The organism is Bradyrhizobium pachyrhizi (genome assembly GCF_001189245.1).
GTDB lineage: Bacteria > Pseudomonadota > Alphaproteobacteria > Rhizobiales > Xanthobacteraceae > Bradyrhizobium > Bradyrhizobium pachyrhizi.
The window spans coordinates 41,184-98,854 of record NZ_LFIQ01000059.1; the positions used below are offsets into that span (position 1 = coordinate 41,184).

The 57,671-nt window shown below is 58.4% G+C and carries 52 protein-coding genes and 1 pseudogene (1 of these 53 only partly in view); 25 read left to right on the forward strand and 28 right to left on the reverse strand.

All coding sequences use genetic code 11. From position 1 onward, the window contains the following. Positions 1 to 430 precede the first annotated feature (430 nt). Positions 431 to 556, forward strand: coding sequence for a hypothetical protein (locus AKL29_RS46300; RefSeq protein ID WP_283809399.1), 126 nt, complete (start codon positions 431 to 433; stop codon positions 554 to 556). A gap of 543 nt (positions 557 to 1,099) precedes the next feature. Here the strand turns inward: AKL29_RS46300 and AKL29_RS43645 are convergent. The 6 genes from AKL29_RS43645 to AKL29_RS12830 form a co-directional block, all read right to left on the reverse strand. Next, the gene (locus AKL29_RS43645; RefSeq protein WP_193395208.1) at positions 1,100 to 1,534 is read right to left on the reverse strand and encodes a multiubiquitin domain-containing protein; all 435 of its coding nucleotides are present in this window, start codon (positions 1,532 to 1,534) and stop codon (positions 1,100 to 1,102) included. Positions 1,535 to 1,769: 235 nt separating this feature from the next. Further along, the gene (locus tag AKL29_RS12815; RefSeq protein ID WP_050384420.1) at positions 1,770 to 2,063 is read right to left on the reverse strand and encodes a hypothetical protein; all 294 of its coding nucleotides are present in this window, start codon (positions 2,061 to 2,063) and stop codon (positions 1,770 to 1,772) included. 9 nt (positions 2,064 to 2,072) lie between these two features. After that, entirely contained in the window at positions 2,073 to 2,615 is a 543-nt protein-coding gene (locus AKL29_RS12820; protein ID WP_050384421.1) for a hypothetical protein, read from the reverse strand. Between the two features lie 116 nt (positions 2,616 to 2,731). Then, positions 2,732 to 3,148, reverse strand: a complete 417-nt coding sequence (locus AKL29_RS41855; RefSeq protein WP_152977561.1) for a hypothetical protein — start codon at positions 3,146 to 3,148, stop codon at positions 2,732 to 2,734. 602 nt (positions 3,149 to 3,750) lie between these two features. Beyond that, a complete protein-coding gene (locus tag AKL29_RS12825; protein ID WP_028336635.1) occupies positions 3,751 to 3,957 on the reverse strand; it encodes a cold-shock protein in 207 nt (68 codons plus the stop codon). 215 nt (positions 3,958 to 4,172) lie between these two features. Then, positions 4,173 to 5,801 (reverse strand): acyltransferase family protein, encoded by a 1,629-nt coding sequence (locus AKL29_RS12830; RefSeq protein WP_050384422.1) that lies wholly within the window; start codon positions 5,799 to 5,801, stop codon positions 4,173 to 4,175. Between the two features lie 935 nt (positions 5,802 to 6,736). On the opposite strand from AKL29_RS12830, the gene AKL29_RS12835 reads away from it, so the two are divergent. The 3 genes from AKL29_RS12835 (at position 6,737) to AKL29_RS40650 (ending at position 10,901) form a co-directional block, all read left to right on the forward strand. Next, on the forward strand, positions 6,737 to 8,977 hold the full coding sequence (locus tag AKL29_RS12835) for a tetratricopeptide repeat protein (protein WP_050384423.1): 2,241 nt from the start codon (positions 6,737 to 6,739) through the stop codon (positions 8,975 to 8,977). A 363-nt stretch (positions 8,978 to 9,340) separates the two neighbouring features. After that, positions 9,341 to 10,495 carry an MFS transporter gene (locus tag AKL29_RS12840; protein ID WP_050384424.1) on the forward strand — a complete coding sequence of 385 codons (1,155 nt, stop codon included), beginning with the start codon at positions 9,341 to 9,343 and terminating at the stop codon, positions 10,493 to 10,495. 40 nt (positions 10,496 to 10,535) lie between these two features. Then, on the forward strand, positions 10,536 to 10,901 hold the full coding sequence (locus tag AKL29_RS40650; protein WP_082190575.1) for a DUF3088 domain-containing protein: 366 nt from the start codon (positions 10,536 to 10,538) through the stop codon (positions 10,899 to 10,901). Positions 10,902 to 10,915: 14 nt separating this feature from the next. Here the strand turns inward: AKL29_RS40650 and AKL29_RS12845 are convergent, their stop codons facing one another. The 3 genes from AKL29_RS12845 to AKL29_RS12860 all read right to left on the reverse strand — a co-directional run bounded on the left by AKL29_RS12845 (position 10,916) and on the right by AKL29_RS12860 (position 17,620). Next, positions 10,916 to 11,887: a LysR substrate-binding domain-containing protein gene (locus AKL29_RS12845; protein WP_050384425.1), complete on the reverse strand. Its 972-nt coding sequence runs from the start codon at positions 11,885 to 11,887 to the stop codon at positions 10,916 to 10,918. 592 nt (positions 11,888 to 12,479) lie between these two features. Further along, positions 12,480 to 14,603 carry a prolyl oligopeptidase family serine peptidase gene (locus AKL29_RS12850; RefSeq protein ID WP_050384477.1) on the reverse strand — a complete coding sequence of 708 codons (2,124 nt, stop codon included), beginning with the start codon at positions 14,601 to 14,603 and terminating at the stop codon, positions 12,480 to 12,482. Between the two features lie 1,193 nt (positions 14,604 to 15,796). After that, complete coding sequence (locus AKL29_RS12860; RefSeq protein ID WP_050384427.1) at positions 15,797 to 17,620, reverse strand: alpha,alpha-trehalose-phosphate synthase (UDP-forming); 1,824 nt, start codon at positions 17,618 to 17,620, stop codon at positions 15,797 to 15,799. A gap of 162 nt (positions 17,621 to 17,782) precedes the next feature. Between AKL29_RS12860 and AKL29_RS12865 the strand changes: the two genes are divergently transcribed. Then, positions 17,783 to 18,076, forward strand: coding sequence for a hypothetical protein (locus AKL29_RS12865; protein ID WP_050384428.1), 294 nt, complete (start codon positions 17,783 to 17,785; stop codon positions 18,074 to 18,076). Positions 18,077 to 18,274: 198 nt separating this feature from the next. Here AKL29_RS12865 and AKL29_RS40655 read toward each other — a convergent pair whose 3' ends face one another. Beyond that, positions 18,275 to 18,730: a nucleotidyl transferase AbiEii/AbiGii toxin family protein gene (locus AKL29_RS40655; protein ID WP_082190576.1), complete on the reverse strand. Its 456-nt coding sequence runs from the start codon at positions 18,728 to 18,730 to the stop codon at positions 18,275 to 18,277. 62 nt (positions 18,731 to 18,792) lie between these two features. Between AKL29_RS40655 and AKL29_RS41860 the strand changes: the two genes are divergently transcribed. The 6 genes from AKL29_RS41860 (at position 18,793) to AKL29_RS12890 (ending at position 22,417) form a co-directional block, all read left to right on the forward strand. Beyond that, a complete protein-coding gene (locus AKL29_RS41860) occupies positions 18,793 to 18,993 on the forward strand; it encodes a hypothetical protein (RefSeq protein ID WP_152977562.1) in 201 nt (66 codons plus the stop codon). Then, complete coding sequence (locus AKL29_RS12870) at positions 18,986 to 19,534, forward strand: E2/UBC family protein (protein WP_050384429.1); 549 nt, start codon at positions 18,986 to 18,988, stop codon at positions 19,532 to 19,534. The genes AKL29_RS41860 and AKL29_RS12870 overlap by 8 nt, the downstream gene beginning before the upstream one ends. Continuing rightward, entirely contained in the window at positions 19,479 to 19,949 is a 471-nt protein-coding gene (locus tag AKL29_RS41865; protein ID WP_152977563.1) for a hypothetical protein, read from the forward strand. Before AKL29_RS12870 ends, AKL29_RS41865 begins: the two co-directional genes overlap by 56 nt. 18 nt (positions 19,950 to 19,967) lie before the next feature. After that, on the forward strand, positions 19,968 to 20,765 hold the full coding sequence (locus AKL29_RS12880) for a ThiF family adenylyltransferase (RefSeq protein ID WP_050384431.1): 798 nt from the start codon (positions 19,968 to 19,970) through the stop codon (positions 20,763 to 20,765). Between the two features lie 72 nt (positions 20,766 to 20,837). Beyond that, the gene (locus AKL29_RS12885; protein WP_050384432.1) at positions 20,838 to 21,092 is read left to right on the forward strand and encodes a helix-turn-helix domain-containing protein; all 255 of its coding nucleotides are present in this window, start codon (positions 20,838 to 20,840) and stop codon (positions 21,090 to 21,092) included. Beyond that, positions 21,092 to 22,417: a type II toxin-antitoxin system HipA family toxin gene (locus AKL29_RS12890; protein ID WP_050384433.1), complete on the forward strand. Its 1,326-nt coding sequence runs from the start codon at positions 21,092 to 21,094 to the stop codon at positions 22,415 to 22,417. The genes AKL29_RS12885 and AKL29_RS12890 overlap by 1 nt, the downstream gene beginning before the upstream one ends. A 288-nt stretch (positions 22,418 to 22,705) precedes the next feature. Here the strand turns inward: AKL29_RS12890 and AKL29_RS12895 are convergent, their stop codons facing one another. The 5 genes from AKL29_RS12895 to AKL29_RS46645 form a co-directional block, all read right to left on the reverse strand. After that, positions 22,706 to 23,572, reverse strand: a complete 867-nt coding sequence (locus AKL29_RS12895) for an alpha/beta fold hydrolase (RefSeq protein WP_244481978.1) — start codon at positions 23,570 to 23,572, stop codon at positions 22,706 to 22,708. 249 nt (positions 23,573 to 23,821) lie between these two features. After that, complete coding sequence (locus tag AKL29_RS12900; protein ID WP_244481979.1) at positions 23,822 to 25,081, reverse strand: glycosyltransferase; 1,260 nt, start codon at positions 25,079 to 25,081, stop codon at positions 23,822 to 23,824. Between the two features lie 714 nt (positions 25,082 to 25,795). Further along, entirely contained in the window at positions 25,796 to 26,923 is a 1,128-nt protein-coding gene (locus AKL29_RS12905; protein WP_160321745.1) for a glycoside hydrolase family 18 protein, read from the reverse strand. 246 nt (positions 26,924 to 27,169) lie between these two features. Beyond that, the gene (locus tag AKL29_RS12910) at positions 27,170 to 27,529 is read right to left on the reverse strand and encodes a DUF2285 domain-containing protein (protein WP_244481980.1); all 360 of its coding nucleotides are present in this window, start codon (positions 27,527 to 27,529) and stop codon (positions 27,170 to 27,172) included. 232 nt (positions 27,530 to 27,761) lie between these two features. Next, a complete protein-coding gene (locus tag AKL29_RS46645; RefSeq protein WP_050384437.1) occupies positions 27,762 to 27,953 on the reverse strand; it encodes a transcriptional regulator domain-containing protein in 192 nt (63 codons plus the stop codon). A 666-nt stretch (positions 27,954 to 28,619) separates the two neighbouring features. On the opposite strand from AKL29_RS46645, the gene aepX reads away from it, so the two are divergent. The 4 genes from aepX to AKL29_RS12935 all read left to right on the forward strand — a co-directional run bounded on the left by aepX (position 28,620) and on the right by AKL29_RS12935 (position 32,485). Next, positions 28,620 to 29,486, forward strand: a complete 867-nt coding sequence (aepX, locus tag AKL29_RS12920; protein WP_430648870.1) for a phosphoenolpyruvate mutase — start codon at positions 28,620 to 28,622, stop codon at positions 29,484 to 29,486. A gap of 463 nt (positions 29,487 to 29,949) precedes the next feature. Next, positions 29,950 to 30,741, forward strand: a complete 792-nt coding sequence (locus AKL29_RS12925; protein ID WP_050384479.1) for a phosphocholine cytidylyltransferase family protein — start codon at positions 29,950 to 29,952, stop codon at positions 30,739 to 30,741. Between the two features lie 6 nt (positions 30,742 to 30,747). Then, positions 30,748 to 31,356, forward strand: coding sequence for a CDP-alcohol phosphatidyltransferase family protein (locus AKL29_RS12930; protein WP_050384439.1), 609 nt, complete (start codon positions 30,748 to 30,750; stop codon positions 31,354 to 31,356). A 211-nt stretch (positions 31,357 to 31,567) separates the two neighbouring features. Next, on the forward strand, positions 31,568 to 32,485 hold the full coding sequence (locus tag AKL29_RS12935) for a branched-chain amino acid transaminase (RefSeq protein ID WP_050384440.1): 918 nt from the start codon (positions 31,568 to 31,570) through the stop codon (positions 32,483 to 32,485). 441 nt (positions 32,486 to 32,926) lie between these two features. Here AKL29_RS12935 and AKL29_RS12940 read toward each other — a convergent pair whose 3' ends face one another. Beyond that, the gene (locus AKL29_RS12940; protein ID WP_050384441.1) at positions 32,927 to 33,847 is read right to left on the reverse strand and encodes a branched-chain amino acid transaminase; all 921 of its coding nucleotides are present in this window, start codon (positions 33,845 to 33,847) and stop codon (positions 32,927 to 32,929) included. A gap of 406 nt (positions 33,848 to 34,253) precedes the next feature. On the opposite strand from AKL29_RS12940, the gene AKL29_RS12945 reads away from it, so the two are divergent. Continuing rightward, complete coding sequence (locus tag AKL29_RS12945) at positions 34,254 to 35,378, forward strand: aminotransferase-like domain-containing protein (protein ID WP_050384442.1); 1,125 nt, start codon at positions 34,254 to 34,256, stop codon at positions 35,376 to 35,378. 72 nt (positions 35,379 to 35,450) lie between these two features. Beyond that, the gene (gene phnF / locus AKL29_RS12950; RefSeq protein ID WP_050384443.1) at positions 35,451 to 36,194 is read left to right on the forward strand and encodes a phosphonate metabolism transcriptional regulator PhnF; all 744 of its coding nucleotides are present in this window, start codon (positions 35,451 to 35,453) and stop codon (positions 36,192 to 36,194) included. Between the two features lie 477 nt (positions 36,195 to 36,671). Here phnF and AKL29_RS12955 read toward each other — a convergent pair whose 3' ends face one another. Next, on the reverse strand, positions 36,672 to 37,895 hold the full coding sequence (locus AKL29_RS12955; protein WP_050384444.1) for a Fic family protein: 1,224 nt from the start codon (positions 37,893 to 37,895) through the stop codon (positions 36,672 to 36,674). Between the two features lie 523 nt (positions 37,896 to 38,418). On the opposite strand from AKL29_RS12955, the gene AKL29_RS12960 reads away from it, so the two are divergent. Then, positions 38,419 to 39,726, forward strand: coding sequence for a DUF2130 domain-containing protein (locus AKL29_RS12960; RefSeq protein ID WP_050384445.1), 1,308 nt, complete (start codon positions 38,419 to 38,421; stop codon positions 39,724 to 39,726). A 544-nt stretch (positions 39,727 to 40,270) separates the two neighbouring features. Here AKL29_RS12960 and AKL29_RS12965 read toward each other — a convergent pair. Further along, positions 40,271 to 41,845 carry a porin gene (locus AKL29_RS12965; protein ID WP_050384446.1) on the reverse strand — a complete coding sequence of 525 codons (1,575 nt, stop codon included), beginning with the start codon at positions 41,843 to 41,845 and terminating at the stop codon, positions 40,271 to 40,273. Positions 41,846 to 42,529: 684 nt separating this feature from the next. Continuing rightward, a complete protein-coding gene (locus tag AKL29_RS41870) occupies positions 42,530 to 42,793 on the reverse strand; it encodes a hypothetical protein (RefSeq protein WP_152977564.1) in 264 nt (87 codons plus the stop codon). On the opposite strand from AKL29_RS41870, the gene AKL29_RS40660 reads away from it, so the two are divergent. Then, a complete protein-coding gene (locus AKL29_RS40660; protein ID WP_082190580.1) occupies positions 42,792 to 43,130 on the forward strand; it encodes a class I SAM-dependent methyltransferase in 339 nt (112 codons plus the stop codon). The two genes, AKL29_RS41870 and AKL29_RS40660, sit on opposite strands and share 2 nt — an antisense overlap. Positions 43,131 to 43,223: 93 nt before the next feature. Beyond that, positions 43,224 to 43,613, forward strand: a complete 390-nt coding sequence (locus AKL29_RS12970; RefSeq protein WP_050384447.1) for a hypothetical protein — start codon at positions 43,224 to 43,226, stop codon at positions 43,611 to 43,613. 296 nt (positions 43,614 to 43,909) lie between these two features. On the opposite strand, the gene AKL29_RS12975 is transcribed toward AKL29_RS12970, so the two are convergent. From AKL29_RS12975 to AKL29_RS13000, 6 genes are all read right to left on the reverse strand, one after another. Next, positions 43,910 to 44,515, reverse strand: a complete 606-nt coding sequence (locus tag AKL29_RS12975) for a phytanoyl-CoA dioxygenase family protein (protein WP_082190581.1) — start codon at positions 44,513 to 44,515, stop codon at positions 43,910 to 43,912. Further along, on the reverse strand, positions 44,467 to 44,862 hold the full coding sequence (locus tag AKL29_RS42800; RefSeq protein ID WP_050384449.1) for a phytanoyl-CoA dioxygenase family protein: 396 nt from the start codon (positions 44,860 to 44,862) through the stop codon (positions 44,467 to 44,469). Before AKL29_RS42800 ends, AKL29_RS12975 begins: the two co-directional genes overlap by 49 nt. A 149-nt stretch (positions 44,863 to 45,011) precedes the next feature. Further along, positions 45,012 to 46,286 (reverse strand): extracellular solute-binding protein, encoded by a 1,275-nt coding sequence (locus AKL29_RS12985; protein ID WP_050384450.1) that lies wholly within the window; start codon positions 46,284 to 46,286, stop codon positions 45,012 to 45,014. A 15-nt stretch (positions 46,287 to 46,301) separates the two neighbouring features. Further along, positions 46,302 to 47,150 carry a carbohydrate ABC transporter permease gene (locus AKL29_RS12990; protein ID WP_050384451.1) on the reverse strand — a complete coding sequence of 283 codons (849 nt, stop codon included), beginning with the start codon at positions 47,148 to 47,150 and terminating at the stop codon, positions 46,302 to 46,304. Next, positions 47,147 to 48,067 carry a carbohydrate ABC transporter permease gene (locus tag AKL29_RS12995; RefSeq protein ID WP_050384452.1) on the reverse strand — a complete coding sequence of 307 codons (921 nt, stop codon included), beginning with the start codon at positions 48,065 to 48,067 and terminating at the stop codon, positions 47,147 to 47,149. The genes AKL29_RS12990 and AKL29_RS12995 overlap by 4 nt, the downstream gene beginning before the upstream one ends. Positions 48,068 to 48,108: 41 nt before the next feature. After that, positions 48,109 to 49,287: an ABC transporter ATP-binding protein gene (locus AKL29_RS13000; protein WP_050384480.1), complete on the reverse strand. Its 1,179-nt coding sequence runs from the start codon at positions 49,285 to 49,287 to the stop codon at positions 48,109 to 48,111. 565 nt (positions 49,288 to 49,852) lie between these two features. On the opposite strand from AKL29_RS13000, the gene AKL29_RS13005 reads away from it, so the two are divergent. The 5 genes from AKL29_RS13005 to AKL29_RS13025 all read left to right on the forward strand — a co-directional run bounded on the left by AKL29_RS13005 (position 49,853) and on the right by AKL29_RS13025 (position 56,189). Further along, a complete protein-coding gene (locus tag AKL29_RS13005; RefSeq protein WP_050384453.1) occupies positions 49,853 to 51,052 on the forward strand; it encodes a pyridoxal phosphate-dependent aminotransferase in 1,200 nt (399 codons plus the stop codon). 10 nt (positions 51,053 to 51,062) lie between these two features. After that, positions 51,063 to 51,935 (forward strand): isocitrate lyase/phosphoenolpyruvate mutase family protein, encoded by an 873-nt coding sequence (locus tag AKL29_RS13010; protein WP_244481982.1) that lies wholly within the window; start codon positions 51,063 to 51,065, stop codon positions 51,933 to 51,935. 425 nt (positions 51,936 to 52,360) lie between these two features. Continuing rightward, positions 52,361 to 53,188: an MBL fold metallo-hydrolase gene (locus AKL29_RS13015; protein ID WP_202814543.1), complete on the forward strand. Its 828-nt coding sequence runs from the start codon at positions 52,361 to 52,363 to the stop codon at positions 53,186 to 53,188. Positions 53,189 to 53,432: 244 nt separating this feature from the next. Then, positions 53,433 to 54,053 carry a hypothetical protein gene (locus AKL29_RS41875; RefSeq protein ID WP_152977566.1) on the forward strand — a complete coding sequence of 207 codons (621 nt, stop codon included), beginning with the start codon at positions 53,433 to 53,435 and terminating at the stop codon, positions 54,051 to 54,053. A gap of 1,227 nt (positions 54,054 to 55,280) precedes the next feature. Further along, positions 55,281 to 56,189: a LysR family transcriptional regulator gene (locus AKL29_RS13025; RefSeq protein WP_050384456.1), complete on the forward strand. Its 909-nt coding sequence runs from the start codon at positions 55,281 to 55,283 to the stop codon at positions 56,187 to 56,189. A gap of 258 nt (positions 56,190 to 56,447) precedes the next feature. On the opposite strand, the gene AKL29_RS13030 is transcribed toward AKL29_RS13025, so the two are convergent. From AKL29_RS13030 to AKL29_RS40665, 3 genes and pseudogenes are all read right to left on the reverse strand, one after another. Next, positions 56,448 to 56,807, reverse strand: coding sequence for a DUF2285 domain-containing protein (locus tag AKL29_RS13030; RefSeq protein WP_244481984.1), 360 nt, complete (start codon positions 56,805 to 56,807; stop codon positions 56,448 to 56,450). Positions 56,808 to 57,057: 250 nt separating this feature from the next. Further along, positions 57,058 to 57,234, reverse strand: a pseudogene (locus tag AKL29_RS46650) (transcriptional regulator domain-containing protein); the annotation flags it as partial. A gap of 167 nt (positions 57,235 to 57,401) precedes the next feature. After that, positions 57,402 to 57,671: the 3' portion of a DNA -binding domain-containing protein gene (locus AKL29_RS40665; protein WP_082190582.1), read on the reverse strand. Its footprint extends 6 nt past the window's final position; only the last 270 of its 276 coding nucleotides appear in the window; the start codon falls outside the window, past its right edge — the gene reads right to left on this strand; its stop codon occupies positions 57,402 to 57,404.

Consider the following 57,671-nt stretch of genomic DNA (forward strand, 5'->3'; position numbering starts at 1 on the left):
ATTCACATCGTAACTTTCGAGGCGTGCTCAGACTTCACTCACGTTACGGCCCGCTGGATTGCTCGGCCGCCAAGGCGACCTTTGTCACGAGGCTTCGGTCCGTCCGATTGCTCGTCCAAACCGCTCGTCAGCTACCAGATCAATCGACAATTCTCTGGGTGGATGCTTCCTCCACTGGTAATACGCGCCGTCGGGGCGCACCATACGGTCAAACATACGAATCTGGCGGTCATATTGGTCGTCGAACCCAGATTTCTCGACAGATGGGGAGCGAGGCGATCAATCTTCATACTAATGACGCTCGCCTGGTCGAGTTCGCGACGGCTGCCGTCTGGCATCCAGAGACTGCCTGCATAGCCCGCCGACCCAACACCAGAGCGCCGACCGGCATGCCCTTGGCGATCTGCAACAGAGCGGGATAGCCCCGCTCATGAGATCGGAGATCAATATCGCTGAATCCGACCTGCCGATCGCTACCGTGATTGTGAACGGCCAAATAGACAAGCCGCTCGCCGCGCGCGCGCGTAATCAACCGATGGATGAACTGGGGCGTTAGAGCACGGTGACCGATCATAGTCGATTCCGTCTTTAGCCAGATGCACTTCACGAACAGTGAGGAGCGGGATCGCGTCGAGTTCGGATAGACCCGCAAGCAAGATGGCTCCGTGCTCATCTCTATCCTCCTGATAGAGATGATGCCAGAGTAACTCGTAGTCCGAACGGGCAATGTGGAGCCTGCACTTGGACATCACGATGATCTTTCCAAAAAATCCAAAACCTTGAGCACCTTCGCGCAAACTTTTTGCTTGCCGTTCTGGGCCATGCTGTTGCGGTGGGAGATCTGCAAAGCCGACCTTCCTTCGAACGCGTGCCCCGCAGTGACCGGTCGGCGCAAAGCCTTGACCGTCCGCGCGCCGGACGTCCCTACCGATGAACATGGGATAGATGTCGGCATAAGGATATTGCGCGGGGATATGAAACCCCACCCATGTCTTGTTCGGGACGAACCGGTCGCTCAACGCGACCGGTTCGACCGTTAGATATACGCCCCCCTGCCTATCGTCTCGCGTGTTGAGGGTGGCAGCGGGAAACTGCTTCCTCAGATCTTCGATGGCGGCAGAAAGAGTTGTCGTCCGGCGCAATCGCCGTGAACCGAAGATGTTCGCAGACGGACGATATCGTTGTCGCCAACGATACGGCTGGTGCCGTTGGGGAGCTCCTCCTGCAGCACAAAGTTGGGTTGGATCGCCACGCCTTGAGCGATTGCAGCGACCTTGATCTCTGTGCCGGTGGCGGAGTGGCCCTCGAGGCTCGCCGGCTGTTCATTGACGGTGATGGTGACGATATGCTCGGGCTTGCGCGCCACGAACACCATGTGATCGTGAAGCTCTACCCGCTCATGGTCTTCGATGCGGCGATGGGTGCCATCGTCGAGGACGAGATCCAACAGATAGTGCTTGCCGCTTTCAACGTCCTGCTTGATCGCAGTGAGCTTGATCTGCTCGCCAGTTTCATGCGGACCCAGCAGCTTCACGGGGCGCTCGTTCACTTTGACCTTGATCAGGTGCCTGTGCTGGGAACCTTCCGTCTGGACTTACCCCCTCGGATTTTGTCAACGCGCCCGCCGGAGCCAATGGTACAAATTTCCAGCCCTTTGCGGGCTGATCCGGCCCTGGACGCGGACGCTGCAGAAGCAGTGGAAGCGATCGTCCGCGCGGCGTACGAGCGGCTGAAGAAACCACTCAAGTAAGCCCAAGTAAGCCGCTCCGTCAGCATTTGAGCTGCCATTGACGGCTTTCAGCCGCCTGCAGACGCCTCTCCTCCACGACTTTGACGATGTCGGGAGTCACGTTCTCGTCCATCTCCTTGAGGAACTCCTGCAGCAGCGCGGCGTCGACGGGCGCAAGCTCCTGAAGCACTTCAGGTCTTTCATTGGTCTTGTCGTCTGCATCGCCAGCCATCGTGATCTCCCTGAAGTCCAAAACGGGCTCTTCCACCGTCGATAACGCTATTTCTTCTGGGTCGGTCGCAAGTTGCGGTCGAGAACCCTGCATGACCGGCATCGGCAAGTTTCAGGCCACCCATTCCGGCAGCGGTCTGGCCAGCCTTCTTGCGGTTGAAGCACCGTCGCGGCTGTGGAACAACCAGAGGGGCATTGGCTCGCGCAAGCTGGCCGTCGCGTCAATAACCGCTCGCGCCTCAACCCTTGCATTAGTCCACTGTTCCTCCGTCGAAAACTCCACCACCCATATGAATTGGGCGTATGGCAGGGTCATGATGTACTGGAGGAGCTTCGGATCAAATTCCGAGGCATGCTCTCGCGCGAAATGGCGATAAGAAGAGCCCGTGGTGATGAAGTAGCGGATGATGATGTCGTTGGTTGGCGGCAGACCAATAGCGGGGCCAAGCTTTAACAAGGCAGGAGCCAGCCGATCAACGGCGTCCGCCGGGTAGTAGACCTTCTCGGGAAGCGCCACGATAAAGGCGTCAATCGCCTCCGCCGCGTATGGACTTCCGCTCGACTTCGGTATGGACAGGCACGGCAGATGGTTGTCGTCGACAACAGCAAGGGTTTCGACTTCGTCCCAGGCATACCGGTCGGAAAAGACAATCATTCCGGGCCATCAACAACCTATGTAGATCCGATCGATGCTGCGCGAGAACGATGACATTTTTGCCTCAAGTTAAGTGCCGCGCGCCTCGCATGGGTGACAGTTAAAGCCACGCCACTTCATGCTGTACGTCGATTGGATCCCCCCTTCCCGCGACGTCGCCGCGGCCTCTGACGGCGACCGCGCGGCGGAACGAGTGAACTTGCCGCGTCCGTGTCCGCTGGCGCAGCGACTTCGCTGCGCGAGGTATTGATCGTTGATCGAGGCAGCACTCTTTGATCGGCAACGGCCTTTTCGAGCGCGGAGAGAAATTGCCGCCCGTCTTCCGTAATTTCCCAACCGAGAGCATCGCGAAAGACGAATTTCGCCGAAAAGATATTCAGATCCGGCGCATGCTCAGCCAACCGCTTCATGCGATCGGTCCAATCATGGCCGCTGTTCATCAGGATCTCCACGGCGCGCCGGACTTCGGCAACAGAGGCCCGCCCGGTGGGTTGACCGGCCAGCACTTTCAGGACGGTCAGCTGGAAGGACACTTTCCGTGTCTCCGATGGGCTGTGTGTGCAGTTCCCCTGCAATGGATCAAGGTCAGGGGTGCATCGTCAACAACATGGCGCCGTTAACCTCAACTATATTGGCCAACCTCGAGCCCGGCTTCCTGGAATTTGACCTCGCCGCGACGCATCAAGCTCATGCGGACCAGTCTCGATCCCGGACGTCGCGTAGCAGAACAGACCTGCAGCCGCGGCGCCGCAGGACAGCATCGTCCATAACGGGCGAACTCAGCTTTGCGAACTCCTTCATACGCGACGGCATCACGCTTTGATCACCGGCTGGTGCATCGTTACTTCGGGCGAGGCGTGTGCGGCTTACACCTCTTGGCCTGTTGGGCACGAGCGTACAGTTCGTACCGTTCATTGCCGACCTTGCCATGCCCACACTGTAGCAGGCTGACAAAGCCTGGAACTGTGTGATGGAGATCGATGGCTCGAAAAGATCAAACTGTCACGCCGTATGCGAGACAGCCTGATGGCTGGAAGTCGTACGTCAAACGCCCGGCGCGCCAGTAACAAGACATCGTCAGACGCAGGTGCGAGAACACGCCTTGCAGGCAGAAGTTTCCCAGAGGTGAACTGGATCAGCCAACCCTAAGATCCTCGGCTGACGTCTTGCCTGAACGTCCGGTCTTGAGTTGGTAACTGACCCGGGCTCCCTCTTCGAGGGTGGTGTAACCGGCCTTTTCGACGGCACTGATGTGCACGAAGACATCGGCACTTCCGTCCTCCGGCCTAATAAAGCCATAACCTTTGGTCGAATTGAACCACTTTACAATACCCATTGCCACGGCGGCATCTCCATAAGTGAACCGTTGTGATCTAGCGAAGAGTCTCGCAGCCATCAAGGTGGGCGGCAAAACGACGCTCGTCCGCCGCGGCAACTGCAACTTTCTTGCCCGATGAACAAAGTGCTGACTCTTTTGTGCGACGGCCGGCAGCAAGACCCTGACGTCGCAGATCTTCGCTTCAGGGGCGGGATCCGGATGGGCGTTCAGCCCGCGGCTCAATCATCGCGTGCCACATTGTTACAGGAGAGCTGCAGAGCCGACGACGTCGCATGCGCATCCGGTGCCGAGCTGGAGCGAATGCTGCGATCTCTCTTGCAGAACCAAACGACGGCAAACTCCTTTGCGCAACCCGGCGCAGGATCGGCAATCCGTGCCACCTCTGTACGAAACGTACATTCGCTCTTGCCATTACACGCTTCTGCGAGCGCATCCGTGGTGTTGCCGCGCGCTGACATCCAGCGGCAATTGCCGCCATACGTACCGGAAACGACCGAAATACCCGATTGCGTGATGGCATCTCCGGTCGCATTCCGCAGTGCATACGCGGCCGCCGCACCAACAAGTGCGGCAAAGCCGACGGTTCCCAATCGCACCAGGAGCCTGCGCTGTTCCGCCGAGGCCGCCTGATAGGCGCCGCGAATTCGCCTGCGAGCCGGTACCTCAAAGCCGAAATGCAACAGGATCGCGGCGCACGTCGCCAGGGCGAAAGCAAGTGCGAGCGCACCGAGATGGCCAAGCAGTTGGCTCGCCGTTTCCCAACGCACCACCGGAAAACGCCGGAAGATGATGATGTGTATAAGGTAGAGGGCAAAGCTGGCCTCTCCCAGAAAGACAAGCCACTTCGCTGACAACAGCCGTCCTACAGTGCTGCTGGGCTGAGCCGCCGCGACAAGGATGAGCGCAACCGGCGCCGACAGGGCGATATTGTTGCGTGCAATATCGAACAGGCTCATGGAAGCCCCAAATGGCGGCTTGTGGGCGGTAAACCAGAACACCCAGCCGATCGCGCCGACGCCAACAACCGTTGCGATGTCGAGCAGAGCGCGAGACGGCCTGAGATCCTGCGCCGACCACACTTCATGGAGCCTTGCCAAGCAACAGCCGAGAACGAACTCCCACACCCTGCAAAACGGCGAAAAGTAAACGATCCAGAGGATCAGCGTGTTCTTCCAGTTCGGCAGAGCCGCTTCCGTTCCATAGGCATGAAGCGCAAACAGGTTGATGCGGCCCTGCAGCATGAGCACCATAAGGTCGATGCCAAGCTCGATTGCGACGGCTCCAATGGCGTACAAAACCGCGGCGGGCACAGTTCTGATCCGCGCAAGCAGAGGGCAAACGAGCGGGAACACGAGATAGAAGAACCATTCGGTACTCACCGACCAGGAGACGATGCCGACCTCCTCGTACTGCCAGACGGGCGCTACACCGGCGATATTTGCGAAAAACCAGGTTTGAACCATCCCGAGTTGAAACGGGACGAGGTGCGCTGAGAATCCTTCGGCCGGCGCCTTGGTTCCGAGAAGCCATGGCCAGACCATCGGTCCGGTCAGCAACTCGACGAGAAAGAGAACAATGAATAGAGGATAGATTCGCGCTATGCGCGCCACGAGAAAGTCCGGGATCGCTTTCCGCGGGCTGCCCACAATCGAGCTGCCATAATTATATTGAATGACAAAGCCACTCAGCGTGAAGAAGACCGACATTCCGAGCAGGCCGAGTGTCCCGACGCTGATGTCGAGTCCGAGGCTGGGTCCCTGCAGGAACAGGCCGCCGCCGTGAGACAATGCCACCGCTGCTGCCGCGACAAACCGGATACCGGTCAGCGCGGGTATCTGCTTAGCCATCGATGTCGTTCGTCATTTGCGAGGTAGGTACAGATCGTGGCGATCGATGGCACCAAAGGTGGCGGCTGGACAGACCGCTAAAGGCAGGAAGACTGATCGCATCGCGCGAGTGTGCCATGCGATCAGCCAAACTCCTGCGGTTGCTCAAATCCGAAATGAGAGCGCCCGCGCACCTTATTGGAAAGTCGGCTAGCGCTGAAACTCTGACTTCTGGTAGGGCTGCTCGGATCGAGGTCCATATTTGACCGGTTCTGGCCCAACACCTCCCCCCACCTGTTATACGTTGAACCGCGCCATTGTCTCACCGGAAGCCTTCCGGAACGGGTTGGCGCCAGCCAATTTGCTCCCTCTGCGAAGGGAGCTTGCGGCGCAAGTACCCGATGAAAGCCCGGCTCAGAGCAACACGCTGCCGTCACTGGCAGCCTCACAACGGATACATGCACCAGTTCAAGGCTGTCATCAGCCAGCCACCAGGAGGTTCAGGTGCAGCAGCGGAGCGCACAAGGTGCCTATCCTCGCGACACTCCTTGCGACGAGGTTCATCCTTAGGCCCCGGCCTAAGGCAGCCGAGAGCGAGATCGCTACCTGAACGCATCGCAAACGGAACGGGCAGCCAATCCGAGCCGCGCGTTCAATCTTTTTGACAGCGACGGCCAAGGAATCTCGCTGCGGATTGCTGCAGCAATTTACTATTCTTGTCCTGCACGACTGGCCGCGATTTCGCTTGGGTCTGGCGTGCCAGAGAAGGAAAGGAACATGTGATGAAAAAGAAGATCGCTGAGATCAAGACCACGATCCGCACCACCACTCCGTACACGGGTACGCTCTAGGTTGGCACGACGGATGCCTTGGATGCATCTACCTGATGAGAGCATAGCGGCATCGGAGGGTGGTCGTTTCGACCACCCTCTTTTGTGACAGTTCGGGAGAGTAAAATGGTTGATCTGATCCAGCAGCGCGTGCTTTCAGCCATATCAGCATCCGTCGAGCTCAGTCCGATTACGATTTTGAAGACGGAAGCGGGCATGGCACCGGTGCCAACGATCAAATCGGCACTCGCGAGCTCCAATTCTAACTTCTCTATCACTGACGGCGACTGGCGGACCGGCGGCTATCTTGCCGGGCTGCAAGCGCTCATTGACTCCGAACTAAGGTGGGCCAAAGAAACTAGGCCCAAACTGGTTGAGGCGGCACAACAATCCTTGAAGCGGCTATTCCCCCTCCTAAACAGCGACGCCTTTACCGTGCCGAAGGATCTCACGAATACCTCGAGCAAGGAGGAGCGTACCCGGTTCTATCATCATGAATATCAAAACAAGCTCCTGGTCGGACTAGCCGAATTCCTGATCAACTGCGCCCAACAGCTCAACGAGCGTCACATTATCGTTATCGATCGGGCGGCGGCCCTGTCCGGCTCGGCCAAGAACCTGATCAAGCTGCTCGTCAGGCTGGACGACGATGCGCGGCTGTTTCGCTTCGTTCTGATCGATTATGAACAACGCCTCTATTTCCCGGACGCCAGCGAGGTTCATTTCGGCAGATATAGCTCGCAAGAGCTGGGATCAACCTTTGATCCGGATCTCGCCGCGGAGAAGTATCGGCAGATCTATGAGGCAAGCGGCGGCAATCCGTTGATTGCGGAGGCTTTGAGCAAATGCGCAGCGGCAGGATTACCAGTCGTCGGCTATCTCGACCCGACCGCGACCGTGGATCTCTATCTGGCCAGCCTCAACACCGGAGAACGGCATAGCCTTCTCAAATCTTACATTGAATCCGATTGCACCACGCCCGACCTGATCGCGCAGCGAAACTATGCAACCTTCGAGCCGGCGACCGCAGATCATCTGCACGAGCAGCTGCACCACGCATGCCTGGAGCGCTATCTAGCGGGCAAGGCGCCTCTCGTGATGATTCATGCGCTCTCGGTACGGGACAAGTACAAGCGTCTGGAGCTGCTTGCAGAACCAAGTCAGATCCTCCAGAGCATTGGCCTGTACGATCTTTGGTTTGGCTATTTCGGGGAAATTTTCGCCGATCCTGTGCTTCGCACCTACGGCTCCGGGGATGGTAACGTGAATGCCGCCTTCATCAACGCGGCTTTTGTGCTGTACTCACTCGGCTGCGGGCGGGTGTCGGTTCCCTATCTGGACGAATTCTACAAAACCTTCCCAAAGAGCCGATACACGCCAACGGTTCTCTATGCCCAATCAATGACGTATGGACGCTATCAGCAGCCGGTCAACCTCACGCTGGCCGAAGGATACGCGTTACGGAACCTGGAGACCATCGAGCGGGATTTCAGGGAGCACGACAAGTACGACTACATCAAGGTGTTCGCAGAGAACGCCTATGCTTACATCAAGGCCAAACAGCAGAAGTACGACGAAGCCCTCGCCCTTTGCGCGGAAGGCCTTGGCAAGATGCTCAAGGCGTATGGCGACGAGCGCTTCAAGCTTCATCAATCAATTCTGATCTACAACACTAGTCAGGTCTATGAACTCATTGACGAACTTTCTCGGGCTGAGAAGCAGTTGCGTGAGGCAATTTCCTATGATCCCTACTATGGAGAGTATCACAACGACCTAGGAAATCTGCTTTCGAAAGTGGCTGGGAGGGAAGCTGAGGCTTTGGAGGCCTATGCGCGTGCCATTGAACTTTGCCCACCCTATTATGAGGCTCACCTGAACAGGGCCGCACTTCGCAACAGAATGGGAGATGCCGCAGGGGCGCTCGCCGATCTCGACAGGACACTTGTCATCAAGCCAAACGAATGGCGAGCTCTCTTCGAGAAGGGCAACATCTTGTTGCGGCAAGATAGGCCGAACGCTGCTCTGGAGTCCTATCTGGCGGCGGCTGAGATCAATTCCAAAAACCCAGATCTGCAGAGCAATATCGGCCTTGCCTATTCCGAGCTTGGCAAGGCGAACGAGAGCATCGCGCACTATGTTCGAGCCCTTGAACTCAACCCACGGCATGCGCTCACCCACAACAATCTCGCCATCGAGTACTTCAACGAGGGCCGGCCAGATATTTCACTGAACCACGCGACTGTGGCTGTCGAGATCGGGGGAGATCCAGACTACCTCCTCACCCGGGAGCAGATCGAGAAAAGCCTGCAAGCTGACCTGGCTTCGCGGCGGGACCGAGCTTCTGCATCTTCCACGAAGGCGACGTGAGCTAGCGGCTCATAGCACTCTTGCCATCGAGCCCGAGCGGCGTGAGACAGGATCGCTAAGGAGATGGGTGCTGCACCTCCAAGCCCGGCGGGGTTTAGCGGATGCTGTTGCGGCAAGCGCCGCAACTCGGGCTGACCGGCAAAGCAAGCGCCTTGGCCGGCATAGTCGCGAATGGCCGAACGCCACATGAGGTAAAGGGAGGTATATAGGTAAATAAGATGCCTTTTGCCAAGCCGTCATATTGCGAGAACGTTCGTCGTGGCTTGCGGGCTCGTCGCACCGCTGTCGCGTCACAAAACCAGTGCCATCCACCTGTCCTTCCGCGTCAAGCGATCCGATGATCCTCGATGAGTTGAGTCAACAATGAGCGGGTCAAGCACACGGCAGTTCGTCTACCTCTCGCATTTGATCATTCAGATCGGCGGATGGGCGTTCCGTATCGGCATCCTGATCGGCCTTCTGCAATCCGGCATGAGCGCCGCGGGCCTCGGCATTGCGGTCACTTTTGCGCCGATCATGCTTGGCAGCCTCTTCCTGTCGCCGTTGGTCGACAGGGGCGATCCGATCTCCGCCATGATGATCGTCAATGCTGTTCGCATATGCGCGCTGCTCGCCATCTTCGGCAGCGACGGAGCCGATTCCTTTCAGAGCTATGCCGCAATGGCCGTCCTGAGCCTGGTCCAGCCCGTCTATTTGTCTGCAGAGGTTGCTTTCTTCCGTCGTATTACATCGGAAGACGGCATGATCTCGGTGCTACGCAATATCGCCAATATCGACTGGCTCACCTATCTCTTGGGAGTGTTTGCAGGTGCCATGCTATCCGATCAATTGCACTTGCCTGGCGTTTTGGCCTTCAACATATCGGCGATCATCCTGTCCTTGATTGTGCTCCTTGGCATCAAGCAGCAGTTCAGAAGGACGCCAGCCGTTCTTGAGGCGCGGCCTTCCGGAACCGTCCTGGACTTGGCACCCCTCTATCCCGCATTCTTGGCTGTTTTTCTGCTCAACCTCGGCGCCGGCATCATCAATGTCTATCCTGCGATCCATGCCACAGCTGACGGGGTTCTCGACAAAAGCGTTCTGTTGACGATCGTCATGACGAACGGCGTTTTTGCCTTGCTGGGGGCCCTAGCCGTCAAGCCGATTTACGACCGGCTGGGCGCCTTGCCGACCATCGCCGGGGCTGCAATGCTGCTCGCGGCATGCCTTGCAATGATGTCACTCGATGCCAGCCTGACTTTGGTCATCGTGTCCAGCAGCGCAATGCTTGGTTTCGGCCAGATATTTGCGGCTGCCGCTCACGCGCACATGGTGTCCTCAGTGGCTCCGGATCGGGCCGGTCGCCTTTCTGGGTTATTTCAATGCTGCACCTATAGCGGCGTTGCGGGAAATGGCATTGCCTTGTCGCTTCTAGGTGATTGGCTTGCTCTCGGCACGATCGTTCTTTTATGTGCGGCGAGCGCATTTGTTGCCTTCGCCGTTGCGACCTTCGCGGTGGTCAGATCAAGGGATTCTTGAGCTTCATGTCCTGCCGATCGCTAGATCAAGGATCCACACCATGCCTTGGGATCAGCTGTTCTTGTTAGAACGCCCTTTTGAGGAGCCGGCCTTGCCGGGACGGCAATTCTATTGTTGGCAATGCTTGCTGTTGGACGGGTTGCTGTCGGCGTTTCCAAGCCGCGCTGCGAGGCTTGATGTTCGTCGGATTTCCTGGGCGAGACCACGAGCCGCGCTCATCGAGAGGCTTGGGCAGGATCATCAATCCGCGCCCGTTCTGATTTTGGAGAAGGAAAGGCCTTTACCAGTGGATGCGAAGTACGCGAATGGGCTCGCCTATGTCGACGATGTGTTTGCAATCCTTGATCTTCTGGCTGCGCGCCACGGATTTCCTGCGCCTTACCGTCGAACAGTCCGCAGCTGGTAGGTCCATGATGGTCATCAACGACTTGACGCCAGCAGGGGCCGATCGGGAAGCTTCGATTGAGCGGCTTGCTTGACCTGCCGGGTTGGGGCTGCGAACGGCAACCGCTGATGATCCCGGTCCAGTATTTCTGACAGCGCCCAGCGCTCAAACTGTTTGACAGCCGCGCTATTGCGGGCTTGCCCGTTGACAAACATGTAGATTGAGCGATTGACCGGCACGAAGCCGAATGGAGCTACGAGCTCTCCCTTCTCAAGGTTGCTTCTGACCAGAATTTGCGAGCATATGGCGGCTCCCAGCCCACTTTTTGCCGCCTCCAAAGCCAAGGAAAATGTGTCAAACACGACCTTGCGCGATGCTTGTAAGCATATTGCAGCTGCGCTGGCCCATTCGCTCCAGGCGTCCAGCCTATCGGCCTCGTGCAACAGAGAGATAGACAGAATATCTTCCGGGCTTTTGATCGCCTCGAGCGTAGATGGCGCACAGACTGGGCCAATCATCTCATTTGAAGCGTGAGCCTCGCGGACGGGAAGCGGCCGCTTCAGTGGGCCGGCGACAAACAATACGTCCAACGCGCCAACAGCGAGCGCGTCAAGATCGGCTCCGGTTTCAAAAACAAGGTCAATGTCCGGATAGAGTTTGCGGAACCGACCGATACGGGGCAACAGGCCGTGCGACAAAAATGTGGTTGAGCATCCGACCACCACAGAACGTCCTGCATGGCGCCTTCGTAGCTCGTAGCATCCCTTCTCGAGCATGGTGAACGCGTTTGCACAGTTGCGCTTGAGCTGTTCGCCGTCGGATGTCAGTCGCACGCCCGAACTATGGCGCACGAATAGTCTCCTGCCGAACCAATCCTCAAGCAGGCGCATCTGGTAGCTTACCGCGCCGGTCGTCATATTCAGTCGCTCGGCTGCCCTGGAGAAGCTTGGAAACTCGCTGACCGCCTCAAACAGATGGAGGCTTTTCAGGATCGGTAGCTTGCGCATCTTTCTTTCCTGCCTCTCACTGGGATAGCTGTTGTGGGGCCCTGCAGTGTGCGCCGATTTTCTGCAGCTTCGACAACCGCCGTCGCTGACTGCCGGGACCGCCCACGACTGAGACTTCTTTCGGATCTGCCTGTCACGGCGAACTCAACGGCCTGGCTCCCTGCCCCAGCCGGTCGACCTATCGATCTGGCACATAACCACTTGAGATCCGGTATCCCTGAGGCACAATTAGATTCCATATCATTCGATGCAGGGTCGATCGCTGCGCGATTTCTCCAGAAAGCCTGAACGGAGCTTGAGATTTAGAACGCCAACTCATGGGTCAATTTGGCTCAGCAAAACGTCGACCCTTCATGGGCAGCGGCCTGGCCAGCCATATTGCATGACGAACTGGAAATTGCGGGCTTGCGTTCGAACACCTCCAGCGTATGTGGGAATTCGTCCAGTTCCCCTTGAAATCTGTGGCATCTTGTCCGTCGATTGCGTGGCTCTGTTAATCGCCTGGGATCTCGCCTCGATGATTCAGCTGACGGACGTGGTGACGTCGAAATCATGAATGGTGGAGCCCGGTTCATCAGCCCGTGCGGCGATTTTATTCAGAACAAAGCCGCCTCGATGCATAGGTGTATTCAAGGGCCAGTCGACGCGCCATTTCGATGAGATTGGCCGACGCGCTGTGCCCCCCATCGATGTTCTCGTAGTAGAAGTAAGGCTGGCCCAGGGCGGCGAGCTTTGCTGCAGCCTTGCGGCCGTGCGCGGGATGCACACGGTCGTCCTTGGTGGAGGTAAGAATTAAAGGCGCCGGGTATGGCTTGCCCGGCACCAGTTTCTGATAAGGCGAGTAGCCTTCGATCCACGCGCGCTGGTCGGGAAAAGCGGGATCGCCGTACTCGCCGATCCAGGAGGCGCCGGCGCCCAATTTGGTGTATCGAAGCATGTCAAACAGCGGTACCTGAATGATCGCCGCGTTGAAGAGCTCGGGACGTTGGGTGATTGCGGTGCCAACGAGTAGCCCGCCCTGGCTGCCGCCAATGACTCCGAGCCGGCGCGGACTTGTGATCTTGCGGCGGATCAGGTCCTCGGCAACGGCGATGAAATCATCCCACGTCGTCTGCTTCGTTGCGCCTTGGGCCGCTTGATGCCATTGCGGGCCAAACTCGCCGCCCCCTCGCAGATTTGCAACGACATAGGCATTACCCTGTTCGAGCCAGAGCCGGCCCACAGGGCCTAGATAAGAGGGCAGAAGCGAAGCCTGGAACCCGCCATAGCCATAAAGAAGGGTCGGAATGGCGCCGTCAAATCTTGCGTTCTTCGGTAGCACCAAGGAATAGGGAATTGACGTGCGATCACGCGAAGTCGCTTCGAACTGCTCTACGACATGCTTGGACGCATCAAACGCAGTAGGTGTCGTCTTCAATTCCTCGAGTTTTTGAGTTTCGGCATCAAAATACCAGACTGACGTTGGCCTGAGATAGCTTGAGACGGCGAACATGGCCTGGTCCGCCTCGTCGGAAGCGGCTGTCACGCTGACATTGGTATGTTCCGGCAGCTGGATCGGCGTCGCCGACCAGGCTCCCTGATCGTACTTGTAAACGAACGCTTTGCTTTGAACGTTATCCAGGATCGTCAGGATCAACAGGTTCTTTGTGAAGCTTAGCCCGCTCAGGGCCTGACGAGGCCTAGGCTTGAAGACAAGCGAGGCTTTGGCGTTCAGTGGATCCTGTTTCCATTCGGTCAGGTCATACGAAATCAGCGATCCGGCACTGAAGCTGACATCACCCGAGGCCGTCCACTCCTCGTCAAGTTTCACAAGCAGGCGATGATTCACGAGGCCTACGATCTCCGCTTTCTTCGGCAGATTGAGTTTGACGACCCCATCGGGGCGGAAGAGCACGTACTCATGCTCGAAAAACCCGATCGCGCGAATGGCCCCCGTCGCATGAACACGACCTTCACTGTCTCGAAGTACCAGGGGCATCGCCCGAACGTCGTTCGGCTCGCCGCGAAAGACCTCGCGCGCCTCGCTGAACGGCTGAGCGCGTTTGAGCTCCTTAACAACAAAGGGGTAGCCGGCCTGCGTCAAAGAGCCCTCGCCCCAGTCGCCTGCAACAAGGAGTGTGTCACGATCGACCCAGCTGACGCTCTGCTTGCTCTCTGGAAGATAAAAGCCGTTCGCAACGAAGCTCTTTGCCTCGCGGTCGAACTCGCGCATGGATGCGGCATCCTTGCCGCCGTCGGAAAGGCTGATCAGGCAGAGGCGCTCTTCAGGCGGAAGGCAGCTGGCGCCTTGAAAGATCCAGTTCTTGTTCTCGGCAACCGCCAAGGCGTCCACGTCAAGGATGGTTTCCCACCGTGGCTCTAGGCGACGATAGCTCTCAGGCGTGGTGCGCCGCCAGATGCCGCGCACATGATCCTCATCTTTCCAAAAATTCTCCAACCCGTGACGTCCCAGGGAGACATATGGAATTCGATCCTTGGCCTGCAAGATAGAGAGCGCCTGTTCGTAGAAGACCCGATAGCGGGGATCAGCCTGGAGTACCCCGAGTGTCTTCTCGTTCTCGGCACGGGCCCATGCCAATGCGCCCTTTCCTTCGATCTCCTCGAGCCAGAGAAATGGATCGTCAGCCGGCACCGGAGCCGATCGCTCCTGTGAAAGCGCCGTGGGGGTGAAGCAGGCAATCGAAAGCAGCGCGGCGGAAAGGAATGATGTATTCATGGACTTCTCCGGCTGAGGTCGAACGGCCGCGCTCGCAGGCCTGTCGAGGAGAAGCGTAAGCACGCAACCTATGACACAGCGCGGCTTATGCCATCTGGTGATCCATTCACTGCAAACTGCGTGCCGGCTAAAGAATTGCAAGTTTCAGCCGTTCAGGGCTGCACGACCATGTCCGGTTGCCGACATTGGTTGCGAAGCAGACACCAACGGCGCGTCGGCGGGATCGAATGTCAGACGCCGCCAGTATTTTCGATCTTCAGTGGTCAAGAAGGGGCACAACGATGCACCGCCCGCCAATGCTATCTGCATATGAGTAGATTCGTCGCAGCTGGCGTTATCGGTCAGATTGATCGATGGCGGTCATCAAGATACGGAACAGCACGTTGATCGGCAGCCAGATCGCGATCAGGTCAAGGGCGGCGTACATGGTGATTTCCGATTCGTGACCGCAGGTATCTGTCGAGTTGGACGGGCTCCGCCTTTACCGAAACACGCAAAACGCACCGACCACCCCGTTCCTCGAGGGCAGAAGCAGCAGTTGCGGGCCTACGTAGCAACGCGTGTTGGGGCGCGCCTACAGTCAACAACAGGTTCAAGCGCCAGATCAGGTTCTATCTTGAGACAAGATGGCGCAACGAAGCTGTCATCAGCAGCCTTTTAGGGAGCTGGGGTCAGGCTCGAAAGATCCTGAATCGACCGGCGGGACGAGCCCGTGGTCCTTCATCGAAGGCGTACCACGCGAAAGGACGTCATAGGCGCGAGATTTTCAATCGAGAATGCCCGCTGCTAGCCGGGCCATGCGGGCTGGCTGAAGGCGAGTGCAAGCCTGGCTTCGAACTGTTCCGCAACAGCGCTGTTGCGGTCCATAGGCAAGCGCCCATTTCCGGCGCGGAACGATCAACGGATAGCATCACGCCACCCCGTGGCGCCGCCACTCGCATCAGCGTCGTTTACAATTAGCAGCAAGAAGTTGGCTGTATCGCTCCCGTTCTGGTCATGGACCAGTCGCATGCTGGCTTGACGCAGCTCATTAACGTCCCCGGTCATCACCCGGGCCTGCGCGGCCCGCAAGAACCGCGTCAGCGCCAAAGAGCTGGATTATTGCTCTATCCTGCTACAGAGACGTGCAATCCGCCGTGCCATGCTTTTCGCCCGGTCACTCCTCGCCGGCACCGAGCTCTTGCCCGCGACGATTATCGAGCGAAGCCTGTCGGCGCCGTCAGATCCCAGAGTCTGTCCTGCGTATGCTTCAGTGGGGCCGAAAGCGCCTCAAAGGCCGACTTCACGTCTGCGGAGGCAGCCTCCTTTAAAGCGGCATCCGCGGGGTCGATCTCGTTGTAGGCAGTGAGAGCCTCGGCATAGTTCCAGTACAGGGGCATTTGAGCCTCGTTGGTCCAGCCAAGACCGAGATAGTGGAACTGATCAGCCGGAACCGTGACGCGGCTTTTGTCCAGCTCCTGGACATAGTCCGCCGACCATTTGTGAATGGTGTAGGATTTAAGCTTGTGCATCATCGACTGCCAGCGCTCAATGCGCTCGTCGAGCGGCATGTTGGCCGCCTTCGAAATAGCGCGTGCGATCTCTTCGGGGTGATTTGGATCCACCAGCAGCGCCTCATTGAAATCTTCAGCCGCGCCGGCAAACTTCGATAATACCAGAACGCCGGGATCCTTCGGGTCTTGTGCAGCAACATACTCTTTCGCTACCAGATTCATGCCGTCGCGCAACGGTGTCACGACGCCAACATGGGCAGCACGGTAAAGACGCGCGAGTGCAGCCTGGCTGAACGATTCGTTCTTGTAGTGGATCGGCCTCCATTCGTCTGTGCCATGCTGGTTATTGACGTGGTTGATCGCGTTCTCCACGTCGTCCTTGTATCTTTGATATTCTTCGACGTCAGCGCGTGATGACGGGGCGATCTGCAACAGCGAGATGCTGCGCGGCGGCTCGGTGGCCAAAACCTGATTAAATGCCTCGACCCGTTTGTCGATACCCTTCGTGTAGTCGAGCCGGTCTACGCCGATTGCAAGCTTGGCGCCCTCGAAGCTTTGCAACAGCGAGGAGATTCTTTCTTGCTCTGCGGGCGAGAGGTCCGCCGCAAGATAATCCGCGAACTGCTTGGGATCGATACCGATTGGGAACTTTTGAAGTCGCGTCTGGCCGCGCTCCGTCGTCACGACGCCATCCTTGCTCTCCAACCCAAAATGGGTTCGCAGACAAGCCACGAAATTGTTCAGATCGAAGTTCGTCTGAAAGCCGAGCAGATCGTACTTCAGCATCGACTTCATCAGTTCAAGATGATTGGGCACGCGCTCTATCATATCGGGCGTCGGCCACGGCGTATGGAGGAAAAAGCCGGTTGGCCGCTCAATGCCGAGCTCATCCAGAGTGGCCCCGAGGGGGAGCAAATGATAATCATGCACCCAAAATGCGTCCCTATCTCGTACGTCGAAGGCCGCACGCGCAATAAAGTCGTTGACCTCTCGATAGCTGGCATAATCCTCTTGCGAGCCCGACATCCGGTCCGGCAGGGAGTGCAATGCTGGCCATAGCGTCGAATTCGAAAAACCTCGATAGTAGCCAGGATAGTTCGCGGCTGGCAGATCGAGCCTGGCGACATGGCCTGCACCAGTCTCGACGAGTGGCAGGGGTCGCTCGGTCCCGTCGCCGCGGTTCTCCGAAGAGCCCACCCAGACCGCGCCAGAACGTTCCACGACCGGCTCGAGGGCCGCGGCGAGTCCGCCGGTCTGGGGTTTATTGGGGTCGAAGGGTGCAATGCGGTTCGAAATGATGACAAGCTTCAAATCGGGTTGCTGGTTGAGCGCATCGAAGCGATCCTCCACCTCGTCGAACACATTCGGATCAGAAGGACCTCCAGCGGCTTGCTGCTCCAGCGGTATCTCATGCAGGTGCAGGTCAAAGGCCGCGTGGCCTATGGTCTCATCTTGCTGAGCGGCCTGTGATGTACCGCCGGGACCTGATGTTGCCGCGTCGAGAGTGTCATGGATTCGAACCATTACGTAACTCCGTTTGACGATGTTTCCGATTGATGCAGTTCGCAGATCAGCCCCGAGATATCTCCACTTCGCCAGGTTGGCAGGCCCAGCTTTCGGGAAGCTGACCGGACACCAAGCTAAATAGCCGCATCGGTTCACCATCCCCGCGCGCGATTGTGGCGGATGAGGCGCTGGCATGTCGGATTTGAAGGCAAGACCCGGCCTTTTGCCTTCGCTGTGGGTTGGCCGGCCGACGTCGAAAGGCTGATTTCCTTTGCCTTGACTGAAAAGACTTTTGTGAATGGCTTTTCGTTCCGAGGTGTCCCGATCGTCGCTCTCAGGGATTTCGAGGACTTTTTTGACGGCCAGATCCTGTTCAACGTGAGCCTGGGCAAGGTGGCAGCATGTCCAGAGGGATCTTCCAGAAGACCTTCCAGAGTCGCCGGTCAGCGGCCTCGGAGCTCGAAGCGTATCTGAACGAGCCCCTCAGACGATTGGAATTCGCAAAGCGCCTTAAAATCCGGGCATCGATCGCAGACCGACACACGAGGTCAGCATCTCCTACCGCAGATACGAATTCGAAGTTGTTAACGTGATTTCGTCCGCGGATCGGGATTCGCCTTAGCGCCCTGCCGATGCTGGGCGGTTGTCCAGGACGGCTTGTTGGCTCGCGTTTCAATGTCCGCACAGCGCTGCATCAACCCATCGAACTTGTCTGGTGTGTCGAGCAAAAGCCCGTCGTCCACCATGTGCTTGTAATCTTGCTCTAGGACGTCTCGCGTCTCCTCCCTCAGGGACGAGCTTCAATGCACCACCGACGGTTGCGCGATAGTCGATGACCAAGCCTGCGGCATCCTTATCCGAGAAAAACCAGGAGTTGTGCTCCGCGACAACCGCAGCAAGCTTCCGGTCTTTCAGCGCCTTCTCTGCAATTCCGGCATCGTCCAATCGGACAAGATCGTACCAGTGGCGAGCAAAACGCTCGCCTTTCAATTTGCCTTGAACGCAAAAAACATAGATCGCGGTAGCCTTTTCCCAGAAAGTACGCTCCGCTTTCATGGTCTTCGGCGTGGCCGTTGGAAATTCGAGCGTCGCGAGATATTGGGCGGCGTCGCAAACGACCTCGTGTATCTCGCTCGGCTCGCCCGTGGACCCGCGAGCAACGCCAGCAGGCCATCAAGACTGCCAACGCGATGCACGAGCAGCTGGATGACGCGATCAACCATTGCTACTTGTCAGAAATCGCCGTGGACCATCTGAAAGCCATCTTCGGCGAGCGAATTCCCAATCGTCCTGATCTCGTCAAAGCTCACGCCGCTGCGGCTGCGGCTGTCGTAGCTGCACCGGCCATCATCTCGCCGGCGCCGTCTGTGGGGCGGTCGACCAGTGGATGAGCAGGAGGGCCTCCGAGCAATCGATGCGGCGCTGAGACAGGAGGGCTTCAAGAAGAATTGGAGCCAGAGCGCGCATCCATACTACGTCGGCCGGATCGACCGGCATGGTCTGGAGGCCGAGGTGTCGATCGAGGTGCCTGACCTAGATTTCGTCGATCCCCCGGTCATCAAACTGCTCTCGCGCGGCAAAGCGGAAGGTAAGCGAACGCCGCATTTGCTCAGGCCAGACGACATGATCTGCTATGTCGCAAGAAATGCCATGGTGTTCGATCGGTACGACCCCGGGGGGACCGTTCTGCAATGTCTGAAGCTGGCGGAGAAGGTTCTGGGCGATGGGCTTCGTGGCCGTTCCGATCTCGACTACGTCGACGAATTCAGCCAGTACTGGGCTGCCGGCCCTTTAATCCTGGTGGATCTGCCAGAGGGTTTTCAAGGCGAGGGTGAGATATTCTTTCGGGCTGTCACGGACGGCCAACGACAAGCTGGTGCTGGCGCAGAAGGAGGGCCTCGCCCCTTCCCTCAAGGCGCTTCATGCGGCTAATCGCGGCACCAAGGCTACTCCGGAAACTGCACCTTGCCGGATCGTGCGGGTAGCTTTCGATCTGGGCGCAGATGGGGGCGGAGTCCTGCCCCGCAATCTTCGAGCCCTGGCCGCATTCCTCGACCGGATTGGCGTCGCAAGCGAATTGGAGCCCGCGCTGGGGCTGGGCACCGGTCTGACGCGTTGGATCGCAATCTGCGCACCCAATGCCATCTGTCTCGCCGAGATCCAGATCCCCAAACGCTTTGATCGTCCCGAATTGATGAAATCCCGGAAGTCGGCTCTGCCGAAGATCCTGCTCGACCATACCGAGGATGTGTCGAACGCCATCTGGGCTCTCCAATCGATGAACGCTTTCTCTTCCAGCGCAATCTTGGCACTGAGCCGAGCCTCGCCGGAAAGAACATTATTCTGATCGGCTGCGGGACCATCGGTGGATTTCTCGGCCTACAATCTCGCGCAAAGCGGCGCCGGTTCGCTGGGAGGATGCCTCACCCTGATCGACTCCGATAGATTATCGCCGGCCAATCTCGGGCGGCATATTCTCGGGATCTCCTTTCTTGGCCGGAACAAAGCGGACGGTTGTGCCGAGTACATTCGCGGACAGCTTCCGCACCTCGCAATCGAAAGCCGTCCTCTGGACGCGACCGCGATCCTGGCGTCGTTGTCAGGCGACCTGATCATCGACGCAACGGGTGAAGAACCATTCTCCATTGCCTTGAATCATCATGCCCTCTCGCGGCGACCGAACTTTCCGCCGGTTCTTCACGCCTGGATCGTCGGCAACGGCGGTGTGACCCAGGCTTTGCTCTGCGATGGACCGGAGCACGGGTGCTTCAAGTGCCAAAAGCCCAAGCTTGCCAGCGAACCGCGCTATAGGGTCCTGCGTCCAGACTCCGGCAACGAGCTGCAACGCAATCCTGCCTGCGGAGACGGCCTCTCACCGTTCCCGGTCTCGGCATCGATGTCGGCGGCAGCCCTGGCCCTTGACCTTGTTCTCGCATGGAACAGCGGCGATCTGAGGCATCGCTACCGAACCCGTGTGCTCGATCCGGATCGCAGCTTCCAGATCAAGGATATGAACCTCACGCCCGCTCCAGAGTACCCGGCTTGCCGAACGCGCAATCCTCGCGATCAGCAAATTGTTGAGGTAATTGCGCTGATTCCGGACCCTGAACGGATTCATACTCGCGATCGCGTATATTCTTTTGCCATACGGGTTTGCGTATAGAGCCTAAATATCCGAGATCGCGTATATTGACAAAATATACGCGATAAAGTATATTCTTACTGGAGGTTGGATATGACCCAGGATATTGCCCGCACGGAAAAGCAGCTGGGAGCCATATTACGCCGGGCTCGCAAACAGGCCGGACTGACGCAGTCCGATCTGGGCAAGCGCATGCACCTGCGCCAGGGAACAGTTTCCCGCCTGGAGGGGGGCGCGCCTGCAATCCAGTTGCGCACCCTGATGGAAACCCTGGCGGCCCTTGATCTCGAGTTGGTCATCCGCCCGCGCAGCAAGGCGAGCGCTGCCGACATTGAAAGCGTCTTCTGATGGCCCGTCCGAGAACAAACGCTCCCTTGCATGTGTTCGTCAACGGACGGTTGGTCGGCACGCTTCGGCGGGAGTCAAGCGGAGCAATCGATTTCCGGTACGATCCGCAATGGCTGGCCTGGAAAGCCACTTTTCCGATTTCTCTATCGCTGCCCCTTCGGGAGGACCGCTACATCGGCGCGCCGGTCATCAACGTATTCGACAATCTGCTCCCCGATAGCGAACAGATCCGCAGACGCGTGGCCGAACGTGTTGGGGCGACTGGAATCGATGCCTATAGCATGCTGACCGCGCTCGGGCATGATTGCGTTGGCGCGCTCCAGTTTCTGCCTGAAGGGATTGATCCAGGTCCGGCCGGGAAGGTCGATGGGAAACCGATCAGTAACGCCGATATTGGCAAGATCATCCAGAACCTCGCCGCCGCTCCGCTGGGGGTTGGCGAGGATGAGGAATTCAGAATTTCGATTGCGGGCGCGCAGGAGAAAACCGCCTTACTTCGCCGCGATGGCAAATGGTACAAGCCGGTCGGCACTGCCGCGACCACGCACATTCTTAAGCCGCAAATTGGCCAGCTGCCAAACGGCATAGACCTGTGCAACAGCGTTGAGAACGAATATTTCTGCCTGAAACTGCTGTCCGGCCTCGGCGTGCCAACTGCCAACGCGGAGATCGGTGACTTCGGGGGACGCCGAACGCTCATCATCGAGCGATTTGATCGCCGCTGGACAGGCGACGGGCGCTTGCTGCGCCTTCCCCAAGAAGATGTTTGCCAGTCTCTGTCGGTCCCGCCCTCGAGGAAATACCACTCGGAAGGCGGCCCGGGGATGAAAGAGATTCTGGAGCTACTCAAGGGCAGCGACGCGCCGGCCGAGGATCTGGCGACATTCATGCGCGCAGCCATCGCGTTCTGGCTTGTTGGAGCAACGGACGGTCACGCCAAGAACTTCAGTGTGTTTCTAAGCCCCGGCGGGCGCTTCCGCCTCGCTCCCCTGTATGACGTGCTCGCCGCCCAACCGAGCCTGGATGCAAAGCAGATTCAACCCAAGGCGTTCAAGCTCGCGATGTCTGTCGGCAAAAGCCGTCACTATAGAATGAGCGAAATTCAGCCTCGCCACTTCATCCAGACGGCCGAAATTTCCGGTGTCGGAGCTACCGTCGTCCGTGCAATTTTCGAGTCTCTGGTAGAAAGTTTCGAGCCGGCTTTCGCCCGGGTTCTTGAAAAGCTTCCGAAGAACTTTCCGTCGGAACTGACGGAGTCGATACGGATCGCTGCTCTGCACCGGATCACCAAGATCAAGGAAGCCAGGTCCGATGCAGCATCTTGATTCCGGCTGAGACCAATAAAGGGTGCCGCCGGCAGCAAGGGATCCTTGAGGTTCGACGCATGCGTTTTTGGAAAACATAAACAACGCGCGCCTCATCTCACAGAGCCCCGATCTCAGTTCGAGATCAAAACGGCATTTCAGCTCCCACGAAATATTGGAAGGAACGCGATCTCGAAAGCACCCTCGGCGACGGGAGTCGTCCACATCGGAAAGGCGAACCCAACAGGATCAATTCGCCTTAGCCATCAATCTTGCACGCGATCACAGTCAACTCGATATTTCCGACGTCTATTTAAGGCTTCTACATCTAGTCCGGCGGAGGCCGACGGCCAAGAAGCGATCCAGCATGGCATTGACCTGGTCGGCAACCTCGATTGTGTTGAAATGTCCGGCGAGCATTGTCTTCGCTATTACCAGCTGTGGACAGATCTCCTGCAGACGATCCAGGTCGCGCGTCACGTTCACAAGCGGAACATCTGCGGAAATATAGGCCATGGGAATCCGGCAGGCTTCTGCTGCAGGGACGGGATCATAATTCAAGGTTGCGTTCCTTATCATCGAATAGGCCACATGCTGTGGCGTTTTTTCGCAAGACGGAAGCACATAGGTCTCGTAGATCATCTTTCGCCGGGTGGGATCGTCAAAATCGCAGCCCATCTCCCACGCGTTCGCCTTTGAGACCGCTAGATAGTCGGGTCCGCCAATGCCTTCCAGTAGCCTTGTAAGCTCGCGAGATTCGCGCAAGATCGGAGACGGCATGACGATTGTGTCGATCATGACCACGCCTGAGGCCAGGTCAGGATAGCGGCCGCACAGTTCGAGCGCGATCCGGCCTCCCATGCTGTGGCCGATCACAACCGGCTTGAGCAATTCCAGCTGAGCGCATTGCCAAGCGATATCGTCAGCAAATCCTGCGATGGTGTACTCCTGCTCGGGTGCATCGCTGGCGCCGTGGCCGCGAATATTGACGGCCACGACACGACGGCTTTGAGCAAAATGGGCGATCTGCGGCGTGAAGATGCCGTGGTCGCCGGTCCAGCCATTGATAAGGAGCAGCGGAGGGGTTTGCGGGGCTGCAGGTCCGACCTCAACATGTGCCAAACGTACGCCGTCGCGACACAACAAGACGGGCTGCAATGTGCCACAGGAAATCACGGTCTTTCCTCCTTAACTTGGTTGGCATTCAAGCGAGCTGGACGAGATGTCCGGCCGAACGAACGACGCCAGAAGACGAGGCAACAGGGTGAAGGCGAACGAATTGGGATGAATGCGCACGGCTTTATTTCTCGTGATCTGTGTCAGGGCTGGCGCCATCGCAGCTTTGAGCTATTTCGTCAGGGAGACAATGCATTCGACCGGGCACCCGCCCTCGAGATCGCCGGATCGGGACCGGGATGCAGTTCGTCACGAGCGGCTTCGTCGCCGTCGTCCGATCGCGGCAAGGATCTCCATCTCCTGGACAAGAGGCGATGTATCGATATCGGCTTTGATAACTTCGCCGAGCTTTCGGGCTGCGACCTTGAATTGCGATCCTTCGATCAGCTGCTTTGTCGCTGTCGCTATCTCCGGTTCGGATGCTGTCGGTGGCAATCGAAGCCCTACGCCCTTTGCTTCGACCCTTGCAGCGTTCGCCGATTGGTCTCGTCCCATTGGCAGAATGAGTTGCGGCAAAGCATTGATGATTGAACGGGTGACCGTCCCGTGGCCTCCCTGAGATATGACAAGAGAAACATCCTTCATAACGGTGTCGTGGGGCGCGCCGCAAACCAGATGGACGTTCTTCGGAGCATGAAAACCGGCTATGTCCAGATTCGGACCTGCGGTGAAAACAGCTTCGATATCCATGGCGCCGACGGCATTGATGACGCGTTGGAACAAGTCTCGCTGGCCCTGCGCTCCCGTGCTGCAGGCGATCAGCGCGCGGGGACGATCGAGTCCCGCGGACCAGGGAGCCTGCCACGACCTGGACCAGTCCGGCACATCGAGCAAGGGTCCGATATAGCGGAAGCTGCCCGGAAGAGCGTCTGCCTTGAAATCGAAGGCCTGGCTGATTGCCAACAGAACTCGATCAGCCTGGTCGAACAGGTCCATGGCGTCTGGAAGAACAGGCAGGCCGAAATCGACGCGGGCTCTATTGAGGACAGGAAGGGACGCGTTCATCGCCGCAGCGAGCGCAGCAGAGGCTGCCTCGACCTCGGCGCGCTCCTTTGGCGTTTTCGGTTGCCCCAGCCCGGAAGTCGCAGGCGGCATTCCGGGAAGAATCCGAATGCTGACGTGCGGCGAGAGAAACGCGAAAGGCACGCCAGATGCCTGCGCCCCGACCGCCGCGCCAAACAGGAGGTCGAGACCGAGGACCGCATCTGTTGACACGCGGGCAATCTCGTCGCGAATATCGGCCGCATAGGCAGAGCAAGGCTCAAACACGACCCTGCGCATGCGATCTCGCAAGTCCGAGACATCCGTTGGGTCCGCGGCCTCCCCCTTCGGGCCGCGGCGCCATGTCACGAATTCGAAATCACCGGCCTCGACTTCTGACCGCATGGCCGGATCGGCGATCACCCGGACATGATGACCGTGCCGGCGCAATCGTCGAGCCGCTGTAAGCAGCGGACTGAGATTTCCCAACGTGCCCCACGAGGCGAAGAGAAAATTGTAGGATGTCACAGCCACTCCTTTGCAGTCGCGCATTAGAAAATTCGCACTCTCGTCATGCGACGCTACTCGAATTCGCGCGTGCGCCCCTGGGACGCTGCATGCGAGCAGTCCGGCAGGCGGGAGACGGAAGCGTATTACCCGCATGACAGAAGCGCGCCGGGCTTCCAACGCGCTGGAGCGATGTGGCGCGATTCTTCGAAGAGAACGCGACCGACGCATCGAGATGGTGCCCTCACGCCTAGTGCGCCGAAGTACAGGATCTCTTGAAGAGAAGCGTGAAGCTCGTGACTTGTCGATGATTCATTGACGCCGCGTGTCGTTTCGTCATGGCCTCAAACCTACAAGCTCACGCCACGTGAGATGCAAGTTGTTTTTGGCAGTCTCGCAGACCTCATTTTAGTCTGCCGCCGGCGAAGTGCGCCTCCGCGCACTCCTGACTTTCGAGGAAGAGAAACGAGCTGCCTAATGCTACTTGTTCCGCCATCTGATCCGCCTGTCGCGACCCGCCGGGATCTACAACCTCGCCGCGCAAGGTCACAACCCGCAATCCGCTGCGTACGTCACATCCCGACAGAAGACATGCATGGCCGCCAGCATGCCCCTGGAACGTCGCCACCGAATTGTCAGATTTCCGACATTGCCGGCTTCAACCGACGTGGCTCTGATCTGACAGCACCGTAGTCCGCATCTGACGTGTTTTGACGCGACGCGATGGCCACGATCCTATTCGGATGTTCGCCCGGGAGGGACGTGGAGAGCCGCGAGTAGCGAACCGTCGTCGGCAAACAGGTCCCAGATCATGATCCCGGCAAGTTTACGCTCGCGCGCGTACTTCGCCTTGCGTGCGATGGAGAGCGGATCGTCGTAGCTGATCCATATGCGCCGTTTGGCGTCATAGAGCCACGGTACCTGGGCCTCCTCGCTCCAATACCGGCGAAAGCCCTGCTCTTGCGGTCGCCGGGCAACAAGCTCTCGATAATCGATGCCGTCGCTCCCTCCCCACTCCCCGCTCTCCGCCGCCCCCTTTTGAAAGAGCCCGCTGTGCTCCTGCGGAATGTCGGCAACAGCCCGGCCATAGAAGGCTACTCCGAGCGTGATCCTGCCCGGCGGCACACCGGCCCGGATCAAGGCATTCACACTTGCGTCGACATTCAGATCGGGATCCGGATCGCCTGCGCTGGCGAACAGCGGAGCATTGAAGCCGGCAAAGGCCGAGCCCGCGTGATAGTCATAGGCCATCAGATGGATCCGGTCGACCAGCCGGGCCAGAGCGGCCGCCTCTAGATTGACAATCTTGTCGGGCGCGGCCGAAACGGCAATGGTGAGCTCCAGCTCCCTGCGCCCCTGTGCGGAAAAGGCGGTGAGCTTGCGGCGGAGTTCGGCGATCAGGAGCGTGAAATTTGTACGGTCCTCGGGGCGTGCGAGATTTCCTGCGCGTCCTCCCGAGACGGGAAACTCCCAATCGACGTCCACACCATCGAACAGAGCAGGATACGGCCGAAAGAACGCCTCGATGACAGATTGCGCGAAGCGCGCGCGCGAGAGCGGCGTGGCAGCGGCGGCCGAGAAATATTTCGATCCGCTCCATCCGCCCAGTGAAATCAGGATCCGAAGCTCCGGACTATTCCGCTTCAATTCGGCGAGCTGTGCGAAATTGCCGCCGAACGGATTCGAGGGCGAGGCTCCGTCGCAGGCTCCTGCGTCGGCGCAGCGATCCGCAAGTTCGGCCAGTCCGTCCGCAGAAACGGTACCGAACGCATACATCAAATGGGTCAGCTCGCGAGCCGGGATCGTCTTGATGCTTGGACCGCCTGGCCGGGCCTTCCACGGGGCGACATAGCCGGCGACCACGGGGCTTCTGGCCGGCGCGGTTCGCCCCCGCTGCATCTGCGCGTATCCGCACAGGAGGGTAGACAATCCGGCAGCGGCGAACGTTCGGCGACTAACGGCCACGACGCACGACCTTAAGTTCTCTGTCGGACTGCCCCTTCGTACCAACCGACATCTCGATCACCTCTATGATATCGCCCCTCGCAACCGCGCACCTACTAACCTCGCACCGACCTGGTCCGCAGCGTTAGCCGATCAGCAAAGAGCTCAGGAGATGTCGTCCTTATCTTTGCCCTTGCGCCGGAGCAAGTCACGATAGCCACCCCGCATGAGACGCAGTCCCATCTGGACCAGACGAATGGTCCGGCTACGCAGATCGTGTGTCTTCCAGCCTCGACCCGGAATGCGGTTCATTCCAAACAGGCCTTGCGCGATCTCACGATAGCTGTTCCCTTCCAGCCATCCGTCCACGCCACGCAGAGCGAAGCTATGACGGTGCCGGCTCGCAATCGATTGAGCAAGAGGGGGCGGTCCGACCGGGCGCTGTTCGAGCGCTAGCCACAATCGATGAGCTGCGCGCAAACGGATGTCGAAGTTGCGATCTAGCGGCAGGTCGAGGGCAACCAACGAGCCGCTGGGTACGAGTTCTCTCAGCCAAAGACGATGCCTTACTCCGCCGAGTGGCACGATAGCATGCCATCCATCTGGAGCCTCACGAAGGTCGTGGCCCACCAGATTGCCGAAATCAAGTTCATAGGTTTTGGAATCTGTCGAGCAGGTCGCCTGGCGGACGGTTAGGACGGTCGACAGTGCCTCAGGTGCCCAGAAAACAGCTTGGTCGACGAACGCCTTCTGTGGATCAGCCGGGAAACGTCAGTCCCCACTTCCTTCGGAAGGCGTCCGTCGCGCTGGATTGTTTGCTGCTGACCAGAGTCCTGTAGTCTTTTTGATACTCGCGATCGCGGCGTAGCCACTCCCAGGCTATGTCAACCGCTTCGGCCGTCTTGATCTCATGGTACGAGTTCTCTGATCTCCAGTCCGCACCTAGCATCGCAACTTTTTCCCTGCACAATTAAATGCACACAAAGGAAACTGCAACCTTGTGACGATTTATGGTTGTGCTCTCGCTGTGATCCAGTGTTTGGCGCATTCGCGCGATGAAACGATCGACTTTTTCGATTGGAACGGACTCTGATCTGTTGCAGACGCTTTCATCTTCACTCTTCGGCGGCCCCCTGCGTAGCCGATCACGCCAGCCGGCGCGTCCTGCCCAGCGATCATACTGTTGCTACTGTTACGAGACTCTATGCTGGCGAATTGGGCTTCCCCTACCTGGCTTTGACGGCGACTTGACCCCTCGTTGCTATCCGAACGCCTGATCAACCGAAGATGGCGCGATAAAGATAAACCGAACCGTCGCGCAACCGCAGAGCCTCCAGACCGCGGAAAGGATTGCAAGATCAGCGTCGCTCGAGCGGGCATCTTGTGATCGTCTGGCTTAATCCGAGTTCTTTCCGCACGGCGGCGGCGAGACCCAGCAATTTGAGTTCAAGTCAAGCTACCAAGGCTCTTGATTGATCGAGATGACAGGGGCGTGTCACCTTCATTGACGAACGTCGGCAGGTCAGGCGCACAAGGAAGCGGCATGCAAGAACAAGCACCATCTGTCCTCGCCAAAGGCTCTGCTCAATCCGCGGATTGCTCATTTGCCGAATTGATGCGCGCCCAGGTCTGCTGCAGCAGCGAACTCTCATTCCTCATGGAAGCGCATGACGGCCTCTCCGCCGCGATCGCTGAGCGCGCAGGTTTCAAGGGCCTGTGGGCATCTGGTCTGTCGATAGCCTCCTCTCTCGGCTACCGCGACGCCAACGAGGCATCATGGAATCAGCTTGTCGACGTCGTCGAGCGGATTGTGGAGACCAGCCAACTTCCGGTTCTGGTCGACGGAGATGGCGGCTTCGGCAACTTCAATAACGCTCGCCTGGTGGCGCGCAAACTCCGTCAGCGTGGCGCTGCGGGTGTCGCGCTGGAAGACAGCTGTTTTCCGAAGACGAATTCATTTGTTGGTGATCGGCATCCCCTCGCCGACATCGATGAATTCTCGGGCCGCTTGCGCGCCGTAAAGGACACGGTCGCGGACGATCTCATCCTCGTGGCCCGCATCGAGGCATTAATCGCCGGGCAAGGAATGGACGACGCAATTTCGCGCGCACACGCTTACGCCGATGCCGGGGCCGATGCGATCCTGATTCATTCGCGCAGGACCGCAGCCGACGAAATCCTCGCGTTCATGCGCGCCTGGCAAAACAGGCTGCCGGTGGTGATTGTTCCAACGAAATACTATCGGACGCCGGTCTCCGCCTATCGCAAAGCCCGGATTTCTACAGTGATCTGGGCCAACCACTCCGTGCGAGCAGCAATAGCGGCAATGCGGCAGGTCTGCGGTCGCATCTTCGCTGAGGAAAGCCCTGTGAGCATTGAGCCCAATATCGCAACGCTCGACGAGCTCTTCGAACTGTTCAAGTACAACGAACTCGCCGAGGCGGAAGCGCGATATCTGCATTCTAGAGACACCCGGCAATAGCCTCATTCCCGCATTCGTGTACATGCTCCGGCCGCCATGCAACCATCTGCTCCACGACAGCATTCCGCTTCACTTTCCGGCGAGGTGCTTTTTAACAGTACTCGTGCTGGAAACAGCACCAAACGGCACGAAAGTTCTTACCAGGCTGACCACTGCACCGCTGCGATGCCCCGCGCCGATCCCCTCACCTGGCGGAACAACCTACTGAGATCTACGAGCGCACTGAACCGGCCGATAGGGACGATATTTCGTCCCTGTTGAATGCGGGGTCCTCTGAAAGATCTCCCTAGGCGTCACGCCGCACTCGCGAGTTCCTGCAGTATCTTAATCGACGGAGAGCGCTCATGGCCGGGTTTGCCAGCGTCCATTGTCGTCTCTAGCTCGGACGGCCCGGATATTGCGTGTCGAATTCGCGACGGCTTGGAACAAAGACGAGATATCCCCCGACAATGAAGCGGCTCAAATGGCTATCAATGCACCCAAGAAAGCCGTGATCCTCGCCGCCGGCGTCGGCTCTCGCCTTCGACCGCTGACGGATCTACGGCCGAAGCCCTTGGTCGAGGTCAACGGCATGCCGATCCTCCACAATGCTCTGCGCAACTTGGAAGCCGTTGGCGTCGAAGAGGTGACGCTCGTGGTCGGTTACCGCAAGGATGCTATTCAATACGCGTGCGGTCGCCGCTTCGGTACGCTTGGGATCAACTATGTGGATTCGCAGGCCTTCGACCGTACCGGCAGCGCCTATTCGCTCTGGCTCGCGCGCGACGCGCTGCTTTCCGGGGACTGCTTTCTCCTCGAGGGCGACGTCTTCTTCGAGGAGGATGCGCTACGTTATCTGCTGCTCAGCCAGGCGAGCAACGTGGCTGCAATCGCTCCCTTCGATGAATTGATGGAAGGGTCGGCAGTTCTGTTGTCGGATAGCGGCCTCATCTCGGAGTTCCGCATGAAGCAAAGCGGGGCGAACCTGGCCACGAATGGGCCAAGGCTTTTCAAGACAATGAACCTGTTACGATTTTCGGCACCGACTCTCCAGGCGACGATCGTTCCAGCGCTGGACGAGATCATCGGGTCCGGAGTGACCCAGGCCTACACAGAGGAGCTTCTTTCTTATCTTGTTGAACTGCGTGGCCTGCAGCTGGCAACGGCGCGATGCGATCACCTCAGGTGGTATGAAATCGACACTCCTGAAGATCTGCACATCGCAGAGCGCATTTTCAGAGGAGCGCAGCGCCAAAGCACGACTCGAAGACGGTGAAGTCCAATGCTCAAATATCTCTGGGATCCAGCGAATGCCATAACAACCGGGGGCCTTCTTTTTTCGTCCGCCAGTCTGTTTCTTGCTCTTTCAGGTCGTCTTGAGCTGTCGATAGCCGCAGCCCTTTGGGCCGTCCTATGCGATCACCTGGACGGGATCGTGGCAGCTCGCACAAGGCATCGCCATCCAGATGTTGCAAAGATGGGAAAGAGCCTCGACGGGTTCGCTGACATTATTTACGGAGCCGTTTTGCCCGCCGCAATTGTAATCCAGCTCAGCCGCTCCTCCATTCTTGCCTTGATAACTGCAACCGCCTTGCTCACAGCAGGGGCAATCAGGCTCAGCTACTTTGTGAACTTCGGCAAGTCAGCCGATGGGCGTTTCCTGGGGGTTCCGCTATCGTATGATGTTCCGATAATGGCAGCTGTTTTTGTTGTTCGACCGCTGTTTCCAAGTGACCTATTCGTAACTCTAACGCTCAGCATCTTTCTCGTACTTGCCGGACTGCATGTTTCATCTATCCGGGTGCCATCGCCGAGCCCGGCCATGTATGCCGCGATCACCGTCTTCGCCATAGTCGCTTCGACCGTCCTCGCATTGAGGCCTTTCGATTAGACCGGTCCGAGCACGAGGCATAGAGACGCAAGCTTCGCAGAACCAAGGAGCGCCTTAACTATGCGCATCGTCGCAGTTCACGAGACTCCGGCGGATAAAATGGCGAAGTTGCTGACCGCGCTCGCCGCACGATCGCCGATGGCACGGCGGTAGCCAGCTCGCTCACGGGGCGAATCAAGTCTCGGCAGCTTCTTATTCGTTATGGGCAAAGATGGATTCGACGGCACAATTTGCATATCTCAACGGCCAAATCGTTCGCTGGAACGATGCCAAGGTGCATGTATTCGCACCGGTGGCAAAGTATGGCATAGGTATTTTCGAAGGAATACGCGGCTATTGGAATGAAGAGGCGCAGCAAATGTACCTCTTTCGTCTCGCAGAGCACCTTGATCGGTTTGCGTTCTCGCAAAAGGCGATGCGGTTCGATCAGGGGCCATCGCGGGAAGAGTTGACAAAGGCCGTCGTTGGCTTGTGTCGCGCAAATGCGTTTCGTGCAACCGTGCATATCCGGATGATGGCTTTCATCGACGGACCTGGCGAGATAGGAGCAACGGGACCCATAGGAACCGCGATCACGGCGCTCCCACGGCAGTCCGCGCAGCAATCCATCAAAGGCGCTTCTGCTCAGATTAGCTCCTGGATGCGCATGCCCGACAATGTGATGCCCGCGCGCATCAAGTGCAACGCAAACTATCATAACGCTCGATTGGCAACCATGCAGGCCCAGCGGGACGGTTACGATGTCGCTTTCCTGCTCAATTCAAGAGGAAAGCTGGCCGAGGCCCCAGCGATGTGCATCTTCATCGTCCGCGAGGGTCAACTGGTTACGCCGAGCGGGACCAACGACATTTTGGAGTCGATTACGCGCCAGACCGTCATCGAATTGGCAGGCAGATACCTCGGGCTAAAGACGGCCGAGCGCGATGTCGATCGGACTGAACTGATTCTCGCCGAGGAAGTGTTCCACTGCGGCACCGGCGCTGAAATTGTGCCGGTGACGTCTGTAGACCGTATACCTGTGGGGAACGGTCGACCTGGAGCGGTAACGCAACAGCTGATCGAGATTTACCGGGCCGTTGTTAGCGGCAAAGATGGCGCGTATCCCTCATGGCGGACTCCGGTCTTTTGATCACGTATTCAGACGAGCCCTAAACGGCCCGGAAAGATCCCTTGAACGGCGGTCGATGTTTGGGCACGAGGGTATTGAGATTGCAAGCCTCTGAGAATTTGAACAAGCCCCGGAATGTCGAACTTTGACGTAGCGGGTTGGGAATGTGAGGGACGAGCGCCGATAGCGATCTCGGTCAACGCTTTGGAACAAGGTGACGATGTTGGGCACGCGTTATGTTTGTGCTCGTCGCAGCCGTCCAGACGAGACAGAGCTCTCCGCCGTCTCACATTTGTCAGAAGTTTCCAGCGGCACGCTTGCAGCGATGCGATCGACACTTCGGTCGATCTCAAGCCGCACTGTGACGAAGCGTTTTGTTTAGCCCAAATCGAGCTCTGATAAGTGACAGCGCCCTTGGGCGGTCGGCGTCTTGCGCGTACAGGCACGACGGATGGCGCCATATTAAACATCCACGGGCGTGAGCCAATTGAGCCAGAGATTTGTGCGCCCGTGGACAAGATCGAAGTAGGCTGCTTGTAATGCTCTCACCACAGGCCCGGCCTTCCCGTCGCCCACTGGGAGGCGGTCGATGCCGAGAATCGGCGTCACTTCCGCTCCCGTCCCCACCAGGAAGGCCTCATCGGCCGCATAAAGTTCGGAGCGGTTAACAACCCGCTGCTCCATCGGCAGGCCGAGGCTTTCGCGCGCGAGCTTGAGGATGGTATCGCGGGTGATACTTTCAAGCACGTCTTCGCAGAGCGGCGGCGTCACCACTACGCCATTGCGGACGATGAAAGGCGTTGACGTGGGGGCCTCGGCCAAATTGCCCTGCTCGTTTAGCAGCAGGGCCTGCTGGTAGCCGTCTGCAAGGGCCTGCATGTGAGCCAATCGCGAGTTGTGGTAGTTGGCGTTAGCCTTGATGCGGGCTGGCATGGCCCGGTCGGGAATCCGCACCCAAGAGCTCACCTGGGCCTGGACACCGTCGATCACCGCACTGGGTACCGGCCGAGCCAGCGCCGTGATAGCGGTGCCGATCGGCCCCGTCACTGTCATGTCTCCCTGACCGTCCAGGTAACTCATGATCCGGATGTGGGTGCTCTCGCGGTACCCGCAGGCCTTGAGCAGATCTGCGGTCTGCTTTGTCAGCTCCTCGGCCGTGAAGGGGGTGTCGAAGCGTACAGCCTTGTGACTGTAGGCCAGGCGCCGCAGGTGGTCCTCCATCCGGAACAGGAGGAGACGGCCCTGCTGCTCGCTCCAGTAGGCCCGCACCCCCTCAAAAACTCCGAGGCCGTATTTCGCAGCCGGGCTGAAGATATGCATTGTGGCCTCCGGCCAGGACACGATCCTTCCGTTCAGCGATGCGTATGGCGCAGGCAGGCTCATGTTCTCTCCTAAGGAATATTGATAGATCGGCCGAGGAAGCCGGCCTCGATCCGCGTTGCCGGTTTATTTGCCGCGGGCAGAAAAATCCTCGATGGGACGATCTCGCTCTTGAGCCACGCTTCCCGCGCGCTGGAGCGCCGCGACGTCGATGGCGCGAGCACGGCGTGGGGTATCGAAATCGAACTCGTGCTGGCTTGGCGCGTCCCATCCGAGGCGCCGGCGGCGGTTCACGCGCCTTTTGGGGCATGGCTCCCGAATTTCCGACCCCATTCGTCTTTGTGCTGCCGCCATGCCTGCCGTTCCCCTGTCTACTCCCAGATTATAGGGGCCTTCCAAAAGGTCTAGTGATATAGATCATTATCAGCTAGGCTGAATGTCCGAATTTCATCGAAACCCTGGAGTCCGCATGACTGTCGTCGCCGATCTCAGCCGCAACCTTCCGCCACCCGTTCCAGAAACCAATCAAGCGTTCCGGACGGTGCTGACCGACCTTCTCGTTGAGACGGACTTCACGGCCCTGACGCGCACCCATCGTTTCATGGGGACAGAAAGAGATCGCATCCAAGGCGGCCAATGGCTGGCTCGCCGCTTAGGCAAGGCGCCATCTGAGGAGCGGGTTGTGCTCACCAACGGCACGCTCAGCGCAATGAACATGATTTATCCCGCGATCATGCGCCCCGGCGAGAACCTGCTTACCGAGCCACTTACCTATCCCGCGGTCCCCGCCATCGCCCGGCAGTATGGATTCCGCACCGCATCCGTGGCCTGCGACGTGGACGGTATGATCCCCGCCGCACTTGACGAGGCCTGCCGCCGGCTGAGCCCCAAAGCCTTGTATTGCTTGGCCACCCTGCAGAATCCAACGACGGTCGTCATGCCGCTCTCCCGCCGGCAAGAGATCATCGAGATCGCTCGACGCTATCGCGTTGCGATCGTGGAGGACGACATCTACAGCGCTTTGCCTGCCGACGCGCCGCCGCCGATGAGTGCGCTCGCGCCGGACATCAGCTGGTATATCCTGGGACTCGGCAAGAGCTTCACCGTGGGCCTGCGGTTCGCCTATGTGGCAGCCCCTTCGGGCACTGAGGCCAAGCGGGCCTTTTGGCCTGGGGTACGCTCCACCTTCTGGATGGCGGCACCGATCACGGCTGCAGTGGTCTCACACTGGATGGAAAGCGGCATGGCTAGTCGGCTGCTCGAGGCAGTCCGCGCGGAGGCGGCCGGGCGCCACACCATGGCCATCTCTGCACTTGCTGGCCTCGACTTCGCCTCTCCGCCTGGCGCGATCCACGGGTGGCTGAAGCTGCCAAGGGGGCAGCGCGAGGCATTCCACGCTCAGATCAAGGCCCGCGGCGTGCTCGCCGGCGACGCGGGCCCTTTTGTCACTGACGGCGGTCCGGTGCCCGACGCTGCGCGGGTCTGCTTCGGGTCTCCGGAAACGCGTGATGAGCTTGCCGTCGGTCTTAAGGCAATCGCCGAGACCACACTCGAGCTTGGCTCGCACCCAAGCCTTATGGGCGAACGCAAATGATCGAGCGAATCGTGCCAATCGAGGGGCGTTGCCTGGTAAATTCGGCGTTATCTGGGAGGACCACATCAGCACATGGTGAAACGGACGGTGGAAGGAATCAGCATGTGGCGGCGGATCGTGGATTCCATAGTCGACGACATCAACCGCGGCGCCCTGGCGCCGGGAGGGCGGCTGCCTTCAGCGCCGGCGATCGCAACCAGATTTGGCGTCAATCGCCTGACCGTGCTGCGCGCTCTGTCGCACCTCGAAAACGAGGGCGTCGTCAGCATGGAGCAGGGCCGCGGGACATTCGTTTCCCACGCCCCAATCAACTATCACTTCGAGAACAGGAAGTACTTCGAGGAAAACATTCTTGAGAACCGAAAGAAGCCATCCCGCAAGCTGATTTCGATCGAGCAAGCCGACGCCTCGGCTGCGGTGTGCGCTGCACTTGGGCTCCGTGATCGTGAGCGTGTGGTCGTAGTGACAACCTTGAGTGAGGCTGATGGTGTGCCGATCAGCTATGGACCAAGCTACTTCCCCGAGAGGTTGCTCCCCAACATCGGTCGGGCTTTCGAAAAGGCGGCGCGGGGCGCCGATGCCGTCTTGTCCACGTCGGCGGTGCTGAAGAAGCTTGGCGTGACCGACTACCACCGCAAATCTGTTCGCATGCGATCGCGACCGCCGACGACCATTGAGGTCGAGCGGCTGAAGATCCCAACGACGGAGCACGTGCTGCAGACCGACGTCATAAATGTCGACGCCGAAGAGCGTCTGATTTCTTTCGGTCAGACCGCCTATGCCGCCAGCCGGGTGGAATTCGTGTTCGGTAGCTGACGGCTGAGCCGGCAGGGCCGTTCCGCCCGGATTTCGTCTCGCACAGATCAAGCCGGCTGATCCGGCGCCTCCACGACGACCAGAGGCCCGAAACTCAAATCCTGATGGTCCAAAGTTTGCTCACAAGCCGACTCTCGTTTGTTCTGAGAAAACGCAGTGGCTTTGCGGGAAAATTACCCGCAGGTGCCTCCCCCGGACGAAATTTCCCTCTCGCCAGAGTGCTTCCTTTCTTTATGGACGATTCGTTTAGACTGTTGGTGAGGTCAAATAGGACTACTCCCAGCGCGCTGGCATCGTCGGCGGCGGCGAACAAAACTTCAGTCGTTGCTGCTGCTACTGCTACTGCTGCTGGCCCTGCCGAAGATCGGCACATGAATGCCGGCATCACCATGGTGCCGATATTGCCATCATAAGATGCGCGGTTCACTGGGTAGCAGGCTCGGAAGCGCGACTTCGGGTATACCAATCCAATACCGGTCACGGTCCCCTGGGACCGGGCTCTTCCGGATCCACCTGATCGGGAAGGACAGGCTCTTCGCCGAACGGACGGTTGATGATGCCGAGCGCTTCGGTAGCGGCATACACGCGGTTGCGCGAGTAACCGGTACGTTCTTCCAGAATTCCTGCCTCGTCCAGTTGAGCGATCGCTTGGTGGACCTGCGGAGGACTGATGTCCAGAAGTTCGCCGAGCCTTTTGGCCGTCACGACCGGATAGTTGTGAAGCTCCTCGAGCGCGCGCGCGGCCGCGGATCCCTTGCGGAATTTGCGGCGCCTCCTCCACAAATCGGATAATTCGGACAACGCCTCACGCGTCCGAATGAGTTCTTCGACCGTGCCGGTTACGGCGTCAGCCATGAAGGTGATGATCGGCTGCCAATCCAACCGCTGTTGGGCATCCTTGAGCGAAGCATAGTATGTATCCTTTTTGCTCTCGATATAGGGAGAGAGGTACAACGGGACGTGCTTCTCGGCCGCCATCATCAGTGGAAGGAGGAGACGGCCGACGCGGCCGTTGCCGTCGCGGAAGGGATGCACCGCCTCGAAATGAGTGTGCGCAATCGCCATGCGCGTGATGAATCCTTGAGTCATCTGCTGCATTCCCTCGTTCCGCAGAAAGTCAACGGTTTGAGCGAGGCAGTCGTGAACCTCCGTAGGAGGCGGAGGGTTCAAGGTCGAATATGCAATGTCCTTGTTTCCGCCAATCCACACTACGCGCGTGCGGAGGTCGCCGGGAACGTCCTTGTAGTCCGGATCGTCCTTCATCACGGCTCGGTGGAGATCCTTGATCAGATCCATCGTGAAGACGCCGTACCCGTCCTTCGCCGCAAGCGGAATGAATCCATCGAGCGCCACGGCGTAGTTTCTCACCTGACGCGCTTCGTCCCTGGCGCCATCGTCGCCCGTCTCCTCAACGAAGAGAAGTTCGTCGAGAGTGCTCTGCGTACCCTCGATCCAAGAGGAACTGACCGCCTCGCGTCTGGTCAGCACGCGGCTGACGATGTAGAGGTCCTTCATCTGGGCGGCGATGGCATCGACCTTGCCGAATGCCGCTTGAGCGGCCTCCAAGGCTTTTGTGGCCCCAGGGGCGAAGATACCGCCCTCCGGAGGTGCCGGCGGCACGATTCCGTAGTGGGAATCGTACGGCGGCGGCAGCCGCTTTAGGGTCTCCCGGATCGTATGGCTGAGATCGCTGCGCTTCATAAAAACCCAACCTGACGGACAATTTCCTATCTATAATTAGGGTTTCCGCAAAAAGCCATAACATGACGCGATCTCAGGGTTGCCAAGATAGGCTTTCGAATTCGGCCCAAAATTCGCTCGACTCCCATGTTCTCTATATGTTCCTGTTGGCGACAGGCCGAATAGACCCGCGAGCTGGGCGCATGCCACCCTAAGCAGATGGACAAATTGGACAAGTTGGCCACGGAGACCGCGATCCGGGGACGCGTGCCCGCATCCGCCGCCGATTGGCCCCGCCGACAAGATACCTCCCGAATAGCAGGACGCCAGGCCGGCCGTCGACCCGATCCAAAAGCGCCGCGTCTATTCGAAGGCAAGCGGCCTTCTCCTCGCCAAGATGCGGTAGCGGCACCAAAATGAGCCGTGGTTTCAGGGGAAAACGGCCGCGCGACGAAGCCTTCATGTGGATAGCAGACGCGCGCTGTCTCGCAACCGCAGCCAGATGATGTTCAATCCGCATCCTATTAATCGACAGGCGTAAATCATGAGTTTCAAAGCGGCCCCGACTGGCGCCACGCACGAGCCCACCTTGCATTGCCCCAACTGCAATCATGAGATCCGCCTGACTGAATCTCTCGCAGCCCCCCTTCTCGCAGAGACCCGTCAGCGCTTTCAGGCGCAACTGGCCGCCAAGGATGCGGAGGTCACCAGGAAGATCGACCTCTTGCGCGCCGAGCGCGAGCAGCTGGCCAAAGACCGTGAGCAGATCGAGGACCAGGTCGCCAAGCGCCTGGCGGCGGCGCGGGGCCAACTGGTGGCAACGGAGTCCAAGAAGGCACGTGAGGCCGCGGCGGCCGAACTGCAGGCCAAGGATGCCGAAGCCAGGGAACTTCGGGCGATGTTGGAGGCCAACAATGCCAAGCTCGCCGAGGCCCAGCGGGTGCAGGCCGAACTGTTGCGAAAGGAGCGTGCGCTGGAGACCGAGAAGCGTGAACTCGACCTGACGATCGAGAAACGCGTGCAGGCCTCCGTCGGCGAGATCCAGATCAAGGCGAGGCAAGAGGCGGACGAGGCCGCGCGTTTGCGCGTGGCAGAGAAGGATCAGACGATCGAGTCGATGACGCGTACAATCGAGGAGCTGAAGCGCAAGGCAGAGCAAGGCTCCCAGCAGGCCCAGGGCGAGGTTCTTGAGCTCGAGCTCGAAGAATTGCTTCGCGGGCGTTTTCCGACCGACGTGATCGAGCCGATCGGCAAAGGTGAACTCGGCGCCGACGTCATGCAGCAGGTGAACGGCACAATCGGTCAGCCCGCCGGCATCATCCTTTGGGAATCCAAGCGGACCAAGGCATGGAGCGATGGCTGGCTTGCGAAGCTACGCGACGACCAGCGCCGTTGTGGCGCAGACGTAGCGCTCATCATCTCGCAGGCGCTGCCGAAGCACGTAGAGCAGTTCGATCTAATCGACGGGGTATGGGTTGCCCACCCCCGCTGCGCTGTTGCTGTGGCAGTTGCGCTCCGCCAGGGACTTATCGACGTCACAAACTCCCGCCTGGTGCAGCAGGGCCAGCAAACCAAGATGGAGCAGGTCTACCACTATTTGACCGGGATAAAATTCCGCCAACGCGTCGACGCCGTCGTCGAGAAGTTCACCGACATGCGCGAGGACCTCGATAAGGAACGCAAGTTCATCAGTCGGCAGTGGGCAAAGCGCGAGACGCAGATCCTGTCCGTCATTGAATCAACGGTCGGCATGGTGGGCGACCTTCAGGCGATCGCCGGCAAGGCTATGCCGGAAATACCGAGCCTTGAGACGCCGTTGCTGGAGGTTCAGGCTGACCGCGCTGTCGGATGATTAGGCGAGCCTGCAATATTGGTCTGCGGGCCAAATCGCGATCATTGCGTTCTAAGCTCAGTTTTGTAGCCTACCTGCTCTGATGGATTTTTCTCATACCAATCATCTTCAACCCAAACATCGTCAGCCGCTTGGTTCTCCAACCCACCGCAGAATGCGTGAGATCGGAGGTAAAGAACTCACGGCCGCCAGGAATCCTTGTCATGTCGGATAATTGGTGCGCGCCCACAAACTGAGGACCAGCATTCTTAAAGCAGAGCGGCGTGATGGATCACCGTGGCTCGACGTTTGACAATGCGGGTGCGGCAGCAACCTTCCGGAGCTTTTTTGAAGGTTGTTGCACCTACGTAAAAATAGAGAAAAATAGGCAAATTAGTTCAAGTGATCACCGCACATGGTGCTCAAAAAGGGCCACTCTGAAGGAGTGGCCCAGGTCAGAGAGGGAAATGTACCGCAAGAGGCTCCGGGGTCAGGCCGCAGCCTGGTTGATCGGCGCGCCGGGCTTTACGACAGAATTCCCTTTCTCCTATTGTCTGACGGGACTTCACCAATTGCGCTGAACGCGTAGAAGCCCGACCAGCGCGCTCTGGTTCTTGAGCTCATACACAGTAGCTGGCTTGCCGACACCTGCGACTGCCGGCGCCCTAATTGTGCCAGAGTACTTCTGATCGAGAAAAGTGGCGTCGAGCTCAGCCGAGAACGTCAGGTTCGTGACAGGCGACCAGCGCGTGATTGTACCGACGCCTGCGATGTTGAAATCGGGATTGCAGACACCGGTCAGGCCAAGTGCAGCCATGCCAGAGCTGCCGCAGATCTGCGCCTTGGCTGCGTCTGTGTAGCGGACAGCGGCCCACCCGCCGTAAAAGCCAGTGTTCCAGTACGGATTCCAGTTGTGGGTATAACCTCCGTTGAAGCCATACGTCGTGGTCAGCTGAAGAGCTGTACCCGTTGCTGCCGTCGTTCCGGAGTAGATGGCATCCGCGATGCCTGCGAGGCCCATGCTCTGATACGCGTCAGCTCTCGCAGAATTGCCGTACATCGCCCACGAGGCTGGAATGTTTTCATTGATACCAAAGTTGATTGCGCCTTTGGCATAGGCAGCTTGCAAGTTGATGGTATCACCGACGCCGGTCGGAATATTCTTGATCGACAAGGCCAGCTGACCAGCCCATCCCCACTTATCGGAGGCGTGTCCAGACGTTTCGTCGGCACCGTAGTAGGCAGCGTGATTATTGTGTGCTGCGACCGAAGCCTGGAAGAGACCCCAGGCCTGGTCAAGACGCGTCATGCCGACGACATCTGGCGCCCGGGTGCCAGCGAAACTCGGCGAGCCATAAACGCCTGTCACAACGCCCGCAGCCGATGCATAACTCGTGTTCCAGATGTTCCTCTGATAGTAGGCAGTCGGGTCCTGCATCGAAACCGTCGCCATCAAGCCCTGACCAAAGTCGGCGGTATAGGTAAACTGGTTGACGCCTGTATTATTTCCGCCGCTGCCCGCAAGGCCGTCGAAGTTGCCGGCTGGATATTGCACCCAAGGCGAGCTGTACTGCGAGACTGCCTTTCCTATGGTGAATCCAGCAAATTGAATGAACGCGAAATAGACGCCGACCGAACCATAGCCAACATTGCCAACGGCCGCATTGGCCGGCGCCGCAGTACCGCCGAGGGACTGGTAGACCGTAGAGCCGTTTCCAGCACCAGTGTAGCTGCCCGATGCCCAGTTGAGAGTCGTTTCGAAGAAGGTGCGGACCAAGCCGTAGTCAGTCGCTGTGCGCGTATCGATGGTGAAGTCGATGCGGGCACGACCGGTATAAGTACCGCTCAGCCGATTATTGGCACCGGCGGGACCCGAGACAGGTGTCATCACAAAGCTCGAGCTGTTCAGCACCGTGTCGGCGCGGGTGAAGCTACCGAGTTTGATGCAGGTATCAGAGCCGGGCACGTAGTAGAATCCGGAACCGTATAGCGAGCATGCCTTCACATACTGGATCTCTTTGGCCTTTACGGGAATATCGGCAGCCTGTGCCGCACTCAACGCAATTAGGCCAGCCGTTGAACCGAGTACAGCCCGTTCGATCGTTCGATGTAAGGCTGAGCGCGCATCGGAAAATGTCATTGTCCCTGTCCTTTGTTAGACCCCGTCGGACCCACGGGTAGCACTGCAAAATAATCGTTTGACGGCCACTCATCGAATAGTGCGATCGTTACGGTCGTGTTTGATGATGGATGACGCATGAAAGTCGACCTCATCCGACCGGGCGCCTCTATTTAAGAAATTGGCCGCGTTACGAATGGTCGCGGGTGGAACGCGACACAAGCAACGTCAGAAATCCGTTACAATCCAATTCAGAGCGAAGCACGCCTAGCCAGCTGACGTGCCGCATTGCTGCGCCAATGCATCGCGATGCTCGAAGTTACAAGGCGCGCAAACGCAAGCGCTGTCTGTCACCGGCTTCCAATACGCCCCTGGCATGCCGGCTACCAGCACCGCAGGATTCCAGTAAGCGGTTGCATGGACCGACGAACGCGCAAATGCCTCAAATTGCGGCAACCAAGTGTGGTCTGACATTTGGGCTCAGTCGCGTCCCCAGCGAAATCAAACAACGAAAGGCAACAATTCGCGCGCCGTCAACTACCAACGCTGGCATTTGATCGAAGTGACAAGACCGTGTCACCCAAGGGGCGGTCAACATTGCGCCCTCTCCCTTTTATGGAACAGACCATCAGCTGGCACGCGCTGTATCCAGATAACGTCCCGGCTTCTCATCCTCGCGGCAGCTGTGCTGCTGGCCCCCAGGCATCAACCATGCAGGGCTTCGATGACAAATTCGTTCGACTGCACCTCACATCGCAAACGACGTCGCCCTCGTGACGCTTGGCGGCGGAAGTTCAAAGAGAGCGAGGAATTGTTGTTTTCCGGAGGCGGCCGCTTTGCCATCGCCGCTCTCTTCACAAGATTTGGACAGGAATTCGGGGGCGCGAGCAACGTCCCGACGATGGCGTGTCGGCCATCGGAGAATTCATGAAAGCAGCCACAACGTTTCAGTTTGGCGAACATTGCCATGGCAACAACCTTTCCCAATTTTGAAACGCCATGGTCGGAGTTCGCCGGCGAGGGAAGGAATTATGATCTTTATCGGCCAGGCTATCCCGGCGAGGTCGCAAAGGTCATCGTGGATCACACTCTTCACCGTCGCCTGGACAGCGATATTGTGGATGTGGGAAGTGGCACAGGAATTTTTACAAGGGTACTTGCCGCAGCGGCCCAAGGTCGGCGCTCCATTATCGGCATCGAGCCGAACGCCGACATGATTCAAGTTGCTATTCAATCAACGCCTCGCGAACTGAACGTCAAATTCCGCAATTCACCAGCCGAGCGGTTACCTTTTCCGGACGGATGAGTCTCGGCCGTCGCGACGGCGACAGCGGCCCATCGCTTTGACAGGCACGCGTTCTACAATGAAGTTGCGCGCATATTGCGTCCGGGCGGGCTCTTGGCGCTTGTCCACAATCGGCATCGGTACTCGGACAGTCCCGCACTTTCAGAATATCACGATTTCGTTGAACAGTGCATTCCGGAGTACCGCAGGGGTACTTTCACCACAGCAGCTGGGACGTACTCAACGATTGATTTCTACAGCGAGCTCGACACCGATCTCAGATTCCAGGACGTGACGGTACGGCAATGGGAATGGGATTTTGATACGCCCCTTCCACATTTCCTCGCACTGAGTTTCTCTTCCAGCCTCATTCAACGATCGGCTGTGATGGTCGGTCAACAAGCCGTCACCAAAAAGCTGACCGAACTATTTGAGCACTACGCGCAGGACGGTCTGCTGCGTCAACCGCACGTTACCGAGGTGACTTTTGCGACAAGGCGGTAACCCGGTTGTTCGGCTGAGCAATAGCTCGGGATTGGCAATGTCGACGCTGTTTGGCGCTCTCGAGCTGAGATACGGACCCCCTTCGTCGGATAGGCCGGTATTCAGCGACCATTTTGTCCGCCCAACGCTAGCCAGCCTTTCTCCAGCCTCTTGACGAAGCAGAAGTCGGAACACGGCGATCCTGCCCGGCGCTTGACCGCAGTGCGCTCGAACGCATTGCCTAGCAGATGCGCCAGGGCGACGCTTAGGTGATGCGGCCGCCCTCGCGTTGATGAGCGAAGCCGTCGAGGTCGGGCTCAGAGCCTGCTTTCTGATTTGAGCCGTTCCTGCCGGCTCTGGTGGTGAGCGGCGATTGCATCCTTCCGCCTGCGACTTTCGGCAACCATCGCCTCATAGAATGCAACAGCATCCGGATCAAAGTCGCGGCTCGGACGTGGCTCGGCGACAAAATTCCGATGCTTGTCGGTTCCACGAACCAGGGTCGCACTATCTTTAAACCCACTGGTCTGGCTGACATGCGCGGCCACATATCTAATGGTAATCCCTAGACGGCGCGTGTCGGAGAAGTTCGGCTTTGAACCGTGAATGAGCATCGTGTGATGAAGGGATATTTGGCCGGGCCGAAGCTCGAGATCGACGGCGTCAGCTTCGTCGACCTTGACCTCGACATCCTGCCCACGACTGAGCAGATTGTTTTTGTCGTCGGTGTCTCTGTGCGGCAATTGCCCCTGGTGATGGCTGCCCGGAATGACGCGCATGCACCCGTTGTTGCGATTACTCGGCGTTAGTGCGATCCAAGCCGTCACAACGCTTGGCTCCGAAAGCCCCCAATACGTCCCATCCTGATGCCAGCTTACAAAGCTCGGATCGCGTGGCTTCTTATCAAAGTGACCGGTTGCCATGCCATGATGTCCAGCCCAAGAACGTCTTCGACCGCATCCAGAATATTCGAGTTCCTCATAAGATCATTGAGCCACATCATCAAAAGATGGGGCTTTATCTTTGATCGCGCCCGTAGATTTGGCTCCCGACTTTCGAGGTCTTCCATGCGTGCCAAGAACTCACTGGCCTCCTCAGCCGAAAGAGCGTCAACCGGACACACGAACCCTTGGGAACGATATTGTTCAACCTGCGCTTCACTCAATATTTTAGGCATTTTTCTCTCCTGGGTAGGTCGCTTCACGTCGATTGACGTGAGAAGGAATGAGGCGGTCAGCAGAACTGGTGCGCCGATGTAGGTTTGCTTCAAACTCTGTAAGTCGCGACGAACGACGCGGCGTATGCCTCCCGTTAAAGATGCTTGGACTCGCTGCGAAGATGTCCGTTATGTTGAAGAGGACGGCGGATGATCGAAAAGCCCAGAAGTCCTGGGTCTATCTTGCGGGCAAGTAAGCGAGCTTAGGTGTTGAGCAATTTGCGGGTCTGCTCGGCCATCGAGGCGAGCGCCGCCTTTGGTTGCGTCCGATGCACAAGCACCTGTCTCATCAGCTCAGTCATCATGTCGGTGATCTTGACCGCGTTGTCGCTCGAGAACGAGACCTGATCTGTGGTGATTGCCAATTGATCAAGGATCCCCCTGTGATAGGGATTGATAGCGAGGTACTGGTTCCGGAATGCCGGATCCTTAAGCGCCATCAGGTTGACGGGCAGATAGCCAGTCTGCCGGGCAAGGATCATCTGGCCGTCCAGCCCGGCAGCGAAGCGCAAGAATGCCCACAGCGCCTTCTGCCGCTCCCAGTCCTTGGTAAACATCATGAAGCCATGGGCAGCGCCGACCAGCCGGCCCCCGGCGGCGGGAACTGGCAGCTGGCCGACCTTCAGCTCGAACCGCCCGTTGGCTGCCTTGGCGACAGATGTGATACCGCTTGCCGAACGAATGAGGATGCCGCAGGTGCCGGCGTTGAACGCTTGGCGCGCCTGTTCGCGCGTCATATTGACAGTGCTCGCCTCTCCGAAGCGCCACACGGCCTCCAACGCTCTTAAGCCTTCAGCTGTATCAAAGGCGATTTCGCTCAAATCGGACTTCAACATTCGTCCGCCAAACGTGGCGATGAGATTCTGAAACATCCAGGCGTTGGAGGCGTCGTATTCGACGAAGCCACCACTAATTGTTCGGTCGAGGGCTGCGACCTTCATGCCGAGCGCGATGATGTCCTCCCAGGTCGAAGGCGGGATGGGCGAGGCGTACCCAACCCGGTTCAGGAGGTCCATGTTGTAGTAAACGACGGGAACCGTCGTGCCGAATGGCATGGCGCGGACGCCTCCACCGGCAGATACGGCCTCCATGAGCGCGCTTGACAGGCCGAGCTCGGCGAAGGCCGCGCTTCCGCCAGCAACGGAATCAAGAGGCTGGGCGTAGCCGCGCCGCGCGAGCAATGGCGCGTAGGTCAGTGACTGCCATGTGCCGTCAGGAAGATCGCTGATCAAACCGTCCCGCAGCGTGGTCTGGAGCAAGGGATCCCAGTTTTCGCCTTTGGCTACGAACTCTATAACGATCTCGGGATTGGCAGAGGTAAACCGGCTGCCGAGTTCACCGAGCATTTTCTGATAGGTGCCGATTGGGGTGCTGATCTTCAATGTCAGCTTAGAGGTGGCGGCGCGCGACGAGCGCAAAACCCCGATGCCGATTGCGGTCGTGCCGGCAACAAGAATATCTCTGCGTGTCAAAGCCATAAGGATCTCCCAGCGCTACTTCACCGCTCCTCCGGTCATCCCTTCAACAAACCATTTCTGTGCGGCAAGGAAGGCGATGACGAGGGGCAACACGACGAGCGTAGAGGCGGCCATGAGGGGCCCATAGTCGTTGCCAGCCTCTTCGTTCTTGAACGCCATGATGCCGAGCGGGGGCGGCATCAGGGACTGGTCGCGCACCGCAATGAGCGGCCAGAACAGATCGTTCCAATGGCTGACAACCGAGAAGATGGAGAAGGCGATGACGGCCGGCAGCGCCATCGGCAGCATGATCCTCCAGACGATGGCGAGCTCAGAAAGTCCGTCGAGCCGCGCGGCATGCACGACGTCATCTGGAATGGTCTTGAAGAACTGCCGAAACAGAAAGATACCAAAGGGCGAGACAATATAAGGAAAGATCAGCGCCGCGTAGGTATTGAGGATGCCGAGCTGATGACCCAGAGCAAAGAGCGGTAGCGCTAGCACTTGGTGCGGTAGCAGCAGTCCCACCAACACCAGGCCGAAGAGAAGGCCGCGTCCAGGAAAGCGAAGTTTCGCCAGCGCATAGGCACAAGGCGCGCAAACGAGGATTTGCGACAGCAGAATCATTGCACAGACGAGGACACCATTGCCCATATAGCGCAGCAGTGATGTCTCGCTCAGCGCTTTGGTATAGTTCTCGCCAGCATATAATTGAGCGGGCCAGAGGGAGAAGGACGCCCGAAAGATCTCCCCCGGCGGCTTGATCGACAGCGAGACCATCCACACGAAGGGCAAGAGAATGAGCGTTCCGGTCATGAGCAGCACCGCGTGTCGAACGAGGGCTGCTGACAGCGACAAGCGGTTCGAGGAAATAGCGCCGTTCATTGGTAGTGCACCTTAGTGTCCATGAAGCGGACCTGAACGAGGGTAAGCGTCACCACGATGGCGAGAAATACGACCGCGACGGCAGCGCCATATCCCGTGCGCAGATACTCGAAGCTCTCGCGGTAGAGCGTGTAGAGCAGAACTTCGGAGGCGTGGCTCGGCCCGCCTTGAGTTAGCACCTTTACTGTGTCAAAGGCCTCGAATGCCCGTAACGCCACGACGATGACAACGAACATCGTGACCGGTCCAAGCATCGGCAGGGTGACAGTGCGCAACCGATCAATCCAAAGGTCGGCGCCGTCGACATCGGCGGCATTGTATAGCTCCTGCGGGATGCGCTTCAGGCCCGCGAGAAACAACACCATTGCGTAACCGAGATTCTGCCAGATGCCGATCACGGCGAGGATTGGAAGAGCCATATTCTCATCACGCAGCCAGTTGGCGGTCGGCAATCCGATCGCGGCAAGCGCCTGGTTGACGAGACCAATTGTTGGATGCAGCAGCGCTTCCCAGGCGATCGCCATCGCGGTGAGCGTCGCCATGAAGGGCAAGAAATGGACGGCGCGATAGAAGCCGCGGCAGGACCGTCCGCTTTCGATGACGAGCGCGATCAGAAGACCGAGGATGACGGTTCCGGGCACGACGATCAAGGCGTAGACGACGGTATTGACGAGCGAGGCCCTGAAACCCGCGTCCGCGAAGACCTCGCGGAAGTTCGAAAGGCCGACAAAAGAAAGAGAGTTCGCCCCAAACCGCCAGTCGGTCAACGCGATGACGAAGACGGCAGCAACCGGCAGGAAGAACAGGACAAGCAGAAAGAATACTGCGGGCCCAGCCAGCGCCAAGGCCGCCAGCGCTTCCGCAAGGGCGCGCCTGCGAGCCAGCGGAATGGCTTGCAACGGCACTTCGATCGGCATGGATCGCTTGTCCGAAGCCTCGGATAGAGCAAGAGGTCCACTCATCCCACGACCTCCCGCAACGGGGTGACGCAACCCTTAGGAGAATCCCCTTCCCGCCGTAACCGTCGCCCGTCCCGCGTGAACAGAAGAATGCGGTCCGCTCTCGCGCCAACATGCAAGGTCTGGCCGGGCACAATATGGGGCGCCCGCTCGGCAAGCAGCCTTGCGATCAACGGCTGGTCGATGCCGGCCAGGTCAAGATGAACGAAGAGATCTGACCCCATATGCTCGATCATTCGCACCGAACCCGTCAACGTCCCCTGCCCGCCGCGGTCAGCGAGATAAAACGCCTCCGGACGAATGCCGAGCGAGAGCGGCGTACCTGTGAGTGCATCGGCTTCGATCGTGAGCGTTGAGCCGGCCACGTCGATGAGGCCGCGTTCGCGCACCACGCCGTCGAACATGTTGATCTTGGGTGAACCGATGAATTCGGCGACCCGCCGATAGTCGGGATCTGCATAGATATCTTGCGGCGGAGCAATCTGCGGCAACTCGCCGTCGAGCATTACCGCTACCCGGTCCGACAGGGTCATAGCTTCGGCCTGGTCATGCGTGACATAGACGAAGGTGACCCCGAGCCGCTGGTGCAGTTCCTTGATCTCGGCGCGCATCTGCACGCGCAGTTTGGCGTCGAGGTTCGATAGCGGCTCGTCCATCAGGAAGACAGCCGGATGGCGCACCATCGCCCGACCGACCGCGACACGCTGGCGCTGGCCACCCGAGAGCTGCCCCGGTTTGCGCGACAACAGATGACCTATGCCGAGGGACTTGGCGGTACGGGAGACTTCGACATCGATGTCCGCAGTGATCTGCGCGAGTCTTGGCAGCAGACGACCGAGAACAGGAAGCCTCTGTAAGGCTGAGAGCCGGCGCATTCGCAACGGCAAGGCCATGTTCGACGCAACGTTCATGTGGGGATAGAGCGCATAGGACTGGAACACCATCGCGATATCCCGCCGCTTTGGCCGCAGTCCGTCCACAACAAGATCGCCGATCCGGACCGAGCCGGCGTCCTGCACCTCAAGTCCCGCGAGGATTCGTAGCAGCGTTGATTTCCCACAGCCCGACGGCCCCAGCAGCGTCAGGAACTCACCGTCGGCTATCGACAGTGAAACGCTGCGCAGGACAGGAGTCTGGCCGTAGTCCTTCCTAATGCTTTCGATCGAAACCGATGCCACGGCGTATGTCCTCACTGGCATGAAACTCTTCGCGCAAGCGCGACGAGGAGATCGTCTATCCCCTTCAAACGTAGGCTGAGCTTCAAGACCCATCGTGCTACAGCTGGATGACACCGATCGAATAATTCGATGCAAAGCCAAGCTATTTGCGATGGCGCGAGGGTCTCCAGAGCTCCAAGCGAACGCTCAAGACTTGGCGGCCCGCTTAGAGATCGCTCGGGAAACAGAACCTGCCGCGCGCTCCACCGAGCCTCAGCGCCGATCGCGTGTGGGACCAGCGCAGTTTGGCCACCGAACCCGACGCGCCGCGTCTCGCCGGTTCCCCCTGCTCGTTTTCTCCTGGCTGGAGGATTCCACGTGCCGCGCCGCTTCAATAGAGACCGACCAGCCTTGCACGTCTTCTGCCGGATGACGCGCGCCTGCGGCCGTCGCCCTGGCGGCACCATGCGAGGCATCGCAACTTGCGATCATTTCGTTCAACAAACGCGATCGTCAGTTTGTTGGCCGCTTCGGGAGCGAGTAGAAGCCGTCGAGAATTCGTGTCGAAATCCGCAGGTGCTCCATTTTGTCTCTCATTGCAGAACGGCTCAGACTTGTCCGCCCCTCTGAAACCAAGGCCATGACGGCGCGCGCGGCCGAGCTGCGCGACCGGGGTTTCGATGTGATCACGCTCAGTCAGGGTGAGCCGGATTTCGAGACGCCGACCGCGATCCGCGACGCGGCGATCCAGGCAATCCACGACGGAAAGACGAAATACACCCCGGTTGCCGGCATCAAGCCGCTGCGCGAGGCGATCCAGAAGAGCCTGGACCGCGATCACGAGCTCGCTTACGGGATCGACCAGATCACGGTTGGTTGTGGTGCCAAGCAGGTCATTTTCAACGCTCTCTTCGCCAGCCTCGATGCAGGCGACGAGGTGGTGATCCCGACGCCGTGCTGGGTCTCCTATCCCGATATGGTGGCGCTCGCCGGCGGCAAGCCGGTCCTGGTCGACTGCGATCAATGCCATGGATTCAAGCTGCGTCCTGAGGCATTGGAAGCGGCGATCACGCCTCGCACGAAGTGGCTGATGCTGAACTCGCCCTCCAATCCGACCGGAGCGGTTTACAGCCGAAGCGAGCTGCTGGCGCTCGCCGCCGTGCTGCGCCGCCATGCCCATGTCCACGTGCTGTCTGACGATATCTATGAAAAACTCACCTACAACGTCGACTTCGCCACAATGGCAGCCATAGCACCGGACCTCTACGACCGCACATTGACGGTCAACGGTGTATCCAAGGCCGACGCAATGACCGGCTGGCGCGTCGGTTATGGCGCAGGGCCTCTGCCACTGATCAAGGCCATGAACCTGATCCAAGGCCAGACCTCTTCACACACCAGCTCGATCTCGCAATATGCCGCGATCGAGGCGCTGTCCGGCGGGCGGAAGCATATCGATGAATTTGCAGGCGCCTTCCTGCAGCGTCGCGATCTTGTGGTCGCCAAGCTCAACCAGGCCAAGGGACTTTCGTGCCGAGTGCCGGACGGCGCCTTCTACGTTTTCCCTTCCTGCGCAGGCGTTATCGGCAAGCGCACACCGGATCGCAAGCTGATCGAAACCGACACCGATTTCGCGATGTATTTGCTCGATGCGTTCGCCGTGGCCGTCGTACCCGGCAGCGGCTTCATGGCTTCGCCGTACATCCGTATTTCCTACGCTTCGTCGCTCGCGGACCTCACCCGCGCCTGCGACCGCATCATCGCTGCCTGCGCCACCCTGTCCTGAAGGATCTCCCGTGTTTCCTGCCAAGCGCCTGCGCACCTGCATGGCCGAGACTGGCCTCGTCCACGTCATGGCCGCGCATAGCCCGCTTTCTGCAGTTCTCGCAGAAGAAGCCGGATTTGATGGCCTATGGGCCTCCGGATTCGAGCTGTCGGCACTTTACGGCCTGCCGGACATGAGCCTGATCTCGATGACGCAGCATCTCGACATGCTGCGGGCGATCGCGGGACGCACGAGATTGCCAATTGTCGCCGACATCGATACGGGCTACGGCAATGCGATCAACGTGATCCATGCGATCGGCGAGTACGAACGCGCCGGCGCTAGCGCCGTTGTCATCGAGGACAAGACTTTTCCGAAGGTGACGAGCCTTGTTGCCGATGGACGTCAGGAATTGTTGCGGATTGAAGAGTTCCAAGGGAAAACCGAGGCCGCCGTTACGGCAAGACGGGACCCGGACTTTCTCATCATTGCCCGCACTGAAGCCTTAATTGCAGGACTCGGCGAAGCTGAAGCTCTGCGTAGAGCGCAAGCCTATGTAGAGGCTGGCGCCGACATGATCCTGATCCATTCGAAAAAGAAAGATACTTCTGAGATCGAAAGCTTTTCGCGCGCCTGGACCGGATCGGTGCCGCTGGTCATTGTGCCGAATGCCTACCCGGATCTCGATGCGAAGCGCGTCAAAGCGCTCGGCAATATCCGCATGATGATCTACGGCAACTACGGCATCCGAGCTGCGGCAACTTGCATGCAGGAGACATTCCGCCGGATTATCGTCGACGGCGGAGTCCAGAACGTCCATAAGGACATTCTGCCAGTGGACGAGATTTTCAGACTTCAGAAGATACACGAGGTTAGGGCGGCTGAAGCTCGCTTCCTTCGCTGAACGCTTCGCGGCGCGCCATGCGGGGCGCAAGCTGAGCGCCCGAAGCATACCCTCATTTGGATTTTCGGCATTGCCCCTTGCGCCAAGGAAGAAGGATGGAAGACCTGACACACACCGCCGGATTGCCTCACCTGGCAAGAGGACTCAGGTCGCGGCGCCGTGGTGAAAGGAGAATCGAGATAACGAACGATCGTACGGGCGATAAAGAGCCGAAGCGCAACAAACTCCGGCCAGAATTCCCAATTCCGACTCGAGTCCGCAACTACTCACGCGCGACACCTCTGTGCGCTCGGCATGTCGTCGGCGATCTTTTGTCAATGGGGACCACCAAAGATGTACAAGCTCGCACTCTATCACTGCAAGTGCATTTCACCATAATGACCTCAGATTGCCTGACACTCAGACCAGCCTAGGGAGCAAGAATATTGGCCGATTATTTTGAGATCGATTTTCTGGACGTTGAAGCGAAAAGCAGCGGCGACGCGATTTGCGTCCGCTATGAGTTGAACGGTCAGACTTTCATTCATGTCGTTGATGGCGGCTATCAATCAACTGGAGAGAAAGTCGTCAACTTCATAAACAAGTACTATGGCAATCCGAAACGAATCGACCACGTCGTCGCAACACACAACGACGGCGATCACGCCGGAGGTTTGCAGCGGGTTCTGGAAGATTTTGAAGTCGGCGCGCTTTGGATGTTGCGACCATGGACCTATGCGGCGGAACTTCTCCCCCGGTTCAAGCGCTATAAAACAGTCGAAGGACTGGAGAAAGCGCTAAGGGAAGCGTACTCAAATCTAGCGGCCCTCAAAGATATTGCTCTTCGCAGGAAGATTAAAATCTGCGAGCCCTTTCAGGGAGCTATGGTTGGCGCTTTTCAGGTCATGGCCCCGACACGCTCACGCTATCTAGACCTCGTTGTTTCGTCAGAGAAGACGCCGGAGGAAAAGGGTCTCCTCGAAACCGCGCGCGACGCTGTTGTGCGTGTAATGAAAGAAGCCGCTGCGCTTGTTAAGGCGGCTTGGGGCGACGAATATTTTCCCGCAGGTGAGACAAGCAACGAAAACGAGATGAGCGTTGTCCAATATGCTTACCTAAACAAGAGCAAAATCTTACTGACCGCAGATACCGGGCGCGGCGGCCTTCAGGAGGTCATCGATTACGCGCCCTTGGCGGACTGGTATTGCCTGGCATCAATCGGTTTCAAGTTCCGCACCATGGCGGTCGCCACAACGTTACGACCGAATTGCTAGACAAGATCCTGGGTGAAAGGAAAGCGGTGCAGGACGGCAAAACGACCTTCAGCGCAATTATTAGCTCGGCCAAGGCCGATGAGGACCATCCCCGCAAATCCGTTGTCCGAGCTATGCATCATCGTGGAGCCCACGTCATCTCAACCGAGGGCTCGAACAAACGAACTTCGGTGAACGCACCAGACCGGGACGATTATAGCCCTGCCGAGTGCCTGCCATATCCAGAGGAACAGGAAGACTGAGATTGGTAACGATCACAGATCTGTTCGACAATTATGCCCGGCAGGCCAGGTTATTTCCCGGCCTGCTGATGGTTTTCCCGCCATTGATGACTGTCTTAGCTTGGTTCCCGCAGCTCCTTCTTTCCAATGTTGGAACGGCTCTTCTTACGATCGCGGTATCTTGCGGGCTACTTTACGCACTAGGATCGTGGGCACGCACCCGTGGCAAGAACATCGAGGTGGGCCTACTTAAACAGTGGGATGGATGGCCGACGACCCTCAAGCTTCGACATGCGGGTCCTTTAGATCCTCTAACATTGATGCGATATCATGACTTTCTGAGGCGGAGCGTTCCCCATTGGCAGGCACCTACGCCTGACGACGAAAAGGCAAATCCGGCGAAGGCTGATGGTGCCTATGACTCTGCGGTGATCTGGCTAAAGGAAAGGACCCGCAAGGGCTTTCCACTCATAGATAAGGAAAATGCCCAATACGGATTCCGGCGTAATCTTCTCGGTATGCGCCCGATTGGTATTATCGGTCTGCGGCCTCGCTGCCGGCGCTTCCATTCTTGCGATCTATGCGCAGACGACTCAATTCACGACAGCCGCAATCTGGGCTGCCTCCTCAGCGCAAAGACCTGAAGTCTGGGCCGCGACCAGCATAGATTTCGTGGCGCTCATGGCGTGGCTTGGTGTGGTCAACGAACAATGGGTGCGGCAGGCGGCCGACCAATATGCGGATGCATTACTTGCAGCTTGTGACCAACTCACCGCAAGGAGCCAGGCCGCGTCCCACAATCACGCCGTCTCCTGTCCTTAGGGAAGCAGCGACCTCATGCGTTGGCTTGTCCCGTGCTCGCCTCGAACTATTCAGCGAGGAACGGACTGCTCTTGTATCTAAACCGCTCCATGGCTTCTCAAACGGGCTCCAGTCTGGCCTTCGAGACCAACTTGTTGCGCCAAAGTCTGCAATAAATGGCGGGTCTCGATCCGCAGGGCCTGCTCGGGCCCCCGCCTTGTTGCCGATGGACGTCAGGAATTGTTGCGGATTGAGGAATTCCAAGGGAAGATCGAGGCGGCCGTTGTGAAACGGGACCCGGACTTTCTCATGATTGCCGGCACCGAAGCCGTGATAGCAGGACTCGACGAACCAGAAGCACTGCGTCGGCGCGCAAGCCTATGTAGAGGCTAGCGCGGACATGATACTGATCCATTCGAAAAAACGGATCTTTGCGAGGTCGCAAGCTTTGCACGTGCTTGGACGGAATCGACGCCGCTGGTCATCGTGCCGACGCCTACCTGGATTTTAACGCCGAGCGGCTCAAGGCGCTGCGCAACGTCCAAATGAATGAAATACGGTAACTACCGCATCCGGGCTTTTGCCACTGCCGTACAGGAGACCCTCCGCCGGATCGTAGCAGACGGCGGGGTCCAATACGTGGGCAAGGACACTCTACCGCTCGAGGAAATCTTCAAACTTCAAAGGATGGATGAGGTCAAGGTAGCCGGAGCTTGCTTCCCCCGCTGACCTCTTCGCAACGAACAAGACGTTGAAACTATACCTATAGCGCTCGACACCCGCTCAGACGCCATCCTCACGCCGTTAGGAAAGTCTGAGCAGCGGCCTATCACTCTAGCAAGTCGCGCACGTCCGACGCGAGGACGGTGATCGCACCGCGCGAATTAGTACCTAGAAAAATTGCGCGCCAAACCGTACGAAACGCACCAAAATTGCGGATTTTGCGCGCGAAACCCGCTTGATAAGCGGCAATCCTGACGTACGCATCGAATAATGTGATACAGCATCCATGCTTGGCAACGGCCTGCCGCGGCAAGTAGCCAACAGTCCAAGAGCTACCGGAGCAGAAGATGGCTGCCGAATACGATGAGGTGCCCCTCAACGCGGTCCGTGCATTTGTGACCATTGCGAGAGAAGGAAGCGTAACGCGTGCGGCCAACGCATTGGGAATAACCCAGAGCTCGGTCAGCCGCTATTTGGCTGTGTTGCAGGAGTATCTCGGCACAGATCTCGTGGAACGGCGAGGCCGACGAAGTGAATTGACTCAATTTGGACGGCTGTTCGCGAATACCGTTTCCGAACCCCTTGATACAGTGTGTTTCACCGCCAAGAGAATGCGACGCCGGAACCGATCGGACGCCAACCGGATTGTGGTGCGCACGTCGCTTTCGACTTTCGCTTATTCCTTCCTCATTCCTAATCTCCAGGCGTTCTCGGCGGAGATGGACGGCGTGATCGTGGACGTGATCAGTTCATTGTCTCCGCCGACATCTTCCGACAATTTCGACATCTTGATTACCCGAGATCTTTCCGTCATTGAACCGGCCGACGATTGGGAAATCTACAATGAGACCCTCGTATGCGTCGGCTCTCCAGGTCACGTCGCGGGGAAAACGCTGTCGATTGCGCGTTCAATGCCACTTCTGAACATCACATCGCGGCCTGACATAATGCCCACATGGCTGAGGGCGATGAACCTGACCGCAAGAGATATAAAGTCGGGGGCACGATACGATCACAATTACCTTGCCCTGCCGGCCGTCATGACCGGAAAATGCCTCCTGGTTGCGCCTGAAATCATTGTCGGTGATCTCGTGCGCGCGGGAGCACTGCACGTGATACCAGGATCCCGCGCGCCAAGCGGTATGCAATATCGGGCCTATGCGGTCGATCGCAGTGACAATCCCGAAATCGCTCGCGCCTTCTGCCGCTGGGTCGCTCGGCTCTGTAAAAAGGCAGCAATTGCGGAAGCCGCCTAACATCCCATCAGGCGATACCACAAATCATATGAATAGGCACGGACACCGCAGCTCAACGTGGCCGAAGCTGATCGTTCGAGGGCGAATGGTTCCATCCAGCCGGCCTCTTTACTTTACATTGCTCGATAGCCCTTCCGCGGTCGCGAAATCGAGCCGAAGTAATGCCCAAAGGAAACCGCGCGCAATGATGCCTCACGAGCTTACCTGCGAGGCGGCATTGTCGGGGCCGCGGCTGCAACGAACCGATCAGCCAAGAGCTTAGGACTTATCGTACTTGCCTTTGCGCTTGTGACGGAGCAATGCGCGATAACCGCCACGGATGAGACGCAGCCCCTTCTTGACCAGGCGAATGATCCGGCTGCGAACATCGCTTGTTTTCCATCCTCGATCGGGAATGCGATGCGCGCCGAACAGGCCTGCCGCGATTTCGCGATAGCTGTTTCCTTGCAGCCATCCATCTGCGGCACGCAGTGCAAGGATAAGCCGATGCTTGGTCTGGATCGGCAGAGCACGTGGGGAAGGGCCGAGGGGGCGCTGTTCGAGCGCTCGCCAAAAGCGCTGTGCCGCCTGCGAACGAATGTCGAAATCGCGGTCGAGCGGGAGATCGACGACAATCACTGAGCGTCTCGATGGCAGTTCTCTCAGCCAGAGGCGGTGCTTCGCGCCTCCGAGCGGCACGATGGCATGCCATCCATCTGGCGCCCGACGAAGCTCGCTGCCCGTTAGTTTGCCGAGATCCAACTTGTACCGTCTGGACGACCTCAAACCGATAGCTGGGTGGACGGGCAACACGGTCGACAACGCTTCGGGCGCCCAGAAAATGGCCTGTTTGTCGAACGCCGTTCGCGGATCTGGGGCGAAACGAAAGCCCCCACTTCCTTCGGAAGCGGTCCGTCGTCGCGTCGGATCGTTCGCTGCTGGTCAGGACCTGATAATCTCTTTCATACTCGAGGTCGCGACGCAGACATTCCCAGGCAATGTCCTCCGTTTCTACCGTCTTGGCGTCAGGATACGCTTGCTTTGATCTCCAGTCAGCGGCTGCCATCGTACTTTTCTTCCCCGCACGTTCATGCAAGGAATTGCAGCCCCACGATTGTGACGATTTCTGGTTGTGCCAATGCAATTGTTCAATATTGATCTGATCCGTCGATGGAACGATCAATTTTTGCGATCAGAGCTCGATCGAAATCACGTCCGCTTCAAGTGCGTCGCCTATTCACTCTTCGGCCAACCGCGTCGCAGGAGATGACGATAGCCGTGACGCGCCATCCATTTGGCGCGAGCCAAGTGAGTGTCGAAAGCACGACGCGCGCGATCCTGCTCAAGGACCGGATCAACACCGAGCACAATGCGCGCGACTTCGCGCCAATCTGCATTATCCGCCTGTGCATCGAGAAGGCGCAGATAGGTAACGACGTGCTGCTCATCATATGGCGTAAGCTCAGGCGCGCTGGGCGCCACATCTGCGATCTTAGGATCGGC

Coding starts and splice junctions, on each gene's coding strand:
- AKL29_RS46300 (WP_283809399.1), top strand. CDS start 431: ATGAGATCGGAGATCAATATCGCTGAATCCGACCTGCCGATCGCTACC.
- AKL29_RS12815 (WP_050384420.1), bottom strand. CDS start 2,063: ATGCCGGTCATGCAGGGTTCTCGACCGCAACTTGCGACCGACCCAGAA.
- AKL29_RS12820 (WP_050384421.1), bottom strand. CDS start 2,615: ATGATTGTCTTTTCCGACCGGTATGCCTGGGACGAAGTCGAAACCCTT.
- AKL29_RS12830 (WP_050384422.1), bottom strand. CDS start 5,801: ATGGCTAAGCAGATACCCGCGCTGACCGGTATCCGGTTTGTCGCGGCA.
- AKL29_RS12835 (WP_050384423.1), top strand. CDS start 6,737: ATGGTTGATCTGATCCAGCAGCGCGTGCTTTCAGCCATATCAGCATCC.
- AKL29_RS12840 (WP_050384424.1), top strand. CDS start 9,341: ATGAGCGGGTCAAGCACACGGCAGTTCGTCTACCTCTCGCATTTGATC.
- AKL29_RS40650 (WP_082190575.1), top strand. CDS start 10,536: ATGCCTTGGGATCAGCTGTTCTTGTTAGAACGCCCTTTTGAGGAGCCG.
- AKL29_RS12845 (WP_050384425.1), bottom strand. CDS start 11,887: ATGCGCAAGCTACCGATCCTGAAAAGCCTCCATCTGTTTGAGGCGGTC.
- AKL29_RS12850 (WP_050384477.1), bottom strand. CDS start 14,603: ATGAATACATCATTCCTTTCCGCCGCGCTGCTTTCGATTGCCTGCTTC.
- AKL29_RS12860 (WP_050384427.1), bottom strand. CDS start 17,620: ATGGTTCGAATCCATGACACTCTCGACGCGGCAACATCAGGTCCCGGC.
- AKL29_RS12865 (WP_050384428.1), top strand. CDS start 17,783: ATGAGGCGCTGGCATGTCGGATTTGAAGGCAAGACCCGGCCTTTTGCC.
- AKL29_RS41860 (WP_152977562.1), top strand. CDS start 18,793: ATGCACGAGCAGCTGGATGACGCGATCAACCATTGCTACTTGTCAGAA.
- AKL29_RS12885 (WP_050384432.1), top strand. CDS start 20,838: ATGACCCAGGATATTGCCCGCACGGAAAAGCAGCTGGGAGCCATATTA.
- AKL29_RS12890 (WP_050384433.1), top strand. CDS start 21,092: ATGGCCCGTCCGAGAACAAACGCTCCCTTGCATGTGTTCGTCAACGGA.
- AKL29_RS46645 (WP_050384437.1), bottom strand. CDS start 27,953: ATGCTAGGTGCGGACTGGAGATCAGAGAACTCGTACCATGAGATCAAG.
- aepX (WP_430648870.1), top strand. CDS start 28,620: ATGCGCGCCCAGGTCTGCTGCAGCAGCGAACTCTCATTCCTCATGGAA.
- AKL29_RS12925 (WP_050384479.1), top strand. CDS start 29,950: ATGGCTATCAATGCACCCAAGAAAGCCGTGATCCTCGCCGCCGGCGTC.
- AKL29_RS12930 (WP_050384439.1), top strand. CDS start 30,748: ATGCTCAAATATCTCTGGGATCCAGCGAATGCCATAACAACCGGGGGC.
- AKL29_RS12935 (WP_050384440.1), top strand. CDS start 31,568: ATGGATTCGACGGCACAATTTGCATATCTCAACGGCCAAATCGTTCGC.
- AKL29_RS12940 (WP_050384441.1), bottom strand. CDS start 33,847: ATGAGCCTGCCTGCGCCATACGCATCGCTGAACGGAAGGATCGTGTCC.
- AKL29_RS12945 (WP_050384442.1), top strand. CDS start 34,254: ATGACTGTCGTCGCCGATCTCAGCCGCAACCTTCCGCCACCCGTTCCA.
- phnF (WP_050384443.1), top strand. CDS start 35,451: ATGGTGAAACGGACGGTGGAAGGAATCAGCATGTGGCGGCGGATCGTG.
- AKL29_RS12955 (WP_050384444.1), bottom strand. CDS start 37,895: ATGAAGCGCAGCGATCTCAGCCATACGATCCGGGAGACCCTAAAGCGG.
- AKL29_RS12960 (WP_050384445.1), top strand. CDS start 38,419: ATGAGTTTCAAAGCGGCCCCGACTGGCGCCACGCACGAGCCCACCTTG.
- AKL29_RS12965 (WP_050384446.1), bottom strand. CDS start 41,845: ATGACATTTTCCGATGCGCGCTCAGCCTTACATCGAACGATCGAACGG.
- AKL29_RS40660 (WP_082190580.1), top strand. CDS start 42,792: ATGGCAACAACCTTTCCCAATTTTGAAACGCCATGGTCGGAGTTCGCC.
- AKL29_RS41870 (WP_152977564.1), bottom strand. CDS start 42,793: ATGGCAATGTTCGCCAAACTGAAACGTTGTGGCTGCTTTCATGAATTC.
- AKL29_RS12975 (WP_082190581.1), bottom strand. CDS start 44,515: ATGGCAACCGGTCACTTTGATAAGAAGCCACGCGATCCGAGCTTTGTA.
- AKL29_RS12985 (WP_050384450.1), bottom strand. CDS start 46,286: ATGGCTTTGACACGCAGAGATATTCTTGTTGCCGGCACGACCGCAATC.
- AKL29_RS12990 (WP_050384451.1), bottom strand. CDS start 47,150: ATGAACGGCGCTATTTCCTCGAACCGCTTGTCGCTGTCAGCAGCCCTC.
- AKL29_RS12995 (WP_050384452.1), bottom strand. CDS start 48,067: ATGCCGATCGAAGTGCCGTTGCAAGCCATTCCGCTGGCTCGCAGGCGC.
- AKL29_RS13025 (WP_050384456.1), top strand. CDS start 55,281: ATGGCTGCCGAATACGATGAGGTGCCCCTCAACGCGGTCCGTGCATTT.